Source organism: Saccharospirillaceae bacterium (assembly GCA_022448365.1).
Classification (GTDB): domain Bacteria; phylum Pseudomonadota; class Gammaproteobacteria; order Pseudomonadales; family Oceanobacteraceae; genus Bacterioplanoides.
This window is the reverse complement of record JAKVCS010000004.1, coordinates 230,686-288,356: the sequence shown is the minus strand read 5'-3', so window position 1 is coordinate 288,356 and position 57,671 is coordinate 230,686. Positions and strand designations below refer to the sequence as shown.

The window sequence follows — 57,671 nt, the reverse complement described above, 5'->3', positions numbered from 1 at the left end:
AACCGGTTTTATTGGAAACCGCCATCAACAGTACGCCGCGACAGCGTGCCTGTAAGTTCTCTTCCGTTGTATCACGTGACAAGCCTTCAAACTGAGGGGCCAGCGACGCCATAAAAGCGTTGTACATAGGCTCTATGGATACCGACTCATACGGCACCCCCATACGTTCGGCCTGCTCGGCGGCATCTTCTTTGCTCATACCGGAAGTATAAGTAAAGGGCATCATGATCGCTTTTACACGGTCTGCACCAATGGCATCTGCCGCAATTGCGAGCGTCAGGGCCGAATCAATCCCACCAGACAACCCCAGCACAATACCTTTGAATCCATTTTTATTAACGTAATCCCGTACCCCTAAAACCAGGGCGTTATACAGCGAAGCCAGACCGGTTTCCGTAGTTTTCAGGTCCACGTCTGTGGTTAATGTCTTATGCCAATAAAGATCCTGGGACTGTTCCTGATAAGCCGGCAACTGTGCCACCAGTTCACCGTCAGCGGCAACAGCAAACGAACGGCCATCAAATACCAGCTCGTCCTGACCACCCACCTGATTAACGTACAACAGCGGTACATTGAGTGCTTTCACATGCTGTTGGATTAACGCAATCCGTTGTTGCTGTTTGTCCATATGATACGGCGAGGCATTGAGGTTCAGAATCATTTCCGCGCCAGCGGCAACAGCCTGCTCAGCTGGTCCCTGGTGCCAGATATCCTCGCACACCGTTAACCCCAGCTTACGCCCCTTCAATTCAACGACACAGGCCGTTTCACCGGCAGAGAAGTAGCGTTTTTCGTCAAACACCTGATAGTTCGGCAAGCATTGCTTAGCATAGCGGCCGAGGCTTTCACCACCGGCATACACCGCAGCACAATTAAATAATGCACCCTGGTCTCGCCATGGAAAACCGAGCGCAATGGCAATTAGATGAGAGGCTTCAGCAATTTTTTCCAATTCCGTTTCCACCCGCAGCTGCAAGCTCGGACGCAGCAACAGGTCCTCCGGTGGATAGCCCGTCAGAGACAGTTCACTGAACACGATCAATTCACTGCCCTGTGCAGCGGCTTCTTTGGCAGCAGCAATCATTTTGGCAGCATTGCCGGCGATATCGCCAACGACATAATTCAACTGGCTCAGAGTAATACGAAGGGAGTCGGACATAGGTACCTTCAACAAATTCAGCAAACACATACCACGCGGCCCTATCGCAGATATCGAATCGATAAGACAGTCAGCCGGTAGCCAAAAACAAACAGGCCGCGTATTGTCTGGAAATTACGCCAGCGACGCAAACAGAAGAAGTATTTATGCGCATAGTTTCCAGAGAATTTCTGGTTAAAGGGCAACGACTGCTGAGATTCTACAGCTATTACTCGTTATTCCTTGCCCTGTTCCTCACTATTGTCGACAGCCTGGACAGCGATAACGTCATTATTGGTGGCACTGCTCCCAATATATTCCTGGTCTGTGTTTCCATCTATGTCATTGTGGCAGCCGGTTTCGTGACGTTCGCCAGCCGAAATCCGAATCCACACACGGCCATCAGCTATGTATTCATCGAAGTAGCCATCCTGGCCACCCTGATGTATGCCAGTGGGGGCACTGATTCCGGGTTTTCCAGCCTGATTCTGATTCCGGTGGTAATCGCCAACTTACTGGCACCCGGAGTGTTAGGACTGGGCGTTGCGGCATGGACAAGCATTGCCGTATTTTATATTCAGCTGTTCTGGCTCGGTAAGTTCACCACTCCGGACATCGTCAATGCCGGCCTGAAAGGCTTGCTGTTCTTTACCCTGGCGACCATTACCCAGGGGTTATCAAAGCGCCTGCAAAGCACCTTGTCACTTGCGGACCAGCAGGCAAGGCGAATTCGCCGCCTGCAACATTTCAGCAAAAAGACGTTGCAGGGTTTACCCAACGGGGTGATCGCCTGTGATAAAAACCACCAGGTGCTGCTGTTTAATCAACAGGCAGCAAAGTGGTTTACCTTGCTGGAGATGACACCGCTCCCAGGCCTGCTGCAACAGGCCAGAACCGGTTCAAAACTGGATATTGGTCAAACCCGCCTGATTCTCAATCGGGTTCCGATTGAACAATCGGATCGGGGCGATTATTTACTCTATCTGGAAGACAGCGCTCGCATCGATGCAGAAGCCCAGCAACTGAAATTAGCATCACTGGGGCGTCTGACTGCCAGCATTGCGCACGAAATCCGCAATCCACTCAGCGCCCTGCGCCAGGCCTCTCAGCTGTTGGCAGAGACAGAATACCTGAAGGCCCCGGAACACAAACTGACCCACATTATTGAACAGCACTGCATGCGGATTAACCGCACCATTGAAGACATACTGCAACTGTCGCGCCGGTCACAGGCGTGTCGCGAAACACTGAAGCTCAAACCCTGGCTGGAGCATTTCAGGGATCATTTTACCGGCCTCCACCAGGATAAGAGCTATCGCCTGGAACTGGACTGTGATGACGATATCCTGATTCATTTCGACCCCGATCACTTGCAACAGATTCTCCACAACCTGTGTTCCAACGGTTTACGTCATGCTCTGCAGCTGCAAGGGCCAGCCGCCGCTTTGAAGCTTCAGGCTAGCCGCAACAACAACCGCTTACAACTTCGCATTATGGATAATGGCGCCGGTATCAGTGATGATCAGCAAGCGCATTTGTTTGAGCCGTTTTACACCACTGAACATGACGGTACCGGCCTCGGACTGTATCTTTCGAGAGAGCTTTGTGAAGCCAATCAGGCGACAATCCAGTATATTCGCCTGCATCAGCAAACCTGTTTCATCATTGCAATTGACCCGATTCAACCAGAAAACCAGCAGAAGGTGCATAGCGCATGAGCCAGTTAGCGGCCCTGATTATTGACGACGAACCGGATATCCGTGAGCTGATAGCCCTGACTCTGGAGCGTATGGATCTGCACTGTGATCAGGCTGGCAGTGTCAGCGAAGCGCTTAGTTTAATGAAACAACGCTCCTACCATTTCTGCATCACCGATATGAAACTACCAGATGGCAATGGGTTAGAGATCATTGAGCTTTGCAATGCTCAATACAACGATATGCCAATCGCAATGATTACCGCTTTTGGCAGCATGGAATTAGCAGTCAATGCGCTGAAAGCCGGTGCTTTTGATCTGGTACCCAAACCAATTGATATTGAGCGTCTGCGAGAACTGGCTCGGGCCGCACTGAAACTTACCAAAGTACCGACTAACATAGACGCAATCCCATCCAATGAAGGTCTGCTTGGTCATTCTGCAGCCATGCAGGATCTGAAAGAAAAAATCCGAAAAGTAGCGCGCACTCAGGCGCCGGTATTTATTCACGGTGAGTCCGGTACCGGTAAAGAGCTGGTCGCCAAATTAATACATCACCAAAGTGTCCGTGCAGAACAACCCTTTATTGCGGTTAACTGTGGAGCCATTCCCAGAGACCTGATGGAAAGCGAGTTTTTCGGCCACCAGAAAGGCTCTTTCACCGGCGCCAGCAGTGACAAACCCGGTTTTTTTAAAGCAGCACATGGCGGTACTTTGTTTCTCGATGAGGTCGCTGAGTTACCGCTGAATATGCAAGCCAAGCTACTCCGGGTGATTCAGGAAAAAGCGGTACGGGCCGTTGGTTCAGAGTACGAAGAGGATGTCGATGTTCGCATCGTCTCTGCCAGCCACAAAAACCTGCAGCAGCTGGTTGAGCAGGAACTCTTCCGACAGGATTTGTATTTCCGTCTCAACGTAATTCAGGTATCCGTCCCCAGACTGGCAGAGCGTCCGGAAGATATCCCGCTACTCTCAAGCCACTTTATCCGCAAATACGCGCTTGAATGGGGAATGCCGGAAGTCCGCCTCGACACTCAAGCCGCTACTGCACTGGCGCAATACGCTTTCCCCGGCAATGTCAGAGAGTTAGAAAATATTCTGCAGCGCGCCTTCACTATGGCGGAAGGCGACAATATCAGCCTGGAAGATCTGAGTTTACCGGCGGTGGAAATCCCCACCAGCTCTGGTCCGGAAAATATCATTGAAACCAATAACCTCGAGGCTTATCTGGAAAATATTGAACGTGCGGCGATTAGCCAGGCGCTGGAGGCCACTCGCTGGAATAAAACTGCAGCCGCTGAAAAGCTCGGCATCAGCTTCCGCGCATTGCGTTATCGGTGTAAGAAGCTTGCCATAGATTAACACCCGGAAAATTCACACATACACCTGAGTGACAGCTGATTTGCCTGGGATAGAGTAGCCATACACAACCAAGGATGGTTCGTTATGACGCCGCAACGCCACACTCAGTCTGGCTTTAACCTGATCGAACTGATGATCACCATCGTTATTTTTGTATTGATCACGACCGTCGGTGTTCCGGCTTTCAGGAACCTCAATGCCAAAATCGAAGCCCGAGCAGATATCAGTAAGATCTATCTGACTCTGCAGGTGGCTCGCTCTCACGCTATCTACAAAAAAAGATTCACAACCCTGTGTGGTGTTGAAAGCGGCCGCTGTTCGAAAAACTGGGGCAAAAATCTGACGCTGTTCGAGGACAGCAATCAAAACCGTATTATCGATCCCAACGATATTGTGATTCAACGCTTACCCGATATGGGCAATGATACTAAAGAGCTGCGGTTTAATCGCACGCATCTGACCTACCGGCCAAGCGGTCGCTCACCGTCCTCCGCCGGGTCTCTGACCTACTGTTTCAGAAGCGCCATACCGCACAGTAAAGCCTGGGTAATTGCCGCCTCTGGCCGGATACGACCCGGCACAGATAAGAACAAAAATGGCGTAGAGGAAACAGGAAACGGTCGTGATATCCAATGTGAACCGCTAAGAAGCTGAAACAGCCCTTTAATCCGGCGTTGCTACAGAGCTGAATGTTGCTGCTATACCATGAACAAAGGTATACAACAGGTAGTGACGATGAAAAGTAATCGCGGTTCCACATTAGCCATCAGTCTGGTGATTCTTACGTCCGTGACTCTGGCGGCGGTCTATGCCATGCAGCAATCAGCAACCCAGCTCAAGATGATTGCGAATATGGAACACCAACATACCATCAACGGATATGCCCAGAGCTGCAGCGAAGGCGGTTTTAAGCATCTTCGCAGTAATATTGCTCGGTTAGGGGACGCAACGCGTTCGCATCAGGAATCGAGCCCAGGACAACCATTGCTCGACAGTGATGGGCAGCCAGTGAGCAAGGCAATCGCCGTCTATTCAAGCGAGTCAGAAAGCATGCCAGCACCCGGATATATGGATATGACGTGTGTTTTCATCGCGAAAGGACACAAAAACGGAGAGGGCATAGCAATGGCTGACGGCAGCTCTGTTGGTCAAAGTAAAGACTACTTCTTCGAGATTGAAGCATCTGTATCCCACAATACCGGAAACATGAGCGACAAACGCGTACTTGGTTTCTTTTATCGCGCACACACTGGCAGCTAACTTCGGAACATTAATATGAGCTTCATTAAAATCGTTTTGACTTTTGTACTAGTTTTTCCGTTTTTAGTAATCGCGGAAAATGAACCCAATGAGTTTGGTTATTACATCAAGAAATCAGATATCCGATCAATTGGTCGACAAATAACCGAGTTGCGCAACTGCTCGCACCCCAACTGCAAGTGGGTGAAGCTGAAAAACCGCAGTGATATCTGGGCTATCAAAGGGAACGCAGTATCATTCGCCGAGTACCTTGAGCATTACATGAAGGCACCGGCAGATTCGGAACATTTTTTCTTTATTAACAAGAACAGCCAAGAGCTTATCTACACCACCCTCTATGGACACCAAAGCGAAGTCACAGAATTAACCCCTGAATCAACCAAGGAAGCTTTATGATGCAGTATCTAAAATTACTCTTGTTGCTACTTCCCACACTGATTTGGGCTGATGATATCGAGATTTATCGCGGCACCGCTGATCGTATCAATCCCAACGTGATATTTATTATGGATACATCAGGAAGTATGGGATGGAACGCGGCTGGCAATGCAAGCCTTGGGGGTAATCACCCCGATAGCCGTATGGCACAGGTCCGGAAAGTCGCAAAAGAAGTTGTGGCCGACACAAATGGTATCAATATCGGTCTTATGCGCTTTGCGGGCAGCGACCGCAATAATGAGGGAGGATACGTCACCCTTCCGCTGCAAGACATCGAGACGGCACGAGACGAGTTTAACGATCAAATCGACGCCTACCCTACCAGCGGCGGCACACCACTGACCGAAACACTCGATGAAGCCATTCGCTATTTAAAAGGCGAACCCGTTGATTATGCGAATGGTTGTGAGCGGGTACGACAATACAACTCAAGATACGGTTACTGGCAATGGGTTTGGCAATGTGGCGGCTTCCCTTTGGGGGAACGCAGTATCATCGATGGCAGTAATAACTACATTTCACCCATCGTTGATGAGTGCCAGAAAAACCATATTGTACTGTTTACCGATGGAGAAGCGTCGGTAGATAAGTCGAGCAACAGCTATATTCAGGGTTTAATCTCAAGCTACACAGACCCAGATAAACCAGACATCATGCAAAATAATTGCAGCGGCAACGGAGGGTGTGCTGAAGAGCTGGCATTCTATACCCATAACAAAGACGCCAACCGAGACCTCAGTGGGGATCAACGGATTTATATTCATACAATTGGCGGCTTTGACAGCAGAACCCGAGACAAGCTAAACGATATTGCAACACATGGCGGCGGCATTGCCTCTTATGGTGCAGATTCCGCTACCTTAAAATCCGAATTAACAAAGATCTTTGATGAAATCAGTAAATCCGCCTCATCGTTCACGGCCCCTGCAGTGTCGGTAAATGCGTACAATAACTTAGAAAACCTCGACCAACTTTACTATTCGGTCTTCAAACCGAGTGATAACGCGACCTGGTACGGCAATATTAAACGCTATCGCGTGGCAGGCAGTGAAATTATCGACGCAAAAGATGACCCGGCCGTTGATCCTACCACTGGTTTCTTTGCTGACAATGCCCGCAGTTTCTGGACACTGGATGATGAAGCGCCCGACGGGGACAACATCATCAAAGGCGGTGCTGCCAGCCGCTTGACACTCAATCGTAAAGTAACAAGCTATCTTGGCAGTAAAAGTCTGATGGCTGCTGAAAACCGTATCACTGAATCAAACTCATCCCTGGATCGTGCTCTACTGCAACTCCCCTACAGTGTTGATCCCAGTGAATATACTGCTGTTTTGCAATGGGCCCGGGGTGTTGATGTAAAAGATGAGGACGGGGATGGTAGCAAGACTGATGCTCGTCATTATATGGAGGATCCACTGCATAGCCGCCCTGCTCTGGTAACTTACGATTTTGGTGCTGACGGTAGTAACCAAAAGAGTGCTATTTTTGTTGCCACAAACTCCGGGGTATTACATGCCTTCGACACTGACGAAAGTAATCCTGTGGAGCACTTCGCCTTTATCCCTAAAGAGCTGTTAGGCAATCTTTATCAATATTACAAAGGGGCTTCACCCCTTAAAAAAGTGTATGGTTTGGATGGCAGTATTACTGCATGGCATAACGACTTTAATCACGATGGCCGCGTCAATGGCAGTGATACTGTCTACCTGTATATCGGCATGCGTCGTGGCGGTAAGAATTACTATGCACTTGATGTTACCGATCTGCAGAACCCTAAATTCTTATGGCAGATAAACGGCGGCAGTGGCGACTTCGATAAACTAGGACAAACGTGGTCGCGACCAGTAAAAAGTAAAGTGAAGCTGGGGGGCGTGGTAAAAGACGTTATTTTCTTTGCGGGTGGCTATGACCCAGCAGAAGATAATAATCTGACCAGAACCAACCATTCCCAGGGAAATTCGCTGTTTATGATCGATGCAAACACCGGCAAAAAACTCTGGTCTGCAAGCCGCTCCGGTGCGAACTTAGTATTATCCGATATGCGCAGCAGTATTCCGGGTGATGTGACTTTGCTTGATTGGGATGGAGATCAGCTAACCGATATTTTATATGCAGCGGATACTGGCGGCCGCATCTGGCGTATCGACTTTGATAATGAAGCCAGTGATGCCAGCTCATTCGCGACAGGTGGATTAATTGCCGATCTGAATGGCGGACACGAAACGGATAATATCCGCTTCTACAATCAGGTTGATGTCACCTATACCACAAGCAGCGCAATCAAAGTTGATGATCCCTCCAACCCTGGTGAAAAAATTACTGTCGGCGGGTCGCGACTGCAACTGGCGATTGGCTCCGGTTTTCGCGCTCATCCATTGAATACCAGAGTTGCGGATACTTTTTATATTCTCAATGATTACGATATTAAAACTCCCCCTGCAGAGTACACGGCCGTCACCGAGGCGGAGTTAGCGGACTATTCAAAATTCAGTAGTGAAGCAGTGAGTAAAATTGAACGTGGACTGTACTACCGGTTACCGAGCAATGGCGAGAAAGTAATGGCGCGCGCAGTAACTGTAAATAACTCAACATTATTCACCACATTCCGCCCGACCGATGGCTCAGCAAGGTCTGGATGTGAAGCAGATATTGGCAGCTCTCGGTTGTATACCATTACCCCGGATAGACAGTTGGAACAAAAAGATCTTGATCTGCCAGGAATCCCGCCAGAGCCAATTATTCTGGTGAGTAAACCTCTGCAACCGGATAGCTCAACAGATCCAGGTGGCGGTGGTGACGGCGATGGCGATGGCGATGGCGATGGCGGCTCCGATGATGATAAAGAGCTAAATCCAGAGTGTGCTGAGTATAAGGCTAACGTTTTTGTTGCTGCAGAATCTGGCGGAGTGTTGAATAATAGCTGCGCTTTTGTCAGACGGACACACGCTAAACCAGTCGCTAAAGCAGCTCAGGAACAAGCCGTAAAGAAATAGGATATAAGACGTATGATGCAAAAAGCTGGCGACGTAAAAGCTTTCACATTGGTTGAGCTAATGATTGTGATAGCAATTATTGGCATTATGATGGCGGTTGCCACGCCAAGCTTCCGCACCTACAACGTAAACTCTATGGCGGATAATGCCCATAAAGCCCTATTACAGGACATAAAATTTGGCCGAAGCACAGCCAGAGATGTGGGCACCAGCGTTGAAATATTTCCACGAGACGGCGATTGGAACAAGGGCTGGATCGTTAACGAGATTGGGGGGGCACCATTACGCCTTCACGGCCCGTTAGACCAAACTGTCATTACATCCAATAACTACAACGATCAGGATGGATCGAAGTTAATATTCAACGAACGAGGGCGAGCCAGCGCGGTTGGTAGCTTTCAGATACGAACGGCAGGCTGCACTGGCGAGCGCAATAGGAATATTGACATAAATATCATGGGACAAGCCCGCACAACCACTTTAAACTGCCCGTAGCTATGGTGATATTCGCGGAATTGCAGCAAGGAAATTAATGATGAACAGTCGGATACCGTCAAAAGGATTCAGCCTGATAGAGGTCGCAGTGACGCTGGCAATTACAGCGGTTGGATTGTTAGGGCTGAGTTCTTTGCAACTGCAGTCCATGCGCGCAACTCAGGATACAGGCAGTCGTTCACAGGCCATTTGGATGGCGAATGAACTCGTCAATCGTATGAGAGCTAACGAAAATGGTCTGCTGTCTTACGTCACAACCGGTGCAGAAAGTTGTTCGGACCTCAGCTCAGGTGTCAAGAGGTGCAGTGCTTACAATAATGGCAGCGTAAGGGTCCCTGCGGCCGCTAATTGCACTGCACAGGAAATGGCAGAGTTTGATATGTTTGATGTCATGTGTGGTTCTATCTCCGACGCAGATGGCATTGTACAGTACCGAACCGGGTCAGCTTTTTCTCTGTCAGAACCCAGACTGCAGATTACTAACGTTAACACGCTGGATAAATCTCTCACGATAAGCTGGAACGTTCAGACGTATGGCGAAGACAGCGCTGGGCGAAAACGCTTCACCAATGATGACACCTCCATTGCCAGTACCCGAGGCAGTTATGTATTGGAGAGATTCCGCCCATGAACATCAATAAACAGCAGGGTATGTCACTCGTCGAATTAATGATTGCCTCTTTTTTAGGCGTCCTTCTGACCATGGCAGTGATTAATATATTCACCATTACCAATCGTACAGCCTCGCAGTCCGACGGGTTATCTCAGGCACAAGAGACCGGACGATTTGTTGCAGGTTTTTTGTCTGATGCGATCTCAGTAGCCGGATTTTCTGGGGACAACTCAACTAACCCGATTCAACCCCATGCCGAATTGTGTGCCGACCCCAATAATCCGGATGCCTGTACTATCAATCGAGATAATGGTGTAGGCGATCGAATAACCGTTGTACGTAGAATATTTGAGGATAACGATCTTGACTGTGCAGGCAGCAGTTTTAATGTTGCTGCTGGCGTGGATGATGTGGTGGTTGATGCTTTCTGGGTTGAGGCGGACGGAAATAATTCTGGCGACCTATACTGCCTCACTTATGACTTTAATACGAGAGCACCTTACGATAATAATCGTGCCAAGCAACCCATTGCATCCGGTGTTATCGCAATTCATGCGCTGTATGGCCTGAGTACTTCCTACACCAACACAGGTAACCGGAATGTCTCCCGGTATGTCAGCGCCGAAGAAGTTCCGGCTGACAGTTGGCAACGTGTTTTCTCCGTCAAAATAGCTGCACTGGTTCAATCCTTTGAAGACAGTGCAATCACGGAGAAAGAACGTAAGTTTATCTTACTCGATGCTGATCCATACAAATTGAAAGATAAATTCTCAAGAGAAATTTTTACCACAACGGTAACCAGGGCGAACTTTTCGAATCTCGCACCTAATTAATAATAAAATTTAAAATAATAAATATAAGTTGCTCACCACATAACCAATAACAGGGGCCAACATGAATCTCACCAACTCCAGAGGGGCAGCCTTGGCCTTTAGCCTTGTGCTGCTTACGTCATTAACTCTGCTTGCTTTAGTCGGTTTACAGCGTTCAACCATGCAAATACGAATGGTTAGTAACCTGCAACTTGAGCAAACGATAAAAGATATTTCATATAGTGAAGTTGAAGCGAACTTTCAGCGTATTGCCAGTAAAGACTCGGATAATCAACTTATCTTAAACGCGATTAACAGTGTTATTGTTGATGACGGAGTCGTTGTCCGCAATGACGAAGGGCAACCTCAACCATTACCGGTTCCGATCAGTCCACAGAGTGATTATGGAAAACCTGATTTAAACGTAAACACAAGCATCAAACTTGTCAGCGTCCCCGGAACAACCAACCATTCCCTCGCCGGAGATAGTAGTAAAGGAAAAAGTCTGAAGTATCGCTTTCAGCTCAATTCGGAGGTCATACACGCCACATCAGGTATAAAATCATCGCAAGAATTAGGAATTACTTATAACGTTCGGACAGGAGGCTGAAACGATGAAGATCATACTTTTACTAACTATATTTTTAGCGATACCGTCTTTTGCTGATGATATAGAAATTTATCAGGGAGCACAGGCATCAACGCGGCCCAACGTTGTGATGGTAATGGATACCTCGCGCAGTATGTCGCGTTATGAAGAGGACAACCTGGGAAACTACAACCCTGAGATTACGTATGAAAAGCCCATCAATGGATACGAGCCGAATAGTTATTACCTATCTCGAATATCACAAGGACTAGGGCTTTCTGATACTGAAATTGCGTTGATCCGTAGCAATAAAATTCACCCGACATCACTCATTTGTCCAGAGGCATGGAATGCAATAAACACTGCTGGTGTATATTCCGGTGGTCTTTATTATTGGAAAAAAGGCACTTGGGGAGGTGGCTGGTTATTCAATCCATTAAACCCAAGTGTTGACTATAATCCAGAGCACGTTGTTATTTGTCAAAATCAAGATAGGTTTGTATACAAAGGCGTAACTTATCGCTATCGCAGAAAAGGCACGTCAATACCCTTTACGCATGATGAAAATTGGTTTTTCGGCAATCGTCAATTAGTGCCACCGACACACATATTATCAAGAGTATTTAAAGGTAATTATTTAAACTACCAACTGGCGAAAAACAGCCTGACAAATAAATTTTATTACTCTCGTATGGTCATTGCTCGCCGTGCAGCAAAAGACGCGTTAAAAGAAGCCCCTGGAGTGAATGTTGCTTTGATGCGATTTGACTCAACCGGAAACGGTGGCTTCGTTGATATGGATATGACTCCTGTCGAAAATGCACATTCGATATTCGAAAATAAGGTTAATAATTATTTTCCCTGGGGGGGGACGCCCCTCGAAGAAACCTATCATGAAGCTTATCTGTATTTAACCGGCAATAATTCCAAATACGGTAAATCGACACGCTCACGCAGAAGCGGCGGCTTTCCTGACCGATCAAAAGTCATTGATCCTGGCTACATTCTTTCTGATATAGGTGGGGATAACATCCCAACACCATCGGTACCCGAAGCCTATGTTGGCAATAGTAACAACTACGAACGTCCTCAAGTTTCAGAGTGTACAAAGTCGAGTATTATTTTATTTACCGACGGTTACCCCTCAGCTGATACTGGTAGCAATAGCGCAATTCGTCGTCTTGTTGCAGATAAAAACTTACCATCGGGCATGAATAAAAATTGCAGTGGTGATGGTCAATGTATCGACGAATTGGCTTATTACATGGCCAATAACGACCAGTTTGACGATATCGATGGTAAACAAACAATCACGACCCACGTGATCGGCGGTTATCTGGGTGATTCGGTGCAGGGGGAGGATATCAGCAGTGCCGACCGTTTTATGACTAAAATTGCAGAGTCTGGCTCCGGAACTTATACCAAGGCCGATAACTACGAAGCAATTAAAGATGCGATTGTGAATGCGTTAACAACGGTTTCAGAAACGTCAACGTCGTTTAACGCACCGAGCATTGCAGTCAATTCGTTTAATCGTCTGGAAAAGAGTGATCAGGTATACCTCTCACTGTTTCAGCCCTCGGCTAAGTCCAATTGGCTCGGCAACCTCAAACGATATTCGTTGTCATCGGCAGGTCTTCGGGATGCCAATGGTAATCTTGCGGTCGATGATACAACAGGTCGTTTTAAGTATTCTGCCAGAAGTATCTGGTCTACAGTGACCGACGGCGATGATATTAAACTCGGCGGTATCGCAAACAGGCTGGAGCTGGAACGGTTTGTATATACAAACTTGTCTGGCAATTCACTGACACGCGTAGATCAAAGTCTCAACGAGGCATTGCTGCACCCTTCAAGTACCCAAAATGCGTATCTTGAAGAGTTGAAACACTGGATTGCGGGTAAAAATTCCGACGGCACGGTTCGTCGCGAACTCGAAGACCCACTTCATAGCCAGCCAACCATTATTAACTACAGCGGCGGTGAATCCGTCGCCTTTATTGGCACGAACAGCGGCTACTTGCACGCTTTTAATGTCGATGAAACACAGCCTGAAGAATTATTCGCCTTCATACCAAAAGAACTGTTACACAATCCGGATCATTACCTCTCACCAAGACCGGCAGGTAGTCCGAAAGTGTATGGGCTCGATGGTCCTATCTCATATTGGCATGACGACCATAACTTAAACGGCAAAGTAGATGGCGCAGATAAGGTAATCTTATATGTTGGCATGAGACGTGGGGGGAGTAGTTATTATGCGCTGGATGTGACCAATAAAAATGCACCCAAACTGTTGTGGAAGATTCACGGTAAATATGCAGCTTCAGCGAAAAATAAGCCATCCATTACAAGTGGCTTTGATAATCTTGGTCAAACATGGTCAAAACTGATTCCTGCCGAAATCAAATGGCAGGGTAAACGTAAAGTCGTACTATTTGCCGGCGCTGGCTACGATACAGCAGAAGACGGATCAACGCTGGCAGGTCCAAACAACAGACTAAATCACTCAGTTGCAACAACGATATACATGATCGATGCAGAAACCGGTGATCTTTTATGGGATGCTGAAAAGCATGCCACACTGGAGACTGGTCACGATATGCGAAGTGCGTTTGCCGCAGATCTGTCTTTAATCGACAGGGATGCCGATGGCTTTGTCGATATGTTCTACGCGGCAGATATTGGTGGTCGTCTTTGGAGGTTTGATGTCAACCCAAGCAATTCCGGCACAACCGCTTATGAATTCGCAAAAGGAGGCATAATCGCAGACATCAATGACGGTAGTGGTGCAGGAAACAGACGCTTCTATAACCAACCCGATATCTCGTATTTCCAGAATAAGGGCGATGACTTTATATTAATCAGCATCGGCTCCGGTTATCGAGCGCATCCGCTTAGCCGAACAAATGAAGACTATTTCTTTTTAATCAAAGACCATGCTGCTTTGGCAACACCCGCTACGTATCAGATAACAGAGTTTGATAACCTGGAGGACTGGGGGTCACGATCAAACGCTGGCTGGCGGTATAAGCTGCCACGTGCGGCGGAAAAAGTTCTGACGAACTCGGTTACCCTTAGCGGCAAAGTTATATTTACTGCTTACAAGCCCACCAATGTGTTAGATGCAGGCAGTACCGCTGGTTGTCAGCCTGATGTTGGTAGTTCAAAATTATATTCTCTGGACGTACACACTGACGGCTTAGGGGAAGCCAAGATTGAAGATCCGGAGATTCCTGGTATTCCACCACCATTTATCGGTGATCTGAACCCAACGGATCCAAGCAACGGTAGTGATTCAGGAGATAACAGCGATAATCCAAAAGGGTTTTGTTCAAAATCTGGGACGATGACAATGGTTGGGCTTGTCTCAATAGAAAGTGACAAAGTCCCGAAATGTGACGTAGTAACCAAAAGATATTGGAGGGAATTGCCAAATGCTCCTAAACAAACAGACGATTCAGAAGACAAAAATGATGATGAAAAATCAGACAAGTAATCACCAGGGGTTTACTCTGGTTGAGCTGATGATGGTTATCGCCATCATCGGTATTATTGCGGCAGTTGCAATTCCATCCTATCAAAACTACGTTCAACGTGGCTTTAGAGGTGACGCCATTGCAGATTTAGAAAAAGTGATGTCAGCCGCAAACCAGTTTTACACCGAGAACCGCACCTACACAGCAACGATCGGCAGTGGTGGGTTAGGTTTTCCAGGGGGAACAAGCTTTAAAACAAGAGAAGATCGTTATGCGATTACTTTAGGGCTTTGTGACAATCCGGCAAACCCGGGGAATAGCCTCACCATTGCTCAATGTGTCGAAGCAACGGCAACACCCAGCAGTGTCCAGGCTTTTGATGGCATTCTCAGAGTCAATACGCTTGGGTTAAAAACCCGGACTCAGACGATTGATGGATCCCAAGTGGTTCACGAAGGCTTCTAAAACGATGAGCAGCCATCAATCGATGGCTGCCAGTCTCAGTTCCTTTGGCAATGAAAACACGACGTTCTCTTCCCTGCCCTGCAGTTCCTGAGGTGCTTCGCCACCCAGGCTTATCAGCTTATCCACAACCTGTTTTACCAGAACTTCCGGTGCCGATGCACCAGCAGTGATACCAATTGATTGGGCACCCTCAAACCATTCTGACTTAATTTCATCTGCATTATCGATTAAGTAGGCCTTTGCGCCCATACGCTCGCCCAGTTCACGCAAACGGTTGGAATTTGAACTGTTTGGTGAACCAACAACCAGCAGCAGGTCGCAATCGTTAGCCAATTGTTTTACGGCGTCCTGACGATTTTGGGTGGCATAACAAATATCGTCTTTACGCGGGCCCTGAATGTGCTCAAACTTGGCCCGCAGGGCATCGATCACGACCGCTGTATCATCCATCGACAAGGTCGTCTGAGTAACGAAATAGAGCTTTTCCGGGTTCTTAGCCTCAAGAGCAGCAACATCAGCTTCGTCTTCGACGAGGTAGATGTTGCCACCATTGGAATAGTCGTACTGACCCATGGTGCCTTCAACTTCCGGATGCCCTTTGTGGCCAATAAGAATGCACTCGCTTCCATCGGCACTGTAGCGCGCGACTTCCAAATGAACTTTGGTGACCAAGGGACAGGTTGCATCAAAGACTTTCAGGCCGCGATCAGCCGCATTTTGACGCACGGCCTGGGAAACGCCGTGAGCAGAAAAGATTACAATATTGTCATCCGGCACTTCATCTAATTCATCAACGAAGATAGCACCACGATCACGCAGACCGTTTACGACAAACTTGTTATGAACGACTTCATGACGAACGTAGATCGGCGGTTCAAACAAATCCAGTGCACGGTTTACAATATCAATCGCACGATCAACCCCTGCACAGAAACCACGCGGGTTGGCGAGTTTAATCTGCATTGTGTACCTCAAGAATCTGCACTTCGAAGATCAGGGTTTTGCCTGCCAACGGATGATTAAAATCAACGGTTACCCAATCCCCCTCTGCTTTTTCGATAACACCAGGTAATTCCTGCCCCTGAGCATCGGCAAAAGACACCATTAAGCCTGGCGAAACCGGCATATCGACGGGAAAATCTTTGCGCTTGATGTCTTGAACATTCTGCGGATTCGGTTGACCGAAGGCTTTTTCCGGAGCGACTTCAAACGTTGTGTGATCACCGGTTACCATGCCAATCAGAAAATCTTCAAACCCTGGTAACAGGTTGCCATCACCCAGTTCAAAGGTCGCAGGTTCGTTCTCAAAGGTGGAGTCAACCACCTGATCTTCCGCCAGTTTCAGCGCGAAGTGCATGGTGATTTTGCTGCCGTTTTGAATCATTGCTACAGACATATTAATACCTTTGAAAAGTTGCTGCGGTAACTCATAGTTTTCGACACCGAAATTCCTGATTGTGTCAGGAACAGATTTTACCGGTGAAGTACATTGAAAAAGAAGTGTGGATAGCTTTCCGAAGCAGCAACAGAATGTTGCAGCCGAACCGTCGGCACAGCGAAATGCCGTACGATCCGGCGGCTGAAAACCATGTACTTTTCTTTTCCGGCTTGGTAACTCAGGAAGCCTTTTGCTGTGCTTCCCGCTTACCTTCTAATACAACGTCGATGGCCATCATAATCGCACCAACAGTAATAGCAGAATCGGCAATATTAAAGGCCGGGAAATAAGCTCTGTCCCAATGTACTGATATAAAGTCGATCACGTGACCAAACATAACACGGTCAAACAAGTTGCCAAGCGCACCACCGAGAATCAGCGCCAGAGCAATCGGTAGCCACAACTGCGTACGAGGCAGCTTCTTCAACCAAACAATCAGAACGACACTGACAACCAACGAAATCACGGTAAAGAACCAGCGTTGCCAGCCTCCCTCATTTGCCAGGAAGCTGAACGCAGCACCCTTGTTGTACAGCAGGGTAAAATCCAGAATGGGCAACAGGTATACGGGATCACCATAATTGAGAAAGGCCTCGGCGATTTGCTTGGTGGCGATATCCAGTATAAATATCAGTGCCGCTAACCATAACCAGATAATTGCAGAACGTTGTTCAGTCATCATTTATCTCTACTGTTTATACGATCTGCTGCGACGCATTTGCGAAGCAGCAAGTACCAGTTAAAACTCAGTTTATACGCACTGAATGAGCATTTTAAACTGAGTTTTGGTGCTGAAATGGCAACGCTGGCCTCTCAGCGCCGTCTTATGCGTAGTGGCGAACCTCACCATCACCCTCTACGTTTTCAACACAACGTCCACACAGCCTAGGATGCTGTTCATTGCTGCCTACATCATCACTGTGGTGCCAGCAGCGCTCACACTTCTCTTTTTCGGAGGCTTTCACCGCAACACGCAGGCCTTCAAGTTCAGTTTCTTGACCCGATTCTGCGGCAAAGTCAGACACTACGGCACCCGAAGTAATCAGCACAAATCGCAATTCATTACCCAGCTTATCCAGTTGCGTCTTGATGCTATCAGCAGCGAATAGCTCAACTTCAGCACTTAAGCTGGCGCCAATCGCTTTATCGCCCCGGGCTTTTTCCAGCACACCGTTCACGGCCGCTTTTGCAGCCAGGATGTCTTTCCAGAAGGCGTCATCAAATTCGCCAGTGGTGATGACAGGGAAATGGGTGTACCACTCGCTTAACATCACTGACTCTTCACGCTCGGAACCAGCTGCTGCCAGACATTCCCAGATTTCTTCCGCTGTGAACGATAGAATGGGTGCAATCCAGCGAGCCATGGCTTCCAGCACATGAAATAAAGCAGTCTGAGCACTACGACGCGCCAGACCATCGGCTTTACAGGTGTACTGACGGTCTTTAATGACATCCAGGTAGAAACCACCCAGTTCCGTCACACAGAAGTTCATCAGTGCTTTGGTCAGGCCTTTCAGGTCGTAATCATGATAGTAAGCAATCACTTTTTCCTGCAGAGCCTTGGTGTAATTCACCATCCAGGCATCCAGTGGCAGCAAGTCTTTACCGTCCACCATATCGGTTGATGCGTTAAAACCGTTAATATTGGCCAGCAGGAAACGACAGGTATTACGCACACGACGATAGGCATCCGCGTTACGTTTCAGAATTTCATCAGAAACCGTCATCTCACCGCTGTAGTCTGTATCTGCTACCCACCAACGCAGGATATCGCCGCCCAGCTTATTCATCACCGCTTGTGGCTCTACGGTGTTCCCCAGAGATTTGGACATTTTGCGACCATTGGCATCCACGGTGAAGCCATGGGTCAATACGGTTTTGTAAGGCGCCTGGCCATGAGCTGCCACTGACGTCAACAGTGAACTCTGGAACCAGCCGCGATGTTGGTCAGAACCCTCCAGATACAGATCAGCCGGGAATTGCAGCTGATCGCGCTCCTTACAAACAGCGGTATGGGTCACACCGGAATCAAACCATACGTCCAGCGTATCGGTCACTTTGACGTAGTCGGCGGCATCAGCGCCTAACAATTCTTCGGCTTCCAGGTCGAACCAGGCATCAATACCTTTCTGTTCGACCTTCAGCGCAACCTTTTCAATCAATTCAGCGCTGTTGGGATGTAATTCGCTGGTATCTTTATGCACAAACAAAGCAATGGGCACACCCCAGGTGCGCTGACGCGAGATACACCAGTCAGGGCGATCAGTCATCATGCCTTCGATTCGGGCTTTACCCCAACCCGGACGCCACTCAACGGTGTTGTCGACCTCATGCATGGCAATATCCAGCAGCCCAGCCTGTTTCATACTGATAAACCACTGCGGAGTCGCACGGAAGATAATCGGTGTTTTGTGACGCCAGCAATGCGGATAACTGTGCTTGAACTTGGCTTTTTTCAGCAACGCTCCTTTTTCCGCTAATAAACCTAATACCCGGAAGCTGCCTTTATCGGCCGTACTTAAACCACTCAACTCCAATGCTTCAAGGCTTGGTGTTGCGATAAAGTTACCGTTGTTGTCGACCAGCATTTGTTCTGCGGTAACGCCATAAACATTGGATACGTTGTAATCGTCCACACCGTGCATCGGTGCAGTATGGACAGAACCGGTGCCGGAATCAGCGGTCACATGATCACCGGTGATGATTGGCACCAACTTATCGGCTGAACCACCTGTGGACGATACCTCTTTACCGGGCATGAACGGATGCTTAACGCTGAATGGCGCGGCGTCTTGCTCTGGCAACTGACCAAAGGCAGCACCTTTCGCGCTCGCCAGCACTTCGAATTCTTCAATACCGTATCGCTGCAAGGCGTCTTCAACCAGATCCGCAGCCAGTAGCAGAATGTCATTTGTACCCTTCAGCAGAACCAGCGAGTATTCCAGCGTTGGGTTAACCGATACCGCTTCGTTTGCCGGAATGGTCCACGGGGTGGTGGTCCAGATAACGATGCTTACGGTTTTGTCCGCATGAGTTGCATCAGCACCAAAAGCAGACAAGATGGCCGCACTGTCAGGAAAGGCGAACTTGACATCAATGGCGATGGATTGCTTATCTTCGTATTCCACTTCCGCTTCGGCCAGAGCAGAGCCACAGTCACTGCACCAGTTAACCGGCTTAAAGCCTTTGTGCAAATGGCCTTTATCGATGATTTTGCCCAGCGTTCGGATGATGTTGGCCTCGAACTTGAAGTCCATGGTCAGGTATGGATTCTCCCAATCACCCAACACCATCAGACGTTTGAAGTCCTGACGCTGCCCATCCACCTGCTCAGCGGCATATTCGCGACAATGAGCACGGAATTCGCTGGCAGTCACCTTATCACCAACTTTGCCGACTTTTTCTTCCACCTTCAGTTCAATCGGCAGACCATGACAATCCCAGCCTGGGATATACGGCGCATCTTTCCCACTTAACGTCTGAGATTTGATGATGACGTCTTTCAGAACTTTGTTGACTGCATGACCAATATGAATCTTACCGTTCGCGTACGGAGGGCCATCATGCAAAATGAACTTATCGCGACCCGCACGTGCTTCACGGATTTTCTGATACAGGCCAATCTCTTCCCAACGCGCCAGCATGTCCGGCTCACGCTTCGCCAGGTTGCCACGCATCGGGAAGTCCGTGTCAGGCAGGTTCAGAGTAGACTTGTATTGGCTTTCCACGGTCTCTTTTTTGGAGCGGTCGTTCATAGCATGGTCACTTGATAAGGTCACTTAATAAAGTGAAGCGCCGAATGGCGGCGACTTCAGAAAATATGTTGTTCAAACGGATTCAGGCACTGCGGAACGAATTCGGCAATGCCGCAAAATATTGTTTAGCGGAACGTTTGTCGTTTTCGATGGCATCTTTCAGCGCATCCAGACCATCAAACTTCTGCTCATCGCGGATCTTATGCAGAAACTCCACCGTCAGGTGCTGATGATACAAATCACCTTTAAAACCAAACAAGTGAACTTCGAGCGACGGTTCAGGTGTCCCGGAAATGGTCGGTTTGACACCCGCATTAGCCACAGCAAAGTACTCGTTTGCTCCACGCTCAGCCTGTTGATCATCAAGCAATACCCGCACAGCATAGACACCACTGAGCGGCAACTTCGGGCGCTTAACCATAACATTCGCAGTTGGTGTGTTAAGCGTTCGACCAAGCTGTCGGCCAAAAGCGACACGGCCACTCATGCGGTAACTTTTCCCCAACAGTCGGGCAACACGCGACAGGTTATTGCTCGACAATTCGGAGCGTACACGAGTACTGCTGACACGCTCACCGTCCAATTCCAACGTAGGGGTATCCTGAACACTGAAGCCCGCCACAACACCGGCTTGCTGCAGCAGCTGGTAATCACCACTGCGGTCACAACCAAATCGGAAGTCATCCCCAACAATCAAATGCTGAATCTTCAGTGCATTCACCAGAATCTGCTGAATAAAAGCATCCGCCGACATGGAGCGCAGGTTCTGGTTAAACGGCAGGCATAATACGTAGTCAGCGCCATGGTCTTCCAGATCCTGAAACTTTTCACGCACATTCGCTAAACGCGCAGGTGCAGCATCCGGAGCAAAAAACTCTTTGGGTTGCGGCTCGAACATCATCACCAGAGTGGGCAAACCTTTCAGCGCAGCCACTTCTTTTAATGACTTGAGGATGCCCTGATGACCCAGATGCACACCATCAAAGTTCCCGATTGTGGCAACACAACCGGGGAAATCAGCAGCAATGGTATGGAGGCCGCGTAAAACACGCATCAGAGCAAACCCGCGAAAAAACGAAAAGGCCGGATTATAGCCAACCAGCCGCTTGGGTGACAGCAGTTTTATGGCCAGATTTTGGTCAATCGAAAGGAAAGCAGTCAGATAGATTTTCATAGCAGCGACAGGATGTCGCGTTAGGATCGCCGACACAGGCATGTGACGTTCGATCCAGCGGCTGAAAATGCTATGTGATTGCTTTCCTCTTGTTAGAAAAGCTGGCCTTTCAGATGGCGACGACGAAGGCCTGCAGCAATCAAAATAGTGAAATAAACAAACACACCAGCAGTCACAATCAACGCCATCCAGCCACTGCGCTCCAGCGTACTCCACGCCAGCCATTGCTGTGGATTACCCATCAGCCAGAACATCACAGCAAACAGCGCGACGTTTGCAACCACAGCTTTAAGCACAAACGATAACCAGCCTGGCTGAGAGGTATAAACGCCCTGCTTACGCAAACCGCGATACAACATATAAGCGTTAAAATAAGCCGATAGCGAAGTGGCCAGCGCCAAGCCAACGTGCTGCAGAGGAAATACCAGAGCCAGGTTCAGCACCATATTAACCACCATCGCCTGAATACCGATTTTCACTGGTGTCTTAGTATCCTGACGGGCGTAATAACCAGGAGCCAGAACCTTAATCATCATAAATGCCAGCAGGCCCGAGCCATATGCCTGCAAGCTCATGGTCATCTTACCAACATCGTAAGCGGTAATCTCACCATGATAGAAGATGGTTGCCATCAATGGTGTTGCCAACGTTACCAGTGCCAGTGCAGCGGGCAAAGCTAACAGAAAGACCATCCGAATCGCCCAGTCCAGAGTTGCAGCAAACTCCCGACCTTTTTCGGCGGCATGTTTTTGAGAGAGCGCAGGGAGAATCACCACGCCAATAGCGATGGCAAAGATGCCCAGCGGCAAGTTGTTTAAGCGATCTGAATAATACAACCAACTGACACTGCCACTCTCGAGAAAAGACGCCAGCAAAGTATCCAGCAGCAGGTTTATCTGACTCACCGAAACCCCAAACAACGCTGGAATCATCAGCTTACCAATACGGCGAACCCCTTCATCCTTTGGTTGATATTGCGGCCTGACCAACAAACCAAGTTGAGCAATAAACGGCAGCTGGAATAGCAACTGCACTGCACCAGCCATAAACACGCCCCATGCCAGGGCAAACAGTGGCTCAACAAACCAGTCGGTCATTACCACAACCGAGAAAATCAAACACAGGTTCAGCAATACGGGTGTAACGGCAGGTACGGCAAAACGACCATAAGCATTCAGCACACTGCTGGCGAACGCAGTCAACGAAATGAAGGCCAGATACGGAAAAGTAATCCGCAGCAAATCAGCAGTCAGAGCGAACTTTTCAGGATCATCGCGGAAACCCGGTGCAAACACCCAGGGCAAATAATCCGCGCCGATCAAAGCCAGCATTGTTATACCGAGCAAAGCCAACCCCAGCACCCCCGAAACCCGGGCAATCAGCAGTTTCACCTCAACCAATCCGCGCTGGGTTTTGTATTCACTGAGAACCGGCACAAAGGCCACAGAAAAGGCACCTTCGGCAAACAGGCGACGGAAAAAGTTAGGAATCTTAAAGGCAACGAAGAAGGCGTCTGCGCGAGCACCGAAGTACTGAGCAACCATAACATCACGCACTAAACCCAGCACACGACTGAGCAGTGTCATCACACTGACGATGGAAGAGGATCTCAGCAGGCTGCAACTGCTTTTCTCTTCAGTTCCTTGATTGGGCGCTTCTTTTTCCATTCTGTGTTCGCTGTATTTAATTTTTCAGATCGACTATCGGATCGGCTGATGCTGATTGCGGTTGTTTTCAAAGCAGCAGACAGACTCTGCGATAGAATCGAGGGCCAGAAATGGCCCACGGGTCCGGCAACTGAAAAATAACCGCAATCCAGCGCTGCATCCACGAATTTCGAACAGGCATAAAAAAACCCGCAACTGCGGGTTTTTTCGTCGTACTGATCAGCGATTAGCCTTTCAGTGCGAAAACTCGAGCGTTCAGACGGCTCTTGGTACGTGCAGCAGTGTTCTTGTGCATGATACCTTTGTTAACCATCTTGTCGATGTACGGCTGAGAGCTAACGAAAGCAGCTTGTGCCTGCTCGTAGTCGCCAGAAGCAACAGCAGCGTTAACTTTCTTGATGTAAGTGCGAACCATAGAACGCAGTGCAACAGTGCGCGCGCGACGTTTGATAGCCTGACGGGCGCGTTTACGAGAACCAGCGGAATTTGCCACAGTCGGCTCCTCAAAATTGGTTGTTCAAGTCAAAGGGCTATCAAGGTGCCCCATATAAGAGGGCCGGAATTATCCTGATATCACCCCCGGGTGTCAACTCTTAGTGAACAACTAACAGTCAACTAAGAGTTCAGGCATCTCTGCATAATCCAGAAATACCTTAATCACGATCCATCAAGCGATAATCACTGGCTCAAAAGACTTCACCAGTTCATCAACCGCCTTCATCTGGGCCAGGTACGGCTCCAGTTTATCCAGTGGCAGAGCACAAGGACCATCACACTTAGCTTCAGCCGGATTTGGGTGCGCTTCCAAGAACAAACCTGCGATACCCAGCGCCATACCAGAGCGAGCCAGTTCAAATGCCTGAGCGCGACGACCATCAGCAGAATCGGCACGACCACCCGGGCGCTGCAGTGCATGAGTCGCATCAAAGATGACCGGCGCCTGCTTTTTCATGTCGTCCATGCCCAGCATATCAACCACAAGATTGTTATAGCCAAAGCTGGAACCACGCTCACACAGCATCACTTTTTCATTGCCCGCTTCCGCGAACTTTTTAATGATATGACGCATTTCGTGGGGCGCCAGAAACTGAGGCTTCTTAACGTTAATAGCAGCACCGGTTTCTGCCATCGCAACCACCAGGTCGGTCTGACGTGCAAGGAACGCGGGTAATTGAATCACATCAACCACCTCAGCTACCGGAGCAGCCTGAAATGGCTCATGAACATCGGTAATAATTGGTACATTAAAGGTCGATTTAATCTCCTCAAAGATCTTCAGACCTTCTTCCATACCAGGGCCACGATACGAATTGATCGAGGAACGGTTCGCCTTATCAAAGGACGCCTTAAATACATAAGGAATACTCAGCTTCTCGGTCACTTCGACGTAGTGTTCGCAGATAGCCATGGCGAGATCACGGCTTTCAAGTACATTCATACCGCCAAACAGCACGAATGGCTTATCGTTGTTTACTTCAATACCAGCAACGTTTACTTGCTCGATCATCCTATTCTCCCGAGAAATAATATTCTTAAATAACAACCAGATTATCGCGGTGAATCATTTCTGGCTCTGTCACAAACCCCAGCGCATCTTCTAGTTTTGAGCTTGGCGTTCTTAAAATCTTTAATGCTTCTGAGCGGCTGTAATTGACCAGCCCTTTCGCGACCAACCTTCCCTGCTCGTCTTTACAGGCAACAACCTGCCCTCGCTCAAAGCGTCCGTTCGCAGCAGTCACCCCAATCGGTAACAGACTGCGTCCACCATCGCGCAACGCCTTGATTGCACCCGCATCGAGCACCAGCTCACCATGGGTTTGCAAATGGCCAGCAATCCACTGTTTACGAGCCGCAACGGGTTCTTTATCAGCCAGAAGCAGGGTCCCCAACAACTCACCATCATATAACCGCGAAATCACATTATCGATGCGTCCACCAACAATCACCGTGTCAGCGCCAGAACGCGCCGCCAATGTTGCCGCACGTACCTTTGTGACCATGCCGCCACGACCCAAAGTGCCACCACCACCAGCCATCGCCGCAAAGCGTTCATCAGAAGCCTGGCCCTGATAAATAATTTCAGCGTCAGGATTGGAACGTGGATCCGCCGTAAATAAGCCATCCTGATCGGTCAGAATAACCAACACATCCGCTTCAACCAGATTGGCGACCAAAGCACCTAAGGTGTCGTTATCACCGAAACAAATTTCGTCGGTCACAACCGTGTCGTTCTCGTTTACGATTGGCACTACACCAAGCTCAAGCAGCGTTTTCAGTGTACTGCGAGCATTCAGGTAACGGGTGCGATCACTAAGATCATCGTGGGTAAGAAGAACTTGTGCAGTGGATTTTTCGTAACGGGCAAAAGAGGATTCATACGCCTGAACCAGACCCATTTGACCCACTGCTGCAGCCGCTTGCAGCTGGTGAACATTATCCGGGCGGGATTTCCAACCCAGGCGTGTCATGCCTTCGGCGACCGAACCAGAAGAGACAAGAACCACCTCATGACCCAACGCCAGCAAACGGGCAATCTGATCCACCCAGCTGGCCATACCGTCACGGTTAAGACCCTGACCATCGTTGGTTAACAAGGCACTACCAATTTTGATTACCCAGCGCTTCTGCCGGGCTAACTTCTTCCGGTGATTGGTAAGTTGTTCGATCAGTTCGTTGCTCATCTGTTTCGGGCTTATTTCATGAATCGAGGCTAATGAGCCAGCTTATTCGGTGGTGTAAACCACTTCAACATCGTAATCGTCATCATCATCGTCGTCCGCACTAGCGACCTTACGAGCAATACGCTCCAGACGACGGCGCTCTTCCAGCATTTCAACGTGCTCGCGCGCCTCCTGCTCAACCATCTCACGCTCTGCCAGCAATTGCTCGGCAAACTCCTCGTCATCCTGAGCTCGCTGACGGCGCTCTTCCATGTAATCCATAATGGCGCAGCTCAGCTTAAAGGTGCCTTCACGCTGCAGTGCAGAGATTTCGAATACTGGCCCATGCCAATCCAGCTTCTCCAGCACGGCATCAACACGGGCCTGACGCTCATCCGCGTCAACCATGTCCAGCTTATTCAGCACCAACCAGCGATCACGGTGGGCCAATCCCGGTGAGAACTGCTCCAACTCCTGACTGATCGCCATCACGCGCTCAGCCGGATCAGACTCGTCAAACGGCGCCATATCGACGATATGAAGCAACAACTGAGTACGAACCAAATGCTTCAGGAAGCGAGTACCCAGGCCGGCCCCCTCAGACGCGCCCTCAATCAGACCGGGAATATCAGCGACTACAAAGGAGCGGTGATCTTCAATTTTCACCACCCCCAGATTTGGAACCAGAGTGGTAAACGGGTAATCCGCCACTTTTGGTTTAGCTGCAGATACCGCACGAATAAAGGTCGACTTACCGGCATTTGGCAAACCCAGCAGGCCGACATCAGCCAAAACTTTCAGCTCTAACTTGAGGTTACGGGATTCCCCCGGCTGACCCGGTTTAGTCTGACGCGGCGCCTGGTTGGTCGATGACTTATAACGGGTATTACCCAAGCCGTGGTAACCACCACGCGCAACCATCAGGCGTTCACCATCTTCGGTTAAGTCACCCAGGGTCTCACCAGTATCGACATCAATCGCTGTGGTACCTACCGGCACCTTAAGAATCAGATCTTCACCTTTAGCACCGGTACAGTTACGACTGGTACCGTTACCACCATTCGGCGCACGATATCGGCGGGTATAACGGTAATCAATGAGGGTGTTCACCGCGTCATCGGCTTCAAGAATGATGGAGCCACCATCACCACCATCACCGCCATCCGGGCCGCCTTTCGGGATGTATTTTTCCCGGCGAAAACTCATACAGCCATTACCGCCTTTGCCTGCCTCGACAACAATCGGTGCTTCATCGACGAATTTCATATCGGCAACCCTTTTCTATCGCACGTCTGCAGAAGTGATGCGCCTGCAAACCAATAACTTTAATGTGAAGATAAAAACAAAAATGCCCCGACACCAGATTCTGTTGCCAGGGCAATTTTCTGTTTGCGTTGAGCGCTTAATTAAGCAGCTGGAATAACGCTAACAGTTTTACGGTTGTTAGGACCTTTCACTTCGAACTTAACTGCACCTTCAGCAGTTGCGAACAACGTGTGGTCACGACCGATACGAACGTTCTCACCAGCGTGGAATTTAGTGCCACGCTGACGAACCAAGATGTTACCTGCTTTAGCAGCCTGACCACCGAACAGTTTTACGCCTAAGCGTTTACTTTCGGAATCGCGACCGTTACGGGTACTACCACCAGCCTTTTTGTGAGCCATAATATCTCTCCTTCAATGAAGCCGCTGCAACTCTGCGGAAGTGGTCGATGTGGCACACCGACACCGGGCTTCGGAAATAAATTTTAAAAAATATTAGCCAGCAATGCTGGTGATTTTCAGTTCAGTGAACCACTGACGGTGGCCCATCTGCTTCATGTGGTGCTTACGACGCTTGAACTTCATGATCTTCACTTTTTTGTGACGACCGTGAGCAACTACTTCCGCAGTTACTTTTGCGCCTTCAACAACTGGCTGACCGATTTTTACGTCGTCGCCGTTGCCGATCAGTAATACTTTTTCCAGCTCTACAGCTGAACCCGTTTCAACTTCCAGTTTCTCTACTTTCAGAGTCTGGCCTTCTTCAACACGGTATTGCTTACCGCCAGTTACCACTACTGCGTACATTGTACGATCTCCGCTTATTTGCGCTATTTAAAAACCCGGCTTAAACACCGCTTCTTACTTAGACTGCCTGTCAGTCATTTTCTACATCTATTGGCAACACTCCGGTTTCCATATCAGCAGAGAGCAGAATTTCGGGGCGCGAGACTATACCCCAGCCTAGAACTGAAAGCAAGGCAACGGGCATGGTAATTCTTGACAGTTTCGCACATGCTCCCTAGCATTTGCGGCTGATTTACCTTTCCCTAATTCAATCAGAGCGCGCGTCGACTTTTCATCATGCAGATCCAAGACATTCTTGCCGTCATCAAAGACGAATTCCAGGCCGTAGATTCCCTGATCCATGAGCAGCTGGAGTCGCGCGTCCCGCTGGTAGAAAAGATCGCAGATTACATCGTTTCCAGCGGCGGCAAACGCATTCGTCCATTACTGGTACTGATGACGGGTAAGGCATTTAGCCGCTGCGATGCCGATATCGTCAAGCTGGCCACTGTCATTGAATTTCTTCACACCGCAACCCTGCTGCACGACGATGTGGTGGATACCTCAGATATGCGCCGCGGTAATCCAACCGCCAATGCAAAATGGGGCAATGCGCCGAGCGTTCTGGTCGGCGACTTTTTATACAGTCGGTCATTTCAGATGCTGGTTGACCTCAAATCACTGGAAGTAATGGATATTTTATCCCACGCCACCAGCGTGATTGCTGAGGGCGAGGTATTGCAGCTGACCAACGTCAAAAACCCGAATGCAACCGAACAGCAATATATGGACGTGATTCATGGCAAAACCGCTATGTTATTCGAGGCGTCGACCTATGGTGCCGCTCGCCTGATGGAACTGGATCAGGGTGTATCCGATGCCCTGAAGATTTATGGCCGAGAACTGGGCCTGGCGTTCCAGCTGGTTGATGACGTACTGGATTACGAAGGCGATGCAGAAGCCTTAGGTAAAAACGTTGGCGACGACCTGGCTGAAGGCAAGCCAACACTGCCCTTGATTCACGCCATGGCCAATGCGCCAGAAGATGATGCAAAACTGATTCGCCAGGCGATCCGCAAAGGTGGCCTGGATAACATGGACGACGTATTACGCATCGTTCGTGATAACGGCTCCCTGGACTACACGCGCCAGAAAGCCGATGACTGTGCCGCCAGAGCACAGCAAGCACTGGAACTTTTACCGGATTCAGATGCCAAAGAAGCGCTCAAAGCGCTCGCCCTGTTAGCCGTGAAACGCAACACCTGATGAGCTACATCGCTGGCAAATATCTGCTGGCGCGAGTATACGACCATGAGGAAGTTTTATTTTGATCTCTGTGATTAGAGGCTGGCTCTGCTCACCTGCAGTAAGCCATAACCCACGATCTGGTTTCGGCCCACTATTATTATCACTGCTGCTGACTCTGAGCTGGCAGTCTGCACAAGCCAGCCTGCTGGATGAAGTGGTTGGTAATGCCGAACCCAAATTCCTGCCGGTAGACCAGGCTTTCCCTTTAACTGTTGAAGAAGATGGCAACCGTCTGAATGTTCGCTTTGACACCGCCGACGGCTACTATCTGTACAAAAGCCGTCTGTATTTGAAGCAAGGAAAAGAAAAGTTATATCCGGATGTTTATTCTCAACAAGGCAAAGAAAAACAGGACGATGCTTTTGGCTTAGTCACTGCATTTTATGACGATTTAAGTGTCAGTTTTGATTTAGCCGAATTGCAGCCTGGCCCTTACAGACTGAGCCATCAGGGCTGTGCGGATGCGGGTTTATGTTATCCACCACAACGACTGAAACTGGACTATCAACCAGTTTCAGTCAACTCGCAGCCAACCGCAGACAATGCCGCCACAACTCCGCCAGCGTCAACCGAAAGCACGACTGCGGCAGCAACCAGCGAAGATGATTGGTTTGCCAACCGCTCATGGGGTGCTGTTGTTGGCCTGTTCTTCCTGTTGGGGTTAGGCCTGACCTTCACGCCTTGCGTACTGCCTATGGTGCCGATTCTGACCTCTGTGGTTCTTGGCCAGAACAACACCTCCCCGACAAAAGGTTTTGCCCTGTCGACCATCTACGTTCTTGGCATGGCATTGACCTATGCCGCGGCGGGCTTGACGGTAGGCTTGCTGGGCGCAGGGGCCAATATTCAGGCCTGGATGCAAACACCGTGGGTACTGATTGTTTTCTCGGTTTTATTTGTCGCCCTGGCGTTGGCAATGTTTGGTCTATATGAACTGCAACTGCCATCCGGTTTACGTAACCGCCTGAACGATCTGAACCAGAAACAACAAGGTGGCCAGTGGTTCAGCGTATTTATTATGGGGGTCCTGTCGGCTCTGGTGGTCTCTCCTTGCGTATCAGCACCCTTAGCCGGCGCTCTGGTTTACCTGAGTACGACCGGCGATGCCTGGCTTGGTGGTAGTGCACTGCTGGCGCTCGGGTTGGGGATGGGCGCACCGTTAATTGTGCTGGGCACCACAGGTGCATCGATTTTGCCAAAAGCCGGTGGCTGGATGGATCAGATCAAAGCATTCTTCGGCATCCTGCTACTAGGTGTTGCCATTTGGTTGTTATCACGCTTCCTGCCAGCTCAGGTGTCACTGCTGATGTGGGCGTTACTGGCATTAGTATATGGCGTGGTTCTCGGCGCATTTGAACCTGCAACCTCGGGAAAACAGCGCATCGTCAAAGGTATCGCCTGGGTATTTTTCCTGTATGGAGCGATTGCTTTTGTTGGCGTTTTGCAAGGCCAATCCGATCCGTTAAAACCGCTGGCGGTATCACCGACGATAACAGCCTCTGTCAAAACAGCCGAGAAACAAGTCAGCCCGTTTTTCAAAACTGAGTCTGTCGCCAAAGTACAGGAGATGATCAACACGAGTCAGCGCCCGATCATGCTGGATTTGTACGCTGACTGGTGCATCAGCTGCAAAGTAATGGATGCGGAAATATTTTCTCACGCTGACGTACAAAAGCAATTCAGCCATATGACCTGGATAAAACTGGACGTTACCGACAACAGCGCAGAACACGTTGCTTTTATGCAGGACCATGCGGTATTCGGCCCACCTTCCTTGCTGTTTTTTGAAAATGGTAACGAAATTGCTGAAGCCCGCATTATCGGTGAAATAAAAAAAGACCCGTTCATCAGTCGAGTGGCCAGCCACTTCCCAAAATCGTAGCCTCAGAATGACGAGATACAAAACCTACCATGCCGCTGCATGGCAGGTTTTGTATGTATTTTTGCCTGATACATAACGCTGTATATAGCTTTTCAATAAGCCGCTTAACTACAACGGACGTAGCAGGCTCAGGCGTTAAACGAACACTTAGAATTCTAAAACCGCCTTCATGGAAAATGCTCGTCCGGGGCGCTGAACACCGTAATAATCAAACAGCTTTTGATCGGTTACGTTCAGAACTTCTGCCGTAACACTGGCAATGTAGGGGAAAAAATCCACACTGTAAGTCACCCCAAGCGAATGACTATTCTGTTCAGCAACAAATGGCTTACCCAGACTGGCATCTCCCTGGTTATCCCAGATCAGTTCAAACCGATCGACGTAACGATAATTCCAGTTCAGATGAAACTCATCATACCCGTAAAAGACACCATGCCATTTCAAACCCAGTTTTGCGTTGAGAAAAGTAAGGGGCGTATTCGGAATTCTTTGATTCTTGAATTTCTCGAATCTGCCCTGTGTCGATGTATTAGTAAGATCATAATTGGTGAGATTAACGCTTACATTAATAAAATCCTCTGGCGATGACCATGCCGCTGACAGATCATACCCTTCAGATTCTACGCGAGCGATATTCTGATACACCGCAGAATCATTCGATCTCAGTAAAACAATAGCATCTTCAAGTTGTCGAAGGAAAAAGTTTACTTCGCCATTCCATGACCCGTAATCTGTAATAAGGTCAGTGATTTTTAAGGAAAAATTGTAATTATTGGAATATTCCTCATTCAATTCAAGGTTGGGTAAAATACCGTCTGCATCACCAAATACTTCGCGAAAATTAGGTAGCCTGACAGCTTGCTCATACGAAGCTTTTGCCATAAACCAGTTATAAAATGCATATCGAAAACCATTCCCCCAGCCAATTCGTTCAGCATCACTTTTCAACTTTTTACGAATACGAAGCGCTGTATCTCGTTGGCTGTTCTTGCGTTCCTGATGATAACGCTTAATAAACAAATCATTCTGAAATCTATCATCAAGTAAATCGACAGTATAACCCGCGCCTAAAACCAGGCTAAACATACTTTGATCAGCATCAGTAGAATCCAGTGTTACATCATCAAAGTAGTAATTTCTTGCTGTTTGTTCATTCCAGGTAGGAGCAACAGACAGCTCAACTGAATGCTGGCGAAGCACATCCCATTGCAAATGCATGATTGAGAATTGCGTATTTCTCCTGTAAGTGCAGTCGCAAGGCCCCTCAATTTCACCAACTCTTGCTCCGGGGGTGATAACCTGATTACCGTTCCAAAGATAGGAATACTCTGCGAGATCAATAAATTCAGATTTTGTTTCTGATGTACCAGCAACCAGCTTAATCGATACTTCATCTTTTAATTGCTGCAAATAGCGCACGTTCACCCCATAGGTTTGCCGTTCAATTGTGGGCTCCCCATAAACCGTACTCATATTGATATTGTGCTGAATTTCAGAATAGTATTCGCTGGAATACAGACTCATCTGAAGCAAATCTGCCCAGCGCTGACCCGTATACCCTGCAACCAGATTTATCCCCTTACCCTCATAAACATTATGAAAACGTTTTGCTTTGTACGGTAGCCTTTCCCCAAATATGTTCGGAACCGTGACATCAACCTCATAATTATTATCGCTATAGTCGTAAAAACCGTTTAAGCGACTGAAAAAACCGCTGTTGTCATCAACATATTTCAGGTTTGCCGTTGATTGGTTTGTGCCAAAATCACCCGCCTTATGAGAAATTGAGCCGCCGGTTCCATCACGACCTTTGGCCGTTATCAAATTAACCGCCCCGCCTAATGCATCGGCGCCAAATTCAATGGGAACAACACCGTGGTAGATCACCGCGCGTTGAATCAAATTAACCGGGATGCTACTGATACCAAACTTATAGCCTGACATTTCCAACGGGATACCATCGATGAAAAAGCGAATTTGTTCGTCACCTAGCCCGTTAAGAGAAAACCTTTCTCGTGCCCCGAGCGCACCCATTCTGCGGATACTGATACCCGGCTCTCGCGACAACACCTCGCTCAGATCTGCAGTCAGCTTCTGATCAAACTCCAGATTAATCACATCCACCGCTGCAGCGGAGTGTTCAAGAGTAACCTCCTCTGACTCTTCTGCGACAAACACAATATCATCCAATTCTGCCGCCTCTTCATTATTGCCCGATTCATTCGCTGCCCATGCGAGCGAATGCATGAAGAAGAAGACTGACGTAGCCGTCAGATGCCTGAAAAAGACAAACAGTTTGGTCATGTGACATATCGTCAGAGGTTTGCAACGCGAGAGCATAACGTCATTATCCAGAGCGGTAAGGCCGGTTAAATAAATAAGAGATATCAACAACCTAAGCCTGAAACCGTCAATAAAATAAAGAATCTCAAGCTTGGCTGGTAATGAGAATGAGTAATCTTACGTTCTGGTAAAGGCCATCTGCAAGTAAAAAGCAACGCTTCCTGACATCTCTCTCACGAGTGTAAAAAACGTAAAAGCAGTGGACTTTACTTGCCGTCCCTTTTGGTAATAGTTATCATTTGCGCCGTTTTTTTCAATTGAGATTGAATCTCAATTGCCCTTGCAGGATGTTAGTTTACTCAAACGTTCCCCAAGCTGGGCGCTAGGCGCGTCAGTTGGTTATGGGGAATCTTTATTTTTGGAATGGATCAATGAAATTAAAAACTCTTATCTTATGTATGACAGCAGGCCTGTCCTTGGTGGGATGTGGCTCGGATGATAACGACAAAACCACGAACCAATCCCCCAGCCCCGTCAATAAGCCTCTTTATTTGGTAAAAAGTACGGCCTGGGTTACTGATGCGGGTGTGTCTTTGCACTTCATCACAAACACACTGGATTCCGATACTGTGTTTGATCCAACGAAAGCTCTGGCTATCCAGGAATATACCGGTATCGCTATTCCAGATGGCGCCAATCCGGACAGTGCGTTCTATGCCGGTATGAAAACCTCAGGCGTATTACGACGTTACACAGTGAGCGATGACGGTACTCCGACGCTGGATAAAGAGCTGGACTTCTCTGGTGTAACTTCAAACATCGGCCGTAATCTGCTGCGCGCGACTAAGTTTATGTCGCCTACCAAAGCTTACGCTCTGGATCACATTGGTCTGCAGGTAATTGCATTCAACCCAACGACCATGAAGCTGATTGATCTTGACCCAGCAACCACAGATAAACTCGATACCATTTCGTTGGCGCATCTGAAAGAAGATCAAGAAGGCACTCAATGGACGGTATTCCCAACCACCGACGGTGATCATTTTGTTGGCACCATGGGTTTTTATCCTAAGGGCGGCGCAGATACCGGCCTGACCAAATTAGTTATCGTTGATAGTAATACCGATCAGCTGTACACAGACTCTGTTAATAACTGTGGTGCGGTATCAGGTGCAGCAAAAGATGCCGAAGGTAATATGTATTTCGCGTCATACACCGCTGCCGCTGCGGCATACAAACTGGGGGTACCATATGCCTATGTGCCATGTGTCATTCGCGTCAAAAAAGGTACAACTGAATTTGATGATTCATACAACCTGAACATGCAAAACCTGACCAATAACGGTCGGATGGCCATGGGTGCTGTAACGGGTAAGGGCAATATTGCTTACAACCTGATTATGAGCGATGCAGGCCAACCGATAGTTCAAGACGAAGAGTCTGCAAAACAAGCCATTGGTCTGCCGATTTGGGAATACCACAGCTTTGATCTGACCGACAGCAGTGCAGTTGCCACAAAAGTTCCAGGCATTGAATCATCGCCGAAAAAACCGAGTGTAGATGGTCTACCAAACATCGAAGGTGGAACCATCGGCCGCATCACGTCCGGCTCCTTCGAGCATGATAAGCTTGGTGAGATAGTTTGGATCTCTCACACTGATAATGAAAAAGCGACCTCGGTATACAACGCTACCGACCCTGAAGCCTGGTCTCTGATCACTAATAGTGTTCCTGGTCAGCTGGAGTACGTTGGCCGCCTGAAGTAATTTTCAGCTCTTAATAATATGCGGCTCTTTGCCGCATATTATTTTTACTCTGCTCGACGCTGCAGATTACCTCCCTCTCCTCTGATTCCATAAATCGACACCTCTGCCTTTGACGTATCAAAGTGAGCAGTTGATAGTACTGCACGATCAGCACCTCTATTCCTGACTCTCTAACACGTACTCCTGTGTTACACTTTTGTTTTGCAGTTCGTAATTCCGGGCCGATCGCCCTGCCAGAGGAATCACATGAGTCACGAGTCTCAATCAAACCCTTTCGAAGTCGAAGCCAGAACACCAACCGCACGCAGTGGTGAAAAATTCCGCAGCGAACATGGTATTGCCGCGATTAAGGATGGTATTAAAGCGACTTCCGGGCACGCAGAAAATGCGCCGATTCAGCGTAAACCGAAATGGTTACGTGCGCAGATCCCCGGTGGCCAACGTTTTGAGGCAGTCAAAGCCAATGTCCGTAGCCATAAGCTGAGTACTGTTTGCGAAGAGTCTCATTGCCCTAATATGGGAGAGTGCTGGTCAAATGGCACCGCAACCATCATGGTAATGGGGTCAGTTTGCACCCGTGCCTGCCGTTTCTGCGCCGTCGATACGGGCAATCCGAAGGGCTGGTTGGATAAAGACGAACCTGCCAACACCGCAGAATCGGTAGAGCTGATGGGCTTACGCTACATCGTATTAACCTCGGTTGACCGCGATGACCTCAGCGATGGCGGTGCAGCACATTACGCCGCCTGCATAAGCTCCATCAAAGCGCGCACTCCCGATGTCAAAGTAGAAGCTTTGACCCCTGACTTTAACGGCATAGAACAACACGTTGCACAGGTGGTCGATGCCGGTCTTGATGTGTTCGCTCAAAATGTTGAAACCGTTGAACGCCTGACACACGTTGTCCGGGACCCACGCGCAGGCTATAAGCAGACTTTAGATGTACTTGCATTTGCTAAACGTCACAATCCGGACGTACTGGTAAAAACCAGTTTGATGGTTGGTATTGGTGAAACCGACGAAGAAATTTATCAAACCATGGACGAGCTGCGCGCCATTGGCGTAGATATCCTGACACTTGGCCAGTACCTGCGACCAACCAAAAACCATTTACCGATTGATCGCTATGTAACACCTGAACAGTTTAATCACTTCCGCGATGTTGGCCTGGAGAAAGGCTTTATGGAGGTGGCTTCCGGCCCCATGGTGCGATCCAGCTATCGGGCCGATCAGGTATTTGAAAAAAACAACCTGGGTATCGAGCTACCGGTAATTCCAGGTGATAACGCCACAAACAATTTGATTCCGCTGAAGTCGGTTTAACAGTCAGCAGTTAAGCACTTATAGAAAAGCCAGTCGTATAGACAGCAACACTGGCTTTCGCAGCTCACAGACATCCATGATCAGATGGTTTCATCCGTAATCTCTGCTTTTTGATAATCCAGCAATGCAACCAACTGGTGCTGCAATTCAGCCGCAACATCATCATACGTTACAGGCTGAGCTGTCTCGTCCACCACCTGAGTCATTTGCATGCCCGCGTACCCGCACGGGTTAATGCGCTGGAATGGCTCCAGGTCCATATCGATGTTCAATGCCAGACCGTGGAACGAGCGACCTTGTTTTATGCGCAATCCAAGGGAGGCAATTTTACGCTCAGCAGTGTACACCCCAGGCGCATCGGATTTTGGCGCCGATACGATCTCCCATTTTTTCAGCGTTGCGACAATGGCATCTTCGATTGCTGAGACTAACTGACGTGGACCAAAACCTTTGCGTTCGATATCTACCATCAGATACACCACCAGCTGACCGGGCCCATGATAGGTTACCTGACCACCTCGATCACTCTGTACAACGGGAATGTCACCGGGCATTAATACATGTTCCGCCTTCCCTGCCTGTCCCTGAGTGAAAACCTGATCGTGCTGCAGAAACCACAACTCGTCTTCAGTTTGCTCGTCGCGCGCTGTGGTAAACGCCGTCATACGCTGATAAACGGTTTCGTAGTCCTGAAGGCCAAGTTTTCGAACCCGCACTGACGTCATCAGATCACCATATGTACATAGTCATGGGCACTGAGATCGGAATGAATCTGCTGTAGCTGATCAATACCAGTGGCCGTGATATAAACCGTTATCGCGCGAAAGCGGCCATTTTTGCTGTCGCGTGCCGTCAATCGGGCGAAGTCACAATCCGGGGCATGTACCGCAATAATGTCAAAGATTACCCGGTCATAATCCTCTTTCCCCTTACCCACAACCTTAATCGGATAATTAGCACAGGGGAATTCAATCTTTGGAGCTTCTGGCTGACTCACTGTTCGCCTCTCTTGGTCATCACTCATATTCTGAACTCAGACCTATATGGTTGTAACCTGAAACAATTTCAAGCGCTATTGGCCGTTAGTCACAAACGTTAAAATGCAGGATAGCATTTTTATACTTTGGAGCTGACTAACAGCCGAAATTCATCGGTTCCCGAAACAAAAAATGGCTGCGCAATGGCAGCCATTCAGAAACCCGCTAAACGCCATGTCAGGCAAATAACTTGGCAAAGAACAGTTTTATTTTACCGATCAGGCGGCCAAAGAAACCTGCATCCTCGACGTCTTCCAGTGCCACCAGCGGTAGCTCTGCCTGGACTTTATCTGCCATGCGCACGGTTACCGTGCCCATCACCTGACCTTGCTTGATTGGAGCTTCCAAAAATTCATCGGATAAGATGTCAATTTGCAGTTCACCTTTAGCGCCGCGAGGCAACGTCAGGTACAACTCGTCGGCGACACCCAAACGAATCTGATCGTTTGCTCCAAGCCATACCTGCTTGGTTTGCAGACCTTGCCCTGCGTCATACAACTTATGCGTTTCAAAATAACGAAAACCATAAGCCAGTAACTTTTGCGTCTCACGGGCCCGCGCCTCTTCACTGCGGGTTCCCATAACAACGGCTATAAAACGCGTACCGTCTTTGACTGCGGAAGCCGCCAAACAAAAACCCGCCTCATCAGTGTGGCCGGTTTTTAACCCATCAACACTCGGATCACGCCACAGCAGCTTGTTACGGTTAGGTTGGCGAATATTGTTGTATTCAAAGTACTTTTCGGCATACAGCTGATAATATTCCGGATGATCTTTTATGATGCGTAATGCCAGTCGTGCCATATCACCCGCAGAGGAATAATGACCTTTTGCCGGCCAGCCAGTGGCGTTTTTAAACTGAGTATTGGTCATTCCGAAACGCTCGGCGTACTGATTCATCCATTCAGCATAGGCATCTTCTGAGCCGGAGAAATATTCCGCCACAGCAACCGACGCGTCATTACCCGATTGCACGATGATGCCGCGCAACAGATCAATCAACGGTACCTGAGTGCCTTCACGGACAAACATGCGGGAGCCTTTCTTGCGCCAGGCTTTGACGCTAATGGGAATCTGCGTTTGTTCTTCAACATTCCCCATTGCCAGTTCATGTACAGCAACATAACTGGTCATCATTTTGGTCAGGCTGGCCGGTGGTATTTGCTTATCCGCATTTTTTTCCACCAGAATTTTGCCGCTATCGGCATCCATCAGGACGTAGGCAGTAGCATCAAGCTGGGGCACCGATGGCACAATAACAGCAGCACTGACAGAGAAAGAAAGAGACACCGCTAAAACACTGAACAAACGATTAAACAAACGCATAAAAATCTAACAATAAAAATCGACAAAAAAAGTGTGTGCAGTGTAACACGCTGATTACGTTTTGCAGTCACCCTGATGTCGGATATAGACTGCCCTCCGTGATGTTTACAGGACTTTGCATATGCGCCGCCATTATCTCTCTTCCCTGCTGCTGCTCGGGACTTTTTTGACACCATTGAGTAATGCTTCAGGAGCGTTATCCAGTACACCGGATTTTCATCAGGGCCAGCAATGGCTAACGCTGCGACTGGAACAACGCCAGCAGCAGGCAAAACTGCCGTCAAAAGCCAGCAATCTGATTTTCTTCCTCGGCGATGGTATGAGCGTTACCACACTAACGGCAGCACGTATTTTTGAAGGTCAACGCCTGGGCAGAAGCGGTGAAGAAAACAATCTGAGTTTTGAGTCATTTCCCTACAGCGCATTAATCAAAACCTACAACACCAATCAGCAAACGCCCGATTCGGCCGGAACGATGAGCGCCATCACCACAGGCGTAAAAACCCGTGCCGGTATCATCGCGCTGGGGCCAGAGCAAGACCGTACTATCTGTGCAGGATGGCAAAACCACAAACAACAGACATTGTTGCAATGGGCGCAGCAGAATCGCTTCGCCACCGGCATTGTTACCACAGCGCGCCTTACTCACGCCACGCCCGCCGCAGCTTATGCACATTCACCCGAACGTGGCTGGGAGGCCGACAGTGACCTGACCTCTGAAGCCAAACAATTTGGGTGCAGAGATATCGCATGGCAGTTGATTCATCAGGCCTACCCCGCAGGATTAGATCTGGCATTGGGGGGTGGTAAACGTAATTTTGTGACCTCGGATGAACACACAGCGGGCGAGCGGGATAAAGGCAATCTGATTCGTGACTGGCTGACTCAGTTTCCTGCTGGTCGATATATTGAAACTCAACAACAGCTAACGATGTTGGATACAAACGATTCCTCTCCGGTTTTGGGATTATTTGCCAACAGTCACCTGGCTTATCATCAAGATGCTCCTGACAGCCAACCGCGTTTGCAACAAATGACGGAGGTTGCAGTGTCTTACCTGCAACACAAAGTTAAAGCGGAACGTCTGCGTGGCTATATCCTGATCGTGGAAGGTGCCCGAATTGATCATGGCCACCATTTGGGTAACGCTCATCGGGCGCTGGACGAAACGGTTGAGTTCTCTGATGCGATTGCCGCAGCCGAACAGCAAGCCAATAGCGAGACACTACTGGTCGTCACAGCGGATCACAGCCATACGCTATCAATGTCTGGCTACCCGGCGCGCGGTAATCCGATATTGGGCTTCAGCCATAATAACGGATTAACATTGGCGGCGGATAATCAACCCTACACCACACTGGGCTATGCCAACGGTGCTGGCGGCAGTAGCTCGGCCAATCATGCTCATCGCCAGGCGGGCCGTATCTATTGGCATAACGAACCGCATAAGGCGACCAACCCAATGGACCCGGATTTTTATCAAGCCGCATTAGGGAAAAAATCATACGAGACTCACGGTAGTGATGATGTCGCATTGCACGCTCAAGGGCCCGGGGCGCAGCTGTTTCACGGTTTGCTGGAACAACACAGCATTTACCACCTCATTCGCCGAGCTTTGGGCTTCCCAACGTCAAATCCGTCATCCCTGAGTCCGCAAACATTGACCCCGTCACACAGTGCAGAGGAGCAATAACATGATACTGAAAGCCACTGCCCCAGCCATCGCTGTCATATCGGCATCGCTGTTGTTAGCAGGCTGTGAACCTGCACTGCCGGTAAAAGATACCACCAGCTCTGCACAATGGTTTGCCTCCGGACAACAGGCGGCCGCCACCGCAGCGCCGCAATCCAATACCAGTCGAGCCAACAATATCATCCTGGTGGTCGGAGATGGTATGGGTATCGCAAACCAAACTGCAGCCCGAATTTACAGTGGTCAGCAATTGGGGCTACTGGGAGAAGAGTTCAGTTTAAGTTTTGAAACGTTGCCCTATTCCGCCTTGATTAAAACTTACAATACCAACCAGCAAACCCCGGATTCCGCAGGCACCATGACAGCCCTGGTTACCGGATACAAAACCAAGGCGGGTATTCTGTCGATATCGGATAACGCACAACGCGGCCAATGTGCTTCAGGTCAGCAACATCAGCTAGCAACCTTGTTTGATCTGGCGGAACAGCAGGGAAAAGCCACTGGTATCGTCACGACTGCACGAGTAACACATGCAACACCGGCCGCACTTTACGCGCACAGCGTTGAACGCAATTGGGAAAGCGACGACAAACTCAGTGCTTCGGCTAAGGCCGATAACTGCCGCGATATCGCCCAGCAGCTGATTGACCAGAGCAACGACACTCAGGCGTTAGAGGTGGTGTTTGGCGGTGGCAAACGTCACTTCCTGCCAGAAGACCAGGGCGGCAAACGCCAGGACCAACAGAATTTACTCACGCGCTGGCAACAACAAAGCCCTGATCAGCACGTCATCACGACCCGACAGCAACTGCAGCAAGCTGATCTGACGTCGGGTCATTGGCTGGGCCTGTTTTCCAGCTCACACCTGCCTTATATCGATCAACGCGCAGCAGATACCCCAGACCTGCTGGATATAACCAAAGCAGCCTTGCAGCGACTGAAACACAATAACGGTAAAGGCTACGCCTTGATGATTGAAGCCGGACGAATTGATCATGGCCATCACGCTGGAAGTGGCTATAAAGCGTTGAATGAAACCCAGGAATTACATCAAACAGTACAGTGGTTACTGAACAATATCGATCTGAGCGACACGTTACTGGTTGTCACAGCCGATCACAGCCACACACTCACGCTGGCAGGTTACGCCACACGCGGCAATCCCATGCTGGGCGTGGTGAAAGGTAACGATGACCTGGGACGGCCTGAGGCATCAGCAAAAAAACTGGACGATGGTGGTTATTACACCTCGATTAACTATCGAAATGGTCCCGGCGCCGTAGACTGGCAACATGGGGACCGCCCCTCGGTTGATCCGGAACGCGCTCAGCAAGCCGATTATTTGCAGCAGGCGCTGGTACCGTTAGAAAGTGAAACTCACGGCGGCGAAGACGTCGCCTTGTATGCAGCTGGTCCCTGGGCGCATCTGTTTGGCGGTACGATGGAGCAACACTGGGTTTACCACGTCATGCACTATGCTCTTACGACTGCAAACGATGCTTCGGAAAAACGGAATTAAGCAGAGGCATAAAAAAACCGGCTGACGCCGGTTTTTTTATGCCTCTTTTATTGACCTGAGAGCGTCAACTCAGCGCTCAACCTGGCGAACCAGCGACACCCCTCTGGATGGGTGAAGGGTAATAAAGGGCTCATCACCGGTAGCCGGTTGGTGGCTGTGGCGCAGACGGAAGGAACTATCAAGGCGACGCAGGCCCAGTGTTAGACGCACCGTCAGCCAACGATAATCAGCCTTATCTGAAGTGTGTAATACCACTGATGCGTCGTTCTCAAGAATGGCTTTACACACCGGCTCCAGGTTTTCGGCGATCGAGCGATCGCGATTAGCAACCATCTCAGCGTCAACCGGGTAGCTGGCCAATGGTGCCGTATTTTCTTTAGCCGACTGCCACAGCGCACGAGCCCCCTGCACTTCAGACGCAGTTGCGGTCTTAACAACCGGCACAGGCGCTGCCTTGGCCACGACCTTCTTGCCAGCTTTTTGTGCTTTTGCCGCTGCCGCACGTTTTGCAGCTGCCTCTTTTTCCGCTTTAGCCGCGGCAAGACGACGCTGACGCTCCTGCTCTTGTTTACGCTTAAGCTCTGCCTGTAAGCGTTTCTTCTCGGCCAGAGCTTCGCGCTTGGCCTGCTCCAGCTTGCGCTTACGCTCGGCTTCCAGACGAGCTTTTTCTTTTGCCGCAGCTGCAGCCACTTTCTTCTGACGGGCTAACTCAGCTTTGCTTGGACCTTTGGGTTTTGACTGAGTCGCGGTCTTAGCCGCTTGTTTGGCGCCGCCTTTGGCCGCTGTTTTTGCCCCCTGTCCTGCCGCGTCAACCTTCGCCTGCATTTCTTCCAGACCCGGAGTCAGGGATGCAACATACCAAACTTTATCGAGATAGCCCTGAGCCTTATCAATCTGCCCCTTAGCAATGGCTGCATCGGCAAGCGCCACGTATGCCTCTCCCCACTGATAAGTCAGTGGCACAACACGGAAATCAAACGGGGCTTGCTCGCGAAATGCGGTAATTCGCTCCAGCGCGTTGTTACCAGCCGGACTGGAAAGGCGCTGATTCTGAATATCAGATTTAATCGAAGTTAACAGGGAGTCCAGGTCTTCAGTAGCAGCATGGCTTTGGAAGGCCAGTAACAAGGCTGGTACAATAAACGCTCGTTTCATAGCTCGTAACATAATAGGCGGCATCAGTTATTATCATTTTTCAGGCGTAGTCTAGTCGCTAAGCTGAAAACATTAGCCCCTTTATGTCAAGTTAGATCGTACTTTTACTATTAAAATTTCGGAGAAATCGCCATGTTGCTGCGTTATGGGTCGCTGCTTTTTGCCTTACCTGGCCTGTTATTGGTGATGTTGTATGGTTTGGAGCTATCGGCAGTAACGGAGTGCACTCAACAAGGAGGTTACTATAACTTCGACAATGGCGAGTGTACCGATATTGAAGCGCCCTTATCGACGTATTACGCGCGCAACACCTTATTCGTTAATCTGATGCTGCTGGCATCGACACTTGGCGCCCTGGCAATGACCTGGGGAATGTTGTTGAAGGGCATGACCCGCTCTCAGCAGGATTAACCCATCCGTTACTGAAACCCGTTTTCAGCCACAGCACTTTTTGAACTTCTGACCGCTACCACAGGGACAAGGGTCATTGCGTCCGGGCTTAAACGTCTCAAAGCTGGCATTACCATCCAGGTAATACCAGCGACCGTTTTCGCGAATAAAGCGTGATGTTTCGCTCAGGCGCAGCCATTCCTGCTTTTCGCGGAACGTTGCGATAAAAGTGACCTCACCGTCATCGCCACGCTCTGAACTATCGACAATTTCCAGCCTTAGCCAGTGTGTATCCGGCTCCAGCGATAGATTTTGTGGTCGGGTTTGGCTGTGCCAAGTGGCAGACAGATAATCGGCATCTTCAATCGCAAAGGCGCTGTAACGCGAACGCATCAACGCCTCTGGATTCCGTGCCGCTTCCCCGTGGTGAACGTTGTAACAACATTCACCGTAGGATCGGCCGGAGCAACATGGACAACTGGACGATAGCTCCATGATTAACGCCTACTGCACCGAACCGCCACCAGGGCCTGAACCGGTATTGGCAGACACCAGATTCATCAGCTTGCCGATTGCACGGGATAAAGCGTCGCTGCGCTCAGGGCTGCGGAATACCGTGAGAATGCGTTCTCGCATCCCTGCCAAGGTCATCAGATCAGCGACCAGAGCCATGAAGGCATTGTCTCCCTGCTCATTAACGGCCAGACATTCCAGATATGCCTTTAGCAGCTCACCTTCCAAATCATGCCAGCAGCGACTGCCAATCGCGGCCAGAACTTCGACCGATTGACTCACCGGGTGCGCCAGAATCGCCTGCAACAGTAGCTGGCGCTGCTGTTCATTCACACTGTTTGACAATGCTCGGGCAAACGCTGCCAGATCCGCTGCTTGCGGACCAGCCGCAACAACGGTCGACAAGCAATCGTTAATGGCGACCGTCAACTCGTGGCCAGGCTGACTGTTTTCCAGATACCCCAGCAGCACATTGCGCGGCACCGCTGGCATCTGGCCAATCGCTTGAGCCAGCAGTCTCTCGTTATTGTCTTCAGCGATGCGGGCAACCACTTCGGCCAATCCCTGTAATCCTAGTTGCTGCCAGTTGTCCCAGCCCAGATCGCCGCTTAAATAAGCACGCGCTGTTGCGTAGTACTGCGTAGCAGGCTGAGCCAGTGTGATCAGCGACACCGCGTGAAAGTAGGCCATGCGATTCTGGTCAGGTTTAAAGCTACAAGGCGCTTCACCATGCTCTTTATCCGGATCCGCAACCACACGTAACCAATGCTGCAGGAAAGCATCGCGAGGCCCTGGCTGGAGGATATTCTGTTCATCCAATGGTAATTTCAAAAACCAGATATTGTGTTGCCCGGCCTTTTTCGGATTCCAGCTCAATACCGCAATCCAGGCGTGTTTCAGATACGGTGTTGGATAAGCTTTGCCAAGCTGCTCAAAATCAGCAAAGTCTTTTTTTGAGATCTTAGTGATGCGTCGGCCAAGATCAAAAATACGCATCTGCGCACCGCTTTCTTCAACCAGCTGGCTTATAGTCACGAGCGTTACCTTAATTGTGTGAATCCGAAAACGCAGCATTTTAACAGAGTCAGACGCGGCTAGCTTTGTTAAACTCTTGGGTTATTCCGATAAATGATGGACAAAAACAATGGTACTGGTATTTGCGATTATTGCGGGCATGGTAATTGGCGGTGGCTTGGTGGGCTTTCAGCTCAGTCGCCGCTGGAAAAATGAGGTAGAAACCGCCAAGCAGGACATGCAACAGGTGCTCGAACAGCACCAGCGCGAAGTGGAACACACCAAAGAACTGCAACAAACCGTAGCCGATCTGGAGTATCAGTTAGGCAGTGCGCAAAAGGATCTGAATTATTACCGGAACCAGAATCAGTAACCCGGCTCTTAAAAACAACCGGGGTAACGTCAGATCGCCACAACTGAAGGCGTGGCTCTGAACCCGCTTTCCGGTTATGCTCACTGCCACTAACAACAATGATAATTCTCCCGGGTTTTTCATGACGTCCGCGATTGATTCCAGCAGTGCAGCCAGCACAGATACCTCACGCATCAGTATTTCAGCGCATTACACCGGCTACGTCTGGTACAAACATGGCTTATCGGCGCCGGGCTTTGCCACCGGAATGGGGCGGATTGCCAATGCCGCACTAACCCCTGTCAATGCGTTTCTGCGCCTGGTTGCAGGTGCCGATATCGATATATTTCTGCTGCAACGCCACTCCGTCATTGATCATCAGGTGGAAACACTGATCCAGGAACAAGGAGTCGAGCAGATATTGGAGCTGGCCTCTGGATTATCACCACGCGGCTACCGTCTGAAACAGAAATACCCTCAGCTGAACTACATTGAAGGCGATTTACCGGGTATGGCAGAACGGAAAAAAACGTTACTGAACAACATTGGCAGCCAGCCAAACCATCGGGTATTGCCGTGCAATATTCTGGAAAAAAGTGGCGAGCAATCGATTAAAGCCTTGCTATCACAACTCGATCCAAACAAAAAAACTGTCATCGTCACCGAAGGCCTGGTCAACTATTTTGATCTGGCAACCATTAAGACGGTCTGGTCTCAAATGGCTGAAGGTCTGAAGCAATTTCCGAAAGGTTATTATGTGACCGATTTGTACCCGGATTTTGTTCACCACCCATCGTATAAATACGTTCAGTTGGCGCAAAAACTGGTGGGCTTTTTCACCCGCGGGCAGTGGCCACTGCATTACCGCAGCGACGATGCCATCAAAGCCGGTTTTCAACAGGATGGTTTTCAGCAAGTGACGGTTCATGATCCGGCCGAGTTCTACGGCAAACTGAATCTGCCGGAAGTGAAAACCCAGACATTGGTTCGCATCATCTGCACCAGCATCTGACATGAAACTGCGATGAACGACGGCATCAGCCGTCGGCAAAGGCGGCCAATTGCAGACTGGCGAGTTTCTGTTTCTTCAGTTTCATTTCCAGACGTTTTTCCACATCTTTGCTGTCTTCTCCCGGTAGCCAGGTAACCGCTGCGGTTTCTAATGTCATCTCCGCTACTGGCTTCCATACATGCTGCTGCAGATTACGTTTCACCCGCTCCATCAGTACGATCGCTCCGTCTTCAGGACAGTGAGGCAATACCAATACAAACTTATCCTCATCCAGTCGAAATACCTCGTCTGCAGCACGAATCTGATCCTGCGCACGGCGCACAAAGGCAGGCAGCAATTGCTGAACAGCACGATTACCGTGAATATCCATCAGCTGTTTGTAATCTTCAATCACCAAACCAATCAGAGAAACTGACTGGCGGGTACTTTCGCTGCGGGCAATTTCCCTCTCCAGCGTATGCGAAAAGTGGCGACTGTTATACGCACCACTTTCAGCATCGGTCAGTGCCAGTCGCTTCAATGACTCTGATTTCAGTAACGTCAGATAGGCAAAACACCAGGCAGAACCGAGCAACAGCAGATAGTTGGTCCCGGTGCGCAAACCATAAGCAGTGCCCGAATCAGACCAGACAATGGCAATCACAGCGATCGCCACCAGAAAATTGAAAAACGTTGCCTGCATGATCGGCAAACAAAAATAACTGAACAGTGGCACCGCGTATAAATAGTGAATCATCAGTTGCGGATAGTGGCGCAACTGGTAAAGCGCCAGCGTCACTAATAACAAAATCAGCGGGTAATTCACCCAGGTGAAAATTTCGCGATTGCGGTTAATAAAAACAAAAATGGCGCTGAATAAAAATGCTGGAATGGCAATCGCATTACTCAGAACCAAAGGGTAAAGCCCCTGGCGATACTGGTCATACATCAGAATGCTGACGGCAACCGCGGCCAGGGTATACACCACAATTTGTAACCGTGGTTGTAATTGTTCCTGTGAAAGATCATGCAACATGGAGCGCCTCCATGACCCGATCGGTAAGACTGTCACTGTCGTCATCGGGTCGATAACCCTCGGCGTGCATCGCCAGCTGCCGCAGTTCCGGATAGCGACTGCTTTGCATAGCCTCATGAATCTGTTGTTTCAAAGCATCAGCTTCTGCCAGTTCACTGTGAGGCATCAGTATGGCGAAGTCATCCGTATTTAACCGATAGCAGGCATCGTAATTACGCAGGCTCTTGCGTAATTTTTTGCCCAGATAACTGAGGCGCTGATCATAATCTTCAACTTTAAGCTGATGCCAGGCAGTCGGCGTCGCCACCGCCAATAACACCAGCTGACTGCGTTGACGGTCTGCGCGGGTCATCTCTTTATTCAGGTCCAGGCCCAGTTGATGCTGGTTATATACCTGAGTTAACGGGTCGGTATTTACGATTTCCGTCAGTCCCTGGTTATTGCGTTCATTAACCAGAGCGTACATCACAGAAAACGTATAGCAGGCCGCGTAAGTAAACAGCAGTTGCAGTCGCATGTAGCTGTCATAGTGATTCAGTACCAACAGCACCAGCGCAACGCTGTAGACCAGGGTGATATAGCTGGCAACCCGAAAAGGAAACAGAAAGTAGGTGTAGATCGGGACAAAATACACCCAGTGCACCACTTGCGCACTCTGATTCATCCCAAACAGAGTAAAAATGGATAACAAACCAACCAGCATCCATTCCGGATAAGGCGAGGAGCGTTTTTTACGACGCAACAGTAAGTATCCAGAGTACAACACCAGCATCAGGGAAAACCCGGCTGCCACAGCAGCGAACACTTTCTTACCTTCTGATAAATCGAGTACGGCAATCACACTCAGTCCGGCGGCCGCCAGCAGGCAGTAGATTACTTTTACCTGAATAACCACCAAACTGTGGAACTGTGCTTTTTCCATGTAGAAACAATCCAGTCATTGGGATGAGTGAAGGCTACGAACGGCTTTGCTGATGTTATCCGCCGCAACTTGCCTAAGTGTAGTACAAGGCGCAGTTGGTATATACTAGCGGCCTTTCTCGTCAACCCCGTACAGACCGGTGTAATCGATGGACGTTACCGAATATATGAAAACCCTGGGTGCCAATGCGCGCAAAGCTTCACGTGCGATTGCCCGTGCTTCCAGCCAGGAGAAAAATACCGCATTACTGGCCATTGCTGATGCCATCAGTGAACAACGCGACCAGCTGAAAATCGCCAACCAGCGCGATATGAAACGTGGCGAAGACAATGGTTTGGATGCTGCTCTACTCGATCGCCTGCAACTGACCGATGCCACAATAGACACCATGATCGAGGGGCTGCAGCAGGTGGCTGCGCTGCCTGATCCTGTGGGTGAAATCACCGACCTGAAATACCGCCCCAGCGGTATTCAGATCGGTAAAATGCGCGTCCCTCTGGGTGTTATCGGTATTATCTACGAGAGCCGCCCTAACGTAACCATCGAAGCGGCAAGCCTGTGTCTGAAATCCGGTAACGCAGCCATCCTCCGTGGTGGCTCAGAAGCCATTGAAGCCAACCAGGCGCTATCCGAATGCATCGCCAAAGGTCTGGCTGAAGCTGGCTTACCAGCTGAAACAGTTCAGGTTGTTGAAACCACAGATCGTGCGGCCGTGGGTGAGCTGATTACCATGCCAGAATACGTTGATGTGATTGTCCCACGTGGCGGCAAAGGCCTGATCAAACGTATCAGTCGTGACGCCAAAGTTACGGTTATCAAGCATTTAGACGGCATTTGTCACGTCTACATCGACCAGTTCGCCGATAAAACCAAAGCCGTGAACATTGCGATTAATGCCAAAACGCATCGCTACGGCACCTGTAACACCATGGAAACGCTGCTGGTACACAAAGCCATGGCCGCCAGCGTCTTGCCAGAATTGGCTGAAGCTTATGGTGAGATTGGTGTAGAACTGCGTGGTTGTGATGCCACCCGCGAAATCCTTGCCGATGCCATTCCGGCAACCGAAGACGACTGGCACACCGAGTACCTGGCGCCAATTCTGTCGATCAAACTGGTCGACGATATGGACCAGGCGATTGAACACATCAATCACTACGGCTCCCATCACACCGACAGCATCATCAGTGAAAACTACACACTGGCGCGTCGCTTCCTGACTGAAGTCGACTCCAGCTCGGTGATGATTAACGCATCAACCCGCTTTGCTGATGGCTTTGAATACGGCCTGGGTGCCGAGATTGGTATTTCCACCGACAAGATCCACGCCCGTGGCCCGGTAGGTCTGGAAGGTCTGACATCACAGAAATACGTGGTGCTGGGCAATGGCGAAATCCGTCAATAACAGAGCTATGTCACAACCGCAAAACCGCTGGGCATTGCTCGGCGGGACTTTTGACCCCATCCACATCGGTCATTTACGCATTGCTGCGCAGCTGCGCGATCTTGGTTTCAGCAAAGTCTTGCTGATCCCGAATCGTATACCGCCGCATCGGCCACAGCCCCAGGCAAGCGGCGAGCAACGCCTGCAGATGGTCAGCCTGGGTTGTGAATCGTTAACCGGCGTTGAACCCTGTGCAATCGAACTGCAACGTGACGATTTAAGCTACAGCGCCGTTACTGTCAGTGCACTGAAGCAGCAACACCCTGAGGTGCAATTCACCTGGGTGATTGGTGACGATGCCTGGCAGGGTTTCGAATTCTGGCATCAACCGCTGGAATTGCTGCAACTGGCTAATTTGCTGGTTGTCAGCCGCCCGGAGCTGGATTCTGCCCAGCAGTCCAATGCCAGTGACTGGCAACAGCAGCAATTGTCGCAGCGCCAAAGCGACATAACGCAACTTCTGGCCGCTGAACATGGCAGAATTTGCCTGAAAGCGCTGCCTGAACTGGATATCTCGGCTTCTTACTTGCGTCAGGCTATCAAGCAAGGCGACAATATCCGCTTTCTGGTGCCGGACGCGGTACTGGAATACTTAAACCAACATCAACTCTATCGATAGAACTTAATGCAAACTGAGCAAATTAAATCTCTGGTGGTTGACGCGCTGGACGACATGAAAGCGCAAAACATCACTGAACTGGATGTCCGTGGCCGTACTTCGGTTACCGACTGGATGATCATCGCCACCGGTACCTCTAACCGCCATGTCACAGCCGTTGCTGGCAACGTGGAGGAAAAAGCCAAACATGCAGGTTTGCGACCGAATGGCACTGAGGGCCGTGCAGCCGCCGACTGGGTACTCATCGATCTGGGTGATGTTGTGGTTCACGTAATGACCGATCAATCGCGCCACTTTTACGATCTGGAGCGCCTCTGGGGTGAGCCAGAAGACAGCGAAGACTGATTTTCTATGAAGCTTCGCTTGCTGGCGGTTGGCACCAAAATGCCAGCCTGGGTTGAACAAGGCTATCAGGAATACGCCAAACGACTGCCTAGCGATTGCGCTTTGGAGCTGGTCGAAATCAACCCGGGGCACCGCGCCAAAAACACCAGTAAAGAAAAGGCCATGCAACAGGAGGCGGAAGCGCTGAAAAAAGCCATTCGCCCCCAGGATCACGTGGTTGCACTGGATGTAAAAGGTAAACCCTGGAGGACCGAGCAGCTGGCAGAAAACCTCAGCAACTGGCGTATGCAGGGAGGCGATGTCGCTCTGCTGATTGGCGGCCCGGATGGTATGACGCAGGACGTGTTGTCGTTGGCGAAACAACGCTGGTCGTTATCCAATCTGACTCTTCCCCATCCTCTGGTGCGGGTGCTGATGGCCGAACAACTGTACCGTGCCTGGAGTATTCTCCAGGGGCACCCCTACCACAAGTAAGCCAGGAAACCATTATGTGGGAGCACTCGTTCAGGGATAAATCAGCGGAAAAACTGCTGTTTCGTTCCCGGGCGATTGTGCTGGCGATCATCATATTTCTGATGTTATGCATCCTCGGCTGGCGCATGATGCACCTGCAGATCGATTTGCACGAAAAATATCGCGACCTGTCAGAAAACAATCGGATTCAACTCAAACCCATTGCACCCAACCGGGGACTCATCTATGACCGCAATGGGGTGCTGTTGGCGGAGAATGTGCCGTCTTACAGCCTGACGCTGGTTCCCGAACGAGTTAACGACATGGAGCAGACCATCAGCTACCTGGATAAGCTGATTGGTATCTCAGGGCGCAATAAGGAACAGTTTGAAAAACGCCGTAAATATCGCCGTCGGCCTTTTGAACCCATCGTTTTGCGACACAAGCTCAGTGAAGAAGAAATTGCCAAAGTGATGGTTAATCGCACCTACCTGCCCGGTGTCGATGTTGAGGCACAGCTTGTCAGGCATTACCCACAGGGCAAATCTTTTGCTCATGTACTGGGATACGTCGCCCGTATTAACCAGAAAGAACAGAATCGACTGGACGAAGACCTGGATAAAAAACGTCAGTACAGTGCTACGCGCTTTATCGGTAAATTAGGGATCGAAAAACAATACGAGGCCGATTTGCATGGCCAGGTGGGTTATCAGAAAGTCGAGACCAATGCCCGAGGCCGAATTTTACGGGTAATTGAACAAACCGATCCGATTCCCGGTGACGACATTACCCTGCATTTGGATACACGGCTTCAGCAACTGGCGGAGCAACAACTGCAAGGTCGTCGTGGTGCATTAGTCGCGATTGAAGTCGCCAGTGGCGGTATTCTCAGTATCTACAGCAACCCCAGCTATGACCCTAATTTATTTGTTACCGGCATTTCCCATAAGGATTATTCCGCATTAAGAGATAATCCGGACTTACCGCTATTCGATCGTACCCGTCGAGGACAGTATCCACCCGCATCCACCCTGAAACCCTTTCTGGGTTTGGCCATGATTGATGCTGGCACCACCAGTTGGAACGAAGAAATCGACGATCAGGGCTGGTATCAGCTACCCAATGACGACCGGATTTATCGCGACTGGAAACGAACCGGTCATGGCATGGTGGACATGGAAGCTGCCATTGTTGAATCCTGCGACACCTATTTTTATGACGTCGCCGTGCGTACCGGCGTTGATTTAATTTCGCCGTTTTTGGGGCAATTCGGCTTTGGCCGTAATATGACGCTGGATGTAAATAATGCCTTACGGGGACTGCTCCCCAGTCGCGACTGGAAACGGCGCAAAGCCAAAACCCACTGGTATGCTGGCGATACCGTCAACCTCGGGATTGGCCAGGGGTATATGCTGACCACTCCCATCCAGCTGGCGACCGCCACCGCGGTATTAGCCAATCGCGGTAAATGGGTAACGCCGCGCCTGATCTACGCGCACAATGACGAACTGGATATTATTCCCGATCCCGATATTGATAACGTAACACTGAAAGATCCGGCTGACTGGGACAAAATGTTCTCCGCTATGAAGAAAGTGATCACCGGAACCCATGGTACCGCCCGACGACTGCAGAAAAACCTTCGCTACCCGATTGCCGGTAAAACCGGTACCGCTCAGGTCGTTGGTATTAAACAGGATGAAGAGTACGACTCAGAAGCGCTGAAAGAACGCCTGCGGGATCACGCATTGTTTATTGCATTTGCCCCGATTGATAACCCGGCAATTGCCGTTGCTGTCGTGGTCGAAAACGGTGAGTCTGCGGGTAAAACGGCCGGCCCCATCGCCCAGACCATTATTAATGAATATCTAGGAGGCGCGGAAGGGTAATGGCCGGTACTGATTTTTCCCGCACCATGTCCGAAGCCAGCTCAGAGCATGGCTTTAATCGCAGCCGTGCCTGGTTCGCTCGTATCCACGTAGACCTGATTTTACTGCTGTTGTTGCTGGGCCTCACCAGCGCTGGTTTGTTGCTGCTTTACAGTGCCAGCGGTCAGGACTGGGGCATGGTGAAACGCCAGGCCATTCACTACGCCATTGGTTTTACCGGCTTATTTATTGCAGCTCAGATTCCGCCTCGTGTTTATCAGCGACTGGCGCCCTGGGGATATAGTGCCGGTCTGATTGCGCTTGTTGCTGTGCTGGTTGCCGGTGTTGGGGCAAAGGGTGCGCAACGCTGGCTCGATTTACCGGGCCTGCCGCGCTTCCAGCCTTCCGAGTTGGTAAAGTTAGCACTGCCGTTAGCAGTCGCATGGTATATGTCAAAACGCCCGGTGCCGCCAAGGTTATTTGATCTGGTAAAAGCGATGATGATTATCGCCATCCCAACCGTGATGATTCTGAAACAGCCTGATCTCGGCACCTCCATCCTGGTCAGCACCTCTGGGCTATTGGTGCTGTTTTTTGCTGGTATGCCCTGGTGGCTGATTTTCTCTATGGGTGGCATAGTCGCGGCCTGTGCACCCTTGATGTGGTTTTTCGTGATGCGCGAGTATCAGAAGCAAAGGGTACTTACCTTCCTCAACCCGGAAAGTGATCCGCTTGGTTCCGGCTGGAATATCATCCAATCGAAAACTGCGATTGGCTCCGGCGGCATAGAGGGCAAAGGGTTTATGCAGGGCACTCAGTCGCAGTTGGAATTCCTGCCAGAGAGTCATACCGACTTTATCATTGCGGTACTCGCAGAAGAATTAGGATTAATCGGCGTACTGGCGCTGTTAACACTATACTTCCTGATTATTATGCGCTGCTTATATTTATCCGCTCGTTGTGAGACTCTTTTCGGACGTTTATTGTCTGGCAGTTTAGCGGTTACCTTTTTTATCTACGTGTTCGTAAATATTGGTATGGTCAGTGGCATCTTACCCGTGGTCGGCGTACCCTTACCATTAGTGAGTTATGGTGGTACTTCGGTTGTGAGTTTGTTAGCTGCTTTTGGCATTCTGATGTCGATGAATACTCACAGTAAAAAGTAGAGCGGTTCATTTATTTTTCACGTAAGCCGTCGCAGAAAACAGGAATTCTATTATGCGTTTCAAAGGCCTGATTGCTGGCACTGCTGCAATGATCGGCGCAACTCTGGCTCTGGGCACACCGGCTCTGGCAGCTTATGATCAGCATCCCCGTTTTGAACAGTTCGCAGCAGAGCTGGAAAAAGAATACGAAATCCCCCCTGCTGAAGCGAAAGCCTGGTTATCTCAGGCTGAAAAACTCAATTCAGTTCTCGAAGCCATCGCCCGACCTGCCGAGAAAAGCAAAGAGTGGTACGACTACCGTAAAATTTTTCTGACCCCAAAACGCATTGAAGGCGGTAAAGCTTTTATGGCCGAACATGTGGAGTTGTTGGCGGCTGCAGAGAAAAAATACGGTGTGCGCAAAGAAGTGATCGCCGCCATCATTGGTGTCGAAACTTTTTACGGCAAACGTCAGGGCCGCTACCGGGTATTGGACTCTCTTGCCACACTGGCATTTGATTATCCGAAACGTCCGTTATTCTGGCGTGAATTAAAAGCCTTTTTCTCTCTGGCAGAGAAAGAGCAACTGGACCCTGCAACCATAAAGGGCTCGTATGCCGGCGCAATGGGGTACGGTCAGTTTATTCCCACCAGCTACCTGAGCTACGCTGTGGATGGTGATCTCGATGGCAAACGGGATTTATGGGCAAGCCCGGCAGATGCCATTGCCAGTGTCGCAAATTATTTCAAACGCCATGGCTGGCGCGATGGTGAACCGGTTGTACAACGGGTTCGTGTGTCTGGCAATCGATATCAGGATGTGGTCAACGACAGCCGTAAACCAAAGTGGACAACTGCCGAGCTGAAAGCACTGGGGGTTACGCCGACTGAACCCATTGATGACGACAAACCCGCGGCCCTGATTCGGTTACAAGGTAACAAGGGCGCGGAATTCTGGCTCGGAGAATATAACTTTTACGTCATCACCCGCTATAACCACAGTCGTATGTATGCCATGGCCGTTCATCAGCTGAGTGAAGAACTGGCGAAGTAATGCAACACCTGATTATTCTTCTGTTGTTAGCAGGTGCGCTCAGCGCCTGCACTCCCTCCCGCTACAAACATGCACAGGACTTCACCCCAGCTCCGATTGCTGATATTCAGGCGTTAAAAGAGCCCATTGCCAAAGCAGAAGCCAAAAGTGTGATGGGTAACCCTTCTCGTTACACCGTATTAGGTAAAGAATATGAAGTGATGGAAAACGCTGATAACTACAGCGAAGAAGGTGTAGCTTCCTGGTATGGCATGAAGTTTCATGGCCACCGCACGTCGAATGGTGAGGTTTATGATGTTTATCAGTTCACGGCTGCTCACAAAACCCTGCCGCTACCCAGCTATGTGCGAGTGACGCGGCTCGAAACCCAGCAATCGGTTATTGTCCGGGTTAATGATCGAGGGCCATTCCATGAAAGCAGGATTATTGATTTATCGTACGCTGCAGCAGTAAAACTCGGGATTCACAAACAAGGTACCGCCCAGGTTAAGGTGGATATTATTCATCCCCCCAAAGCCAGAACTGAACGCTGGGTGCAAGTGGGTGCTTTATCCGATCCAAGCGCCGCTGCGCGACTGCAACGAACTCTGGTCGAAAAACTGCAAGGTAAATGGCCGGTTACCATCAACAAACCGGCTAAAAACAGTCAGCGTCCGCTGCATAAAGTGCGGATTGGGCCGGTAGAGGAAGGCGAAGATCTGGAGCAGTTATTATTAACACTAAAGCAGTTAAAATTTGACCAGCCGCTGTTACTTGCACAGCATCAGCTGTAACTAACGGGCAGCGGCTATATAAGGGATGGCACTCCGGAACCCAGGCCGAAAGCAACCGACTCAATACATAAACCGATCTTCCATAGACAATCCCACGCCTAACCAGATAACCGGAAGCAAGGACAGTGTGGCAACTTAGTCACCGGCACCGTGCTTGCGAATATCATTTTTAACCGCGAGATAAAAACCCACAAAAAAGGCACAAGTCAGGCCTACAATTGCTAATCCTGAAAAAACTACCTCATCCATAAACATAGCTGCTCACCTCGTGTTCGTTATCCATAAAACATGACCCGTAAGTCATCTCGTTTGCTCTGGATCTACTCTAACAATGACAGGCAGTAGCAAATTGACACACATCAAGAAAATTCATGCGGATCCGCCGTACTCAGGAGAGGTTGAGGCAAGTCAAAGGAATGGTGTTATTGGGACTGAATAATTCGCTTAACCAGCTTATCGATCAACTGATCTTTAAATTTCTCACGAATTTCCGGCTTAAAGCGGCTCAATGTGGCGCGATCAACACGCATCAGAATGGATGGTTGACGGGCAATAACGTGGGTCGTTCTTGGCTGCTCAGATAAAAAACCAATTTCGCCAAATACAGCCCCTGGCTCAAGAGTCAAAAGCGCACCACCCTGCTCCTCTTCCAATACATCACAGCTACCGGATAACAGCAGATAAAAAGCGTACTCCTGGCTGCCCTTACGAATAATAAACTCACCATCCCTGGCAATATGAAAACTGCTTTGTTCATCGGCAATGCGTTCTCGTTCATCACAGCTGAATGCACGGAAAAAAGGAATCTTACTCAATACCATTTGTACCTGAGCACGAGAGAGAGAACTGGCTGTACGCATATTGTTGACCTGGAAACGCAGAAAATGTGAGCTTGTTATAACCAGTCTAGATTCTTTTCCACCATACTCATGAATATCAGTATTAAGACTGGCAATTCTGCTCAAGCAAGGCACACTTAAGACAAACCCACGATAAACAGTGGATGGAATGACTATGCTCCAGGGATCACCATCAATGAAGCACTTAGCCCCTGCAATTCTGGCATTGCTGCTCACTTCTGTGAGTCTGGCTGAAACAGATCAAAGCTCAGAACCCATACCCAAAACCGAGACCGAGACCGAGACATCATCTATTGATATCAGAGATATCAACAACAAGTTATCGCGATTAATCGATCAGCAACAGTTTCAGCAAGCGAAGGCACTGGCCGAACCACATCTGGAAACTTTTGAAGGTGACAGCCAGTTCGACTTTTATTATGGCTTCAGTGCTGCTCAGATCGGTGCGCATCACGAAGCTCTGTTCGTATTTGAGCGCCTGAGTGATCAGTTTCCGCAGGTTCCGCGTTACC

53 protein-coding genes and 2 pseudogenes (2 of these 55 only partly in view) are annotated in these 57,671 nt (G+C 49.5%); 32 read left to right on the top strand and 23 right to left on the bottom strand.

Going from position 1 to position 57,671, the window contains the following annotated elements:
• Positions 1–1,159, bottom strand: the 5' portion of a protein-coding gene (locus tag MK185_12485; protein MCH2041442.1) for an NAD+ synthase. Its footprint begins 458 nt before the window's first position; only the first 1,159 of its 1,617 coding nucleotides appear in the window; its start codon is at positions 1,157–1,159; its stop codon lies off the left edge, out of view.
• Between the two features lie 146 nt (positions 1,160–1,305).
• Here MK185_12485 and MK185_12480 point away from each other — a divergent pair, with 146 nt between their 5' ends.
• The 13 genes and pseudogenes from MK185_12480 (at position 1,306) to MK185_12420 (ending at position 15,343) form a co-directional block, all read left to right on the top strand.
• Positions 1,306–2,856, top strand: a complete 1,551-nt coding sequence (locus MK185_12480) for an ATP-binding protein (GenBank protein ID MCH2041441.1) — start codon at positions 1,306–1,308, stop codon at positions 2,854–2,856.
• Positions 2,853–4,196, top strand: a complete 1,344-nt coding sequence (locus MK185_12475; GenBank protein ID MCH2041440.1) for a sigma-54 dependent transcriptional regulator — start codon at positions 2,853–2,855, stop codon at positions 4,194–4,196. The genes MK185_12480 and MK185_12475 overlap by 4 nt, the downstream gene beginning before the upstream one ends.
• Before the next feature lie 84 nt (positions 4,197–4,280).
• Positions 4,281–4,850, top strand: coding sequence for a GspH/FimT family pseudopilin (locus MK185_12470; GenBank protein ID MCH2041439.1), 570 nt, complete (start codon positions 4,281–4,283; stop codon positions 4,848–4,850).
• Positions 4,851–4,931: 81 nt separating this feature from the next.
• On the top strand, positions 4,932–5,456 hold the full coding sequence (locus MK185_12465; protein MCH2041438.1) for a pilus assembly PilX N-terminal domain-containing protein: 525 nt from the start codon (positions 4,932–4,934) through the stop codon (positions 5,454–5,456).
• Between the two features lie 15 nt (positions 5,457–5,471).
• Positions 5,472–5,852, top strand: a complete 381-nt coding sequence (locus MK185_12460) for a hypothetical protein (protein MCH2041437.1) — start codon at positions 5,472–5,474, stop codon at positions 5,850–5,852.
• Positions 5,849–8,890 (top strand): hypothetical protein, encoded by a 3,042-nt coding sequence (locus tag MK185_12455; GenBank protein ID MCH2041436.1) that lies wholly within the window; start codon positions 5,849–5,851, stop codon positions 8,888–8,890. Before MK185_12460 ends, MK185_12455 begins: the two co-directional genes overlap by 4 nt.
• A 12-nt stretch (positions 8,891–8,902) precedes the next feature.
• Positions 8,903–9,385, top strand: a complete 483-nt coding sequence (locus MK185_12450; GenBank protein MCH2041435.1) for a GspH/FimT family pseudopilin — start codon at positions 8,903–8,905, stop codon at positions 9,383–9,385.
• 40 nt (positions 9,386–9,425) lie between these two features.
• Complete coding sequence (pilV, locus tag MK185_12445; GenBank protein ID MCH2041434.1) at positions 9,426–10,016, top strand: type IV pilus modification protein PilV; 591 nt, start codon at positions 9,426–9,428, stop codon at positions 10,014–10,016.
• Positions 10,013–10,831: a PilW family protein gene (locus MK185_12440; GenBank protein MCH2041433.1), complete on the top strand. Its 819-nt coding sequence runs from the start codon at positions 10,013–10,015 to the stop codon at positions 10,829–10,831. The genes pilV and MK185_12440 overlap by 4 nt, the downstream gene beginning before the upstream one ends.
• Before the next feature lie 61 nt (positions 10,832–10,892).
• Positions 10,893–11,420, top strand: coding sequence for a hypothetical protein (locus MK185_12435; protein ID MCH2041432.1), 528 nt, complete (start codon positions 10,893–10,895; stop codon positions 11,418–11,420).
• 4 nt (positions 11,421–11,424) lie between these two features.
• Positions 11,425–14,898 (top strand): hypothetical protein, encoded by a 3,474-nt coding sequence (locus MK185_12430; protein MCH2041431.1) that lies wholly within the window; start codon positions 11,425–11,427, stop codon positions 14,896–14,898.
• Positions 14,879–14,998, top strand: a pseudogene (locus tag MK185_12425) (prepilin-type N-terminal cleavage/methylation domain-containing protein). Before MK185_12430 ends, MK185_12425 begins: the two are co-directional and overlap by 20 nt.
• A gap of 18 nt (positions 14,999–15,016) precedes the next feature.
• A complete protein-coding gene (locus MK185_12420) occupies positions 15,017–15,343 on the top strand; it encodes a type IV pilin protein (protein ID MCH2041430.1) in 327 nt (108 codons plus the stop codon).
• A 15-nt stretch (positions 15,344–15,358) separates the two neighbouring features.
• On the opposite strand, the gene ispH is transcribed toward MK185_12420, so the two are convergent.
• The 12 genes from ispH to rplU form a co-directional block, all read right to left on the bottom strand.
• A complete protein-coding gene (ispH, locus tag MK185_12415; GenBank protein ID MCH2041429.1) occupies positions 15,359–16,306 on the bottom strand; it encodes a 4-hydroxy-3-methylbut-2-enyl diphosphate reductase in 948 nt (315 codons plus the stop codon).
• The gene (gene fkpB, locus MK185_12410) at positions 16,296–16,739 is read right to left on the bottom strand and encodes an FKBP-type peptidyl-prolyl cis-trans isomerase (protein ID MCH2041428.1); all 444 of its coding nucleotides are present in this window, start codon (positions 16,737–16,739) and stop codon (positions 16,296–16,298) included. The genes ispH and fkpB overlap by 11 nt, the downstream gene beginning before the upstream one ends.
• Positions 16,740–16,959: 220 nt before the next feature.
• The gene (gene lspA, locus MK185_12405) at positions 16,960–17,460 is read right to left on the bottom strand and encodes a signal peptidase II (GenBank protein ID MCH2041427.1); all 501 of its coding nucleotides are present in this window, start codon (positions 17,458–17,460) and stop codon (positions 16,960–16,962) included.
• A gap of 145 nt (positions 17,461–17,605) precedes the next feature.
• The gene (gene ileS / locus MK185_12400; protein MCH2041426.1) at positions 17,606–20,536 is read right to left on the bottom strand and encodes an isoleucine--tRNA ligase; all 2,931 of its coding nucleotides are present in this window, start codon (positions 20,534–20,536) and stop codon (positions 17,606–17,608) included.
• An 82-nt stretch (positions 20,537–20,618) separates the two neighbouring features.
• Entirely contained in the window at positions 20,619–21,710 is a 1,092-nt protein-coding gene (gene ribF / locus MK185_12395) for a bifunctional riboflavin kinase/FAD synthetase (protein MCH2041425.1), read from the bottom strand.
• 92 nt (positions 21,711–21,802) lie between these two features.
• Positions 21,803–23,377: a murein biosynthesis integral membrane protein MurJ gene (gene murJ, locus MK185_12390; GenBank protein MCH2041424.1), complete on the bottom strand. Its 1,575-nt coding sequence runs from the start codon at positions 23,375–23,377 to the stop codon at positions 21,803–21,805.
• 226 nt (positions 23,378–23,603) lie between these two features.
• Positions 23,604–23,870 (bottom strand): 30S ribosomal protein S20, encoded by a 267-nt coding sequence (gene rpsT / locus MK185_12385; protein MCH2041423.1) that lies wholly within the window; start codon positions 23,868–23,870, stop codon positions 23,604–23,606.
• A 174-nt stretch (positions 23,871–24,044) separates the two neighbouring features.
• On the bottom strand, positions 24,045–24,884 hold the full coding sequence (kdsA, locus tag MK185_12380; protein MCH2041422.1) for a 3-deoxy-8-phosphooctulonate synthase: 840 nt from the start codon (positions 24,882–24,884) through the stop codon (positions 24,045–24,047).
• 25 nt (positions 24,885–24,909) lie between these two features.
• Entirely contained in the window at positions 24,910–26,058 is a 1,149-nt protein-coding gene (gene proB, locus MK185_12375) for a glutamate 5-kinase (protein ID MCH2041421.1), read from the bottom strand.
• A 42-nt stretch (positions 26,059–26,100) separates the two neighbouring features.
• Positions 26,101–27,303, bottom strand: coding sequence for a GTPase ObgE (gene obgE, locus MK185_12370; GenBank protein MCH2041420.1), 1,203 nt, complete (start codon positions 27,301–27,303; stop codon positions 26,101–26,103).
• A 140-nt stretch (positions 27,304–27,443) separates the two neighbouring features.
• Entirely contained in the window at positions 27,444–27,704 is a 261-nt protein-coding gene (gene rpmA / locus MK185_12365; protein ID MCH2041419.1) for a 50S ribosomal protein L27, read from the bottom strand.
• Positions 27,705–27,797: 93 nt separating this feature from the next.
• On the bottom strand, positions 27,798–28,109 hold the full coding sequence (gene rplU / locus MK185_12360; GenBank protein ID MCH2041418.1) for a 50S ribosomal protein L21: 312 nt from the start codon (positions 28,107–28,109) through the stop codon (positions 27,798–27,800).
• A 276-nt stretch (positions 28,110–28,385) separates the two neighbouring features.
• Between rplU and MK185_12355 the strand changes: the two genes are divergently transcribed.
• Entirely contained in the window at positions 28,386–29,354 is a 969-nt protein-coding gene (locus MK185_12355) for a polyprenyl synthetase family protein (protein MCH2041417.1), read from the top strand.
• A 70-nt stretch (positions 29,355–29,424) separates the two neighbouring features.
• Complete coding sequence (dsbD, locus tag MK185_12350) at positions 29,425–31,278, top strand: protein-disulfide reductase DsbD (protein ID MCH2041416.1); 1,854 nt, start codon at positions 29,425–29,427, stop codon at positions 31,276–31,278.
• Between the two features lie 147 nt (positions 31,279–31,425).
• Here the strand turns inward: dsbD and MK185_12345 are convergent, their stop codons facing one another.
• Entirely contained in the window at positions 31,426–33,582 is a 2,157-nt protein-coding gene (locus tag MK185_12345) for a TonB-dependent receptor plug domain-containing protein (protein ID MCH2041415.1), read from the bottom strand.
• 410 nt (positions 33,583–33,992) lie between these two features.
• Between MK185_12345 and MK185_12340 the strand changes: the two genes are divergently transcribed.
• Complete coding sequence (locus tag MK185_12340) at positions 33,993–35,327, top strand: hypothetical protein (GenBank protein ID MCH2041414.1); 1,335 nt, start codon at positions 33,993–33,995, stop codon at positions 35,325–35,327.
• Between the two features lie 246 nt (positions 35,328–35,573).
• Positions 35,574–36,650, top strand: coding sequence for a lipoyl synthase (gene lipA, locus MK185_12335; protein ID MCH2041413.1), 1,077 nt, complete (start codon positions 35,574–35,576; stop codon positions 36,648–36,650).
• 80 nt (positions 36,651–36,730) lie between these two features.
• On the opposite strand, the gene lipB is transcribed toward lipA, so the two are convergent.
• The 3 genes from lipB to MK185_12320 all read right to left on the bottom strand — a co-directional run bounded on the left by lipB (position 36,731) and on the right by MK185_12320 (position 39,013).
• Entirely contained in the window at positions 36,731–37,375 is a 645-nt protein-coding gene (gene lipB, locus MK185_12330) for a lipoyl(octanoyl) transferase LipB (GenBank protein ID MCH2041412.1), read from the bottom strand.
• Positions 37,375–37,674 carry a DUF493 family protein gene (locus tag MK185_12325; GenBank protein MCH2041411.1) on the bottom strand — a complete coding sequence of 100 codons (300 nt, stop codon included), beginning with the start codon at positions 37,672–37,674 and terminating at the stop codon, positions 37,375–37,377. The genes lipB and MK185_12325 overlap by 1 nt, the downstream gene beginning before the upstream one ends.
• Before the next feature lie 190 nt (positions 37,675–37,864).
• Positions 37,865–39,013, bottom strand: a complete 1,149-nt coding sequence (locus MK185_12320; protein MCH2041410.1) for a D-alanyl-D-alanine carboxypeptidase — start codon at positions 39,011–39,013, stop codon at positions 37,865–37,867.
• A gap of 121 nt (positions 39,014–39,134) precedes the next feature.
• On the opposite strand from MK185_12320, the gene MK185_12315 reads away from it, so the two are divergent.
• Together MK185_12315 and MK185_12310 are read left to right on the top strand one after the other, a co-directional pair.
• Positions 39,135–40,706: an alkaline phosphatase gene (locus MK185_12315; protein MCH2041409.1), complete on the top strand. Its 1,572-nt coding sequence runs from the start codon at positions 39,135–39,137 to the stop codon at positions 40,704–40,706.
• Position 40,707: 1 nt separating this feature from the next.
• Complete coding sequence (locus MK185_12310; protein MCH2041408.1) at positions 40,708–42,225, top strand: alkaline phosphatase; 1,518 nt, start codon at positions 40,708–40,710, stop codon at positions 42,223–42,225.
• 69 nt (positions 42,226–42,294) lie between these two features.
• Here the strand turns inward: MK185_12310 and MK185_12305 are convergent, their stop codons facing one another.
• Positions 42,295–43,380 (bottom strand): hypothetical protein, encoded by a 1,086-nt coding sequence (locus MK185_12305; GenBank protein MCH2041407.1) that lies wholly within the window; start codon positions 43,378–43,380, stop codon positions 42,295–42,297.
• Positions 43,381–43,512: 132 nt separating this feature from the next.
• Here MK185_12305 and MK185_12300 point away from each other — a divergent pair, with 132 nt between their 5' ends.
• A complete protein-coding gene (locus MK185_12300) occupies positions 43,513–43,791 on the top strand; it encodes a hypothetical protein (protein ID MCH2041406.1) in 279 nt (92 codons plus the stop codon).
• Between the two features lie 24 nt (positions 43,792–43,815).
• On the opposite strand, the gene MK185_12295 is transcribed toward MK185_12300, so the two are convergent.
• The gene (locus MK185_12295; GenBank protein MCH2041405.1) at positions 43,816–44,265 is read right to left on the bottom strand and encodes an SEC-C domain-containing protein; all 450 of its coding nucleotides are present in this window, start codon (positions 44,263–44,265) and stop codon (positions 43,816–43,818) included.
• 9 nt (positions 44,266–44,274) lie between these two features.
• Positions 44,275–45,318 carry a DUF3549 family protein gene (locus MK185_12290; GenBank protein ID MCH2041404.1) on the bottom strand — a complete coding sequence of 348 codons (1,044 nt, stop codon included), beginning with the start codon at positions 45,316–45,318 and terminating at the stop codon, positions 44,275–44,277.
• Positions 45,319–45,427: 109 nt separating this feature from the next.
• Between MK185_12290 and MK185_12285 the strand changes: the two genes are divergently transcribed.
• Positions 45,428–45,670, top strand: a complete 243-nt coding sequence (locus MK185_12285; GenBank protein MCH2041403.1) for a hypothetical protein — start codon at positions 45,428–45,430, stop codon at positions 45,668–45,670.
• 121 nt (positions 45,671–45,791) lie between these two features.
• The gene (locus MK185_12280) at positions 45,792–46,661 is read left to right on the top strand and encodes a class I SAM-dependent methyltransferase (protein MCH2041402.1); all 870 of its coding nucleotides are present in this window, start codon (positions 45,792–45,794) and stop codon (positions 46,659–46,661) included.
• A gap of 25 nt (positions 46,662–46,686) precedes the next feature.
• Here MK185_12280 and MK185_12275 read toward each other — a convergent pair whose 3' ends face one another.
• Positions 46,687–47,676: a GGDEF domain-containing protein gene (locus tag MK185_12275; GenBank protein ID MCH2041401.1), complete on the bottom strand. Its 990-nt coding sequence runs from the start codon at positions 47,674–47,676 to the stop codon at positions 46,687–46,689.
• Complete coding sequence (locus tag MK185_12270; protein MCH2041400.1) at positions 47,666–48,598, bottom strand: diguanylate cyclase; 933 nt, start codon at positions 48,596–48,598, stop codon at positions 47,666–47,668. The genes MK185_12275 and MK185_12270 overlap by 11 nt, the downstream gene beginning before the upstream one ends.
• A gap of 148 nt (positions 48,599–48,746) precedes the next feature.
• On the opposite strand from MK185_12270, the gene MK185_12265 reads away from it, so the two are divergent.
• The 9 genes and pseudogenes from MK185_12265 to MK185_12225 all read left to right on the top strand — a co-directional run bounded on the left by MK185_12265 (position 48,747) and on the right by MK185_12225 (position 56,299).
• The gene (locus tag MK185_12265) at positions 48,747–50,003 is read left to right on the top strand and encodes a glutamate-5-semialdehyde dehydrogenase (protein MCH2041399.1); all 1,257 of its coding nucleotides are present in this window, start codon (positions 48,747–48,749) and stop codon (positions 50,001–50,003) included.
• A complete protein-coding gene (gene nadD / locus MK185_12260) occupies positions 49,984–50,661 on the top strand; it encodes a nicotinate-nucleotide adenylyltransferase (GenBank protein ID MCH2041398.1) in 678 nt (225 codons plus the stop codon). Before MK185_12265 ends, nadD begins: the two co-directional genes overlap by 20 nt.
• Positions 50,662–50,667: 6 nt before the next feature.
• A complete protein-coding gene (gene rsfS / locus MK185_12255) occupies positions 50,668–51,006 on the top strand; it encodes a ribosome silencing factor (protein ID MCH2041397.1) in 339 nt (112 codons plus the stop codon).
• A gap of 6 nt (positions 51,007–51,012) precedes the next feature.
• Positions 51,013–51,480, top strand: a complete 468-nt coding sequence (gene rlmH, locus MK185_12250; GenBank protein ID MCH2041396.1) for a 23S rRNA (pseudouridine(1915)-N(3))-methyltransferase RlmH — start codon at positions 51,013–51,015, stop codon at positions 51,478–51,480.
• Between the two features lie 14 nt (positions 51,481–51,494).
• Positions 51,495–53,348, top strand: a complete 1,854-nt coding sequence (gene mrdA, locus MK185_12245; protein MCH2041395.1) for a penicillin-binding protein 2 — start codon at positions 51,495–51,497, stop codon at positions 53,346–53,348.
• Complete coding sequence (gene rodA / locus MK185_12240) at positions 53,348–54,493, top strand: rod shape-determining protein RodA (protein ID MCH2041394.1); 1,146 nt, start codon at positions 53,348–53,350, stop codon at positions 54,491–54,493. The genes mrdA and rodA overlap by 1 nt, the downstream gene beginning before the upstream one ends.
• Before the next feature lie 52 nt (positions 54,494–54,545).
• Positions 54,546–55,526: a lytic murein transglycosylase B gene (gene mltB, locus MK185_12235; protein MCH2041393.1), complete on the top strand. Its 981-nt coding sequence runs from the start codon at positions 54,546–54,548 to the stop codon at positions 55,524–55,526.
• A 146-nt stretch (positions 55,527–55,672) separates the two neighbouring features.
• Positions 55,673–56,035: pseudogene (locus MK185_12230) on the top strand (septal ring lytic transglycosylase RlpA family protein).
• A complete protein-coding gene (locus MK185_12225; GenBank protein ID MCH2041392.1) occupies positions 56,018–56,299 on the top strand; it encodes an SPOR domain-containing protein in 282 nt (93 codons plus the stop codon). Before MK185_12230 ends, MK185_12225 begins: the two are co-directional and overlap by 18 nt.
• 422 nt (positions 56,300–56,721) lie before the next feature.
• Here MK185_12225 and MK185_12220 read toward each other — a convergent pair whose 3' ends face one another.
• The gene (locus MK185_12220) at positions 56,722–57,159 is read right to left on the bottom strand and encodes a cyclic nucleotide-binding domain-containing protein (protein MCH2041391.1); all 438 of its coding nucleotides are present in this window, start codon (positions 57,157–57,159) and stop codon (positions 56,722–56,724) included.
• A 175-nt stretch (positions 57,160–57,334) separates the two neighbouring features.
• Between MK185_12220 and MK185_12215 the strand changes: the two genes are divergently transcribed.
• Positions 57,335–57,671 carry the 5' portion of a tetratricopeptide repeat protein gene (locus tag MK185_12215; GenBank protein MCH2041390.1) on the top strand. Its footprint extends 1,040 nt past the window's final position, so 337 of the gene's 1,377 nt are visible here — the first part of the coding sequence; the start codon lies at positions 57,335–57,337; its stop codon lies off the right edge, out of view.

Bases quoted from the DNA above. Each gene is read 5' to 3' on its own strand.
- MK185_12480 (MCH2041441.1), top strand. From the start codon at position 1,306: ATGCGCATAGTTTCCAGAGAATTTCTGGTTAAAGGGCAACGACTGCTG.
- MK185_12475 (MCH2041440.1), top strand. From the start codon at position 2,853: ATGAGCCAGTTAGCGGCCCTGATTATTGACGACGAACCGGATATCCGT.
- MK185_12470 (MCH2041439.1), top strand. From the start codon at position 4,281: ATGACGCCGCAACGCCACACTCAGTCTGGCTTTAACCTGATCGAACTG.
- MK185_12465 (MCH2041438.1), top strand. From the start codon at position 4,932: ATGAAAAGTAATCGCGGTTCCACATTAGCCATCAGTCTGGTGATTCTT.
- MK185_12460 (MCH2041437.1), top strand. From the start codon at position 5,472: ATGAGCTTCATTAAAATCGTTTTGACTTTTGTACTAGTTTTTCCGTTT.
- MK185_12455 (MCH2041436.1), top strand. From the start codon at position 5,849: ATGATGCAGTATCTAAAATTACTCTTGTTGCTACTTCCCACACTGATT.
- MK185_12450 (MCH2041435.1), top strand. From the start codon at position 8,903: ATGATGCAAAAAGCTGGCGACGTAAAAGCTTTCACATTGGTTGAGCTA.
- pilV (MCH2041434.1), top strand. From the start codon at position 9,426: ATGAACAGTCGGATACCGTCAAAAGGATTCAGCCTGATAGAGGTCGCA.
- MK185_12440 (MCH2041433.1), top strand. From the start codon at position 10,013: ATGAACATCAATAAACAGCAGGGTATGTCACTCGTCGAATTAATGATT.
- MK185_12435 (MCH2041432.1), top strand. From the start codon at position 10,893: ATGAATCTCACCAACTCCAGAGGGGCAGCCTTGGCCTTTAGCCTTGTG.
- MK185_12430 (MCH2041431.1), top strand. From the start codon at position 11,425: ATGAAGATCATACTTTTACTAACTATATTTTTAGCGATACCGTCTTTT.
- ispH (MCH2041429.1), bottom strand. From the start codon at position 16,306: ATGCAGATTAAACTCGCCAACCCGCGTGGTTTCTGTGCAGGGGTTGAT.
- fkpB (MCH2041428.1), bottom strand. From the start codon at position 16,739: ATGTCTGTAGCAATGATTCAAAACGGCAGCAAAATCACCATGCACTTC.
- lspA (MCH2041427.1), bottom strand. From the start codon at position 17,460: ATGACTGAACAACGTTCTGCAATTATCTGGTTATGGTTAGCGGCACTG.
- ileS (MCH2041426.1), bottom strand. From the start codon at position 20,536: ATGAACGACCGCTCCAAAAAAGAGACCGTGGAAAGCCAATACAAGTCT.
- ribF (MCH2041425.1), bottom strand. From the start codon at position 21,710: ATGAAAATCTATCTGACTGCTTTCCTTTCGATTGACCAAAATCTGGCC.
- murJ (MCH2041424.1), bottom strand. From the start codon at position 23,377: ATGGAAAAAGAAGCGCCCAATCAAGGAACTGAAGAGAAAAGCAGTTGC.
- kdsA (MCH2041422.1), bottom strand. From the start codon at position 24,884: ATGATCGAGCAAGTAAACGTTGCTGGTATTGAAGTAAACAACGATAAG.
- proB (MCH2041421.1), bottom strand. From the start codon at position 26,058: ATGAGCAACGAACTGATCGAACAACTTACCAATCACCGGAAGAAGTTA.
- obgE (MCH2041420.1), bottom strand. From the start codon at position 27,303: ATGAAATTCGTCGATGAAGCACCGATTGTTGTCGAGGCAGGCAAAGGC.
- rpmA (MCH2041419.1), bottom strand. From the start codon at position 27,704: ATGGCTCACAAAAAGGCTGGTGGTAGTACCCGTAACGGTCGCGATTCC.
- rplU (MCH2041418.1), bottom strand. From the start codon at position 28,109: ATGTACGCAGTAGTGGTAACTGGCGGTAAGCAATACCGTGTTGAAGAA.
- MK185_12355 (MCH2041417.1), top strand. From the start codon at position 28,386: ATGCAGATCCAAGACATTCTTGCCGTCATCAAAGACGAATTCCAGGCC.
- MK185_12345 (MCH2041415.1), bottom strand. From the start codon at position 33,582: ATGACCAAACTGTTTGTCTTTTTCAGGCATCTGACGGCTACGTCAGTC.
- MK185_12340 (MCH2041414.1), top strand. From the start codon at position 33,993: ATGAAATTAAAAACTCTTATCTTATGTATGACAGCAGGCCTGTCCTTG.
- lipA (MCH2041413.1), top strand. From the start codon at position 35,574: ATGAGTCACGAGTCTCAATCAAACCCTTTCGAAGTCGAAGCCAGAACA.
- lipB (MCH2041412.1), bottom strand. From the start codon at position 37,375: ATGACGTCAGTGCGGGTTCGAAAACTTGGCCTTCAGGACTACGAAACC.
- MK185_12325 (MCH2041411.1), bottom strand. From the start codon at position 37,674: ATGAGTGATGACCAAGAGAGGCGAACAGTGAGTCAGCCAGAAGCTCCA.
- MK185_12320 (MCH2041410.1), bottom strand. From the start codon at position 39,013: ATGCGTTTGTTTAATCGTTTGTTCAGTGTTTTAGCGGTGTCTCTTTCT.
- MK185_12315 (MCH2041409.1), top strand. From the start codon at position 39,135: ATGCGCCGCCATTATCTCTCTTCCCTGCTGCTGCTCGGGACTTTTTTG.
- MK185_12310 (MCH2041408.1), top strand. From the start codon at position 40,708: ATGATACTGAAAGCCACTGCCCCAGCCATCGCTGTCATATCGGCATCG.
- MK185_12305 (MCH2041407.1), bottom strand. From the start codon at position 43,380: ATGAAACGAGCGTTTATTGTACCAGCCTTGTTACTGGCCTTCCAAAGC.
- MK185_12300 (MCH2041406.1), top strand. From the start codon at position 43,513: ATGTTGCTGCGTTATGGGTCGCTGCTTTTTGCCTTACCTGGCCTGTTA.
- MK185_12295 (MCH2041405.1), bottom strand. From the start codon at position 44,265: ATGGAGCTATCGTCCAGTTGTCCATGTTGCTCCGGCCGATCCTACGGT.
- MK185_12285 (MCH2041403.1), top strand. From the start codon at position 45,428: ATGGTACTGGTATTTGCGATTATTGCGGGCATGGTAATTGGCGGTGGC.
- MK185_12280 (MCH2041402.1), top strand. From the start codon at position 45,792: ATGACGTCCGCGATTGATTCCAGCAGTGCAGCCAGCACAGATACCTCA.
- MK185_12275 (MCH2041401.1), bottom strand. From the start codon at position 47,676: ATGTTGCATGATCTTTCACAGGAACAATTACAACCACGGTTACAAATT.
- MK185_12270 (MCH2041400.1), bottom strand. From the start codon at position 48,598: ATGGAAAAAGCACAGTTCCACAGTTTGGTGGTTATTCAGGTAAAAGTA.
- MK185_12265 (MCH2041399.1), top strand. From the start codon at position 48,747: ATGGACGTTACCGAATATATGAAAACCCTGGGTGCCAATGCGCGCAAA.
- nadD (MCH2041398.1), top strand. From the start codon at position 49,984: ATGGCGAAATCCGTCAATAACAGAGCTATGTCACAACCGCAAAACCGC.
- rsfS (MCH2041397.1), top strand. From the start codon at position 50,668: ATGCAAACTGAGCAAATTAAATCTCTGGTGGTTGACGCGCTGGACGAC.
- rlmH (MCH2041396.1), top strand. From the start codon at position 51,013: ATGAAGCTTCGCTTGCTGGCGGTTGGCACCAAAATGCCAGCCTGGGTT.
- mrdA (MCH2041395.1), top strand. From the start codon at position 51,495: ATGTGGGAGCACTCGTTCAGGGATAAATCAGCGGAAAAACTGCTGTTT.
- rodA (MCH2041394.1), top strand. From the start codon at position 53,348: ATGGCCGGTACTGATTTTTCCCGCACCATGTCCGAAGCCAGCTCAGAG.
- mltB (MCH2041393.1), top strand. From the start codon at position 54,546: ATGCGTTTCAAAGGCCTGATTGCTGGCACTGCTGCAATGATCGGCGCA.
- MK185_12220 (MCH2041391.1), bottom strand. From the start codon at position 57,159: ATGCGTACAGCCAGTTCTCTCTCTCGTGCTCAGGTACAAATGGTATTG.